Below are 56,431 nucleotides of genomic sequence, written 5' to 3' on the forward strand. Positions count from 1 at the left end.
GGCGGGTGCGGAGGTGGTCATCGCGCGGCTCCCTTGATGAGGTCGGCGGCCTGCTCGGCGGCCATGACGGTGGGCGCGTTGGTGTTGGCCCTGGGGACCGAGGGGAAGACGGAGGCGTCGACGACCCGCAGCCCCTCCACTCCGTGCACCCGCAGCCGGGGGTCGACGACGGGGCCGATGGCGCAGGTCGATGTCGGGTGGTAGAGCGTCATGCCCGAACGCTGGGCCCACGCGAGCAGATCGGCGTCCGAGTCGGAGTCCGGGACGTCGTAGGGGCCGGTGATGACCTCGGCGGCCGGGGCCTGGGCCGCGATGTCCAGGGCGATCCGGATTCCGGCGACGAGGGCGGCGCGGTCCTCGTCGGTGGTCAGGTAGTTGTGGGTGATCCGGGGCGCGGCGTCCGGGCGGTCGGAGCGCAGGGTCACCCGGCCGCGGCTGGTCGGTGCGAGGACGCAGGGCCCGAAGGCGAAGCCGTGCTCGGTGACGGCGCCGAGTCCTTCCTGGTGGAAGAGGACGGGGGCCATATGGAATTGCAGGTCCGGGGCGGTGAGGCCGTCGCGGCTGTGGAAGAAGCCGCCCGCCTCGCCGACGTTCGAGGTGAGGGGGCCGCGTCCCTCGCCCTGGAGGAGGGCGGCGTTGTCCGGGCTGGCCGCCGTCATCAGGGACTCCGTGTCGGTGCGGAAGTTCAGCATCGTCATGTAGTGGTCCTGGAGTCCTTCGCCCACCGGCAGATCGGCCACCACCTCGATACCGAGGGCGGTGAGCGCGGCGGCGGGTCCGATCCCGGACAGCATCAGCAGTTTCGGGGACCCGTACGCCCCGGCCGACAGGATCACCTCGCGTCCGGCGGTGATCACCTCGGTCCCGCTGTCCCGGGTCACCTCCACCCCGGTGGCCCGGCCGTTCTCGATCACCACCCGGTCCGCGCGGGCCCCGGTCACCACCGTGAGGTTCGGCCGTTCCAGGGCCGGGTGGAGGAAGGCGACGGAGGTGCTGCACCGCAGTCCGTCGCGCTGGGTGAGCTGATAGGGGCCGACGCCGAGCTGGCTGCCGCCGTTGAAGTCGTCGTTGCGAGGGTGTCCCGCCTTGACGGCCGCCTCGACGAACGAGGTGACCAGGGGGTGGTTCGACCGGCTGTCGGAGACGGTCAGCGGACCGCCCGTGCCGTGGAAGGCGTCCGCGCCGCGCGTGTTGTCCTCGGAGCGGCGGAAGTAGGGCAGGACGTCGTCGTACGACCAGCCCTCGGCACCGGCCGCCGCCCAGCCGTCGTAGTCCGCGCGATTGCCCCTGATGTAGATCATCGCGTTGATCGAGCTGCATCCGCCGAGCACCTTGCCGCGCGGCAGATAGGCGCGGCGCCCGCCGATGCCCGGTTCGGGCTCGGAGTCGAGGTCCCAGTCGAGGTCGCTCTTGAACAGCCTGCTGAAGGCCGCGGGCACATGGATGTCCTGGGCCGTGTCCGCACCGCCCGCCTCGATCAGCGCCACCCGCGTCCCGGGGTCCTCGGACAGCCGGGCGGCCAGGACACAGCCCGCTGATCCTGCCCCGACGACGACGTAGTCGTAGGTGTTCATCCGATCTCCTTCGGCCGGCTCTGATCCGTCCCCTGACCTCCGGGCGACTGTGCGGGCGCCACATGGAGGGATCGAGGGGAACGTCGATGACCGGAATGTTTGCCGTGATACCGGTGCACCGCCATAGGCGGTGGGCGGGAGTAACCGGCCGGTCTTTGTGCCCGCGCACAATCGCCGAGGGTCTACCCTCGTCCCATGACGACAGCGCTGGGCGCCGACGCGCACATCACGGAGCTGGTCGGCCGGCTGCTCGCGTCGGTGGACCCGCTGACGGACGAGCTGACCGCGGAGATCCTCAGCGGTGAGCATCAGTACGTGGAGAGCACCCTGCTCAGCCATGAGCAGTTGCGGGACGCCGTGCACGACAATCTGCGGACGCTGCTCACCGCGCTCCAGGGGCGGCCGACCTCGCTGGACGCGCCCCGCGCGGCGGGCCGGCTCAAAGCCGAGCGGGGCATTCCGCTGGCCGCCCTGCTGCACGCCTTCCGGCTGGCCGGGCGGTTCATCTGGGACCGGCTGCTGGTGATGGCCGTGGCGGAGGACAGCACCACCGAGCTGCTGCACATGGCGTCCGGTATCTGGGTGGTGATCGACGAGTGCTCCGGCGCGGCGGCCGAGGCGTACCGGGCGACCGTGGAGGAGCAGTCGCGCCGGGACGCCGCCGCCCGCAGCGTCATGCTCACCACCCTCCTCGACGGCAGCGCCGGGAACGGCGCGGGGGCCTGGGAGACCGTACGGGTGCTGGGGCTGGACCGGCAGGGCCCCTTCCTGGTGGTGTGCGCGGAGGTCAACGACGGCACCGAACCGCTGCCCGCCGTGGACGCGCGGCTGCGGTCCGCCGGGATCGGCTCGGAGTGGATCCAGCAGATCGGCAGCCGGGTCGGGCTGCTCGCGCTGCCGAACGAGCACGCGGCGACGACGGCCGCCGAGCAGCTGGCCCGGTCGGCCGTGTCCCGGGTCGGGGTGAGCCGCCCCTTCGCGTCCCCGGCGCAGGCGCCCAGCGCCTGGCGGGAGGCCCAGATGGCGGCCCAGTGCCTGCCGCCCGGCACCGATGGCGCCCATGTCTACGGCAGCTCACCGATCGCCCTGCTGGCGGCGGCCTCACCGGACATCGCGGCGGAGGTGACCCGTACGGTGTTCGGGCGGCTGCGCGATCTGCCGGAGCCGGAGCAGACCCTGCTGCTGGACACCCTGGAGACCTGGTTCACGGCCGGCGGTTCGACCACACGCGCCGCCGAGCGGCTGCACTGCCACCGCAACACCGTGCTCTACCGGCTGAACCAGATCGCCGCCCTGACCGGCCGCCGCACCACGGACGCGGACTCCTCCGCCGAGCTGTACATCGCGCTGCGGGCGGTACGGCTGGCGGGCGGCACCGGGCCCCGGGCGGCGGGGAGGGCCTGACGGGGGCGTGACGACCGGATGCTCGCGGGAGGCGGGTGCGCGGTCCGGTGGGGGGCCGGTCGGCGCGGGTCGGCGCGGGTGCGGGAAGCGGGTCCGGTCGGCGCGGGTGCGGGTCCGGTGCGGGCGGTTCCCGGGGGTCGGGGACGGCCGGTTCCCGTCGGGCCCTCCCCGGTTCCCGGGGGTCCTTGACCGGGCAACCAACTGCCGCGCGCGGCGGCCCGCCTCACCGGTCGGCCCTGCCGTTCGACGTGAGCCCTCTCCGCTACCGGCCGCGGAACCGTCGGCACAGCGGGGGCGGCCCCCCGCCGGGTGGGCCGGAGCCGGACGGGTACCGGCCATGGGCGGATGACCGAAGACTTGGGTTTGGGCGGGGGCTGCGCGGGCCACCGGATGCGCGGGCCGCGCGGCGGCGGGTCGGCGGGGCACTCCTGTGGCCGATGAGACGGGTGGCAGGCCGGGGAAATGTGCCCGGTTCACATGCGAACGACGGCGACTGCCGCGAGCGGTCGAGAACCTGCCGGGGCCGGCGCCGGTCGCATTGTCCGGCGGGCGCGTTGCTCAGCTCCCGTCCGGACTGTCACCGTCGGTGGGCGCCTTCGCCACACGCGGTGAGGGCCGTACCTCCTCCGAGGACAAGGAGTACTCCGTGGAAATGGAAGAGGCACGTGAGCTGGACATCGAGGCGGTGGACGGGGAGGAACTCCCCGAGTTCGCGCTGATGGTCGACGTCCCGGACTGATCACCGGGTGAACGGCGGCCGGGCCGTGCTCGTCGGCCCGGCCTGCCGGTCGGGGCGGATCACGCGGATCGACCACTGGGACGGCTTGTCAGGAGGGTGTGTGCGGATCGAGCCGGACGCCGGGTCGGCCAGGAGCGACGAGGACCGGCTGGACGAGCTGGTGGCAGGCTGTCTCACCGCCGCCGGTTGCGCCGCCGGCACCTGGACACCTACCGATCTGCGCTATCCCGGGCTGCACGCCACGGCACACCGGACGCAGCGGGCGCGGCGGACGGCCACACCGGCCCTGGAGCAGTCACGCACCGGGGCGCCTGCCGCCGCGGGAGCGGAAGGCGGGGCCGCCTCCGGCGCTCTGGAGCAGACCGAGGAGCGGGTGCGGGCGATGGTGCTCCGCGCCCGGCGCAGCCAGGCCCGTGCCCGGTCCGTGGAGAAGCGCACCGGATGGGCCGTGGATCTGGCGCCGTCCGGCGAGGACCATCTGGCACAGAGCGTCCGGCGCGCGCTGCGGCAGGCTCCCGCCCCGGCCGACGGGTCCCGGGGCGGGCGTACGGCTGAGGTGACCGACTGGAGCGCGGAACAGCACGAGGTCTTCGAGGAGGGGTGCCGTATCCTCCAGGCCGCCTGGCCGCAGATGCTCGCGGAACTTCGGGTGACGTTGCGTCAGGTGGCGTTGCTGGGCGGCTGGGGGATCGACGGGTTCACCGATTTCACCGTGCACGGCGCTGTCTTCGTCAACAGCCGTCGACTGGGCGACCAGGGCACCGAAGGGCTCGCGGGCCGGTTCCGGCTCGTGGAGGCGCTGGTGCACGAGGGCACCCACAACCGTTGCGACGCGGCCGCCGCCTCCGCCGCGTTCCTCCGGGCCTCCGGCGCGCAGGAGTTGGCGAGCACACCGCTGCGCGCCGATCCACGCCCACTGGCCGGACTGTTCCAGCAGGTCGCGGTGCTGGCACGCAGTGTGCTGCTGTACCGGCGGCTGCCGGACGGACCCGCCGTCCGTGACCGGCACGCCGTCCTGCTGGAGCAGGGCGGCCGGGGCGCGGCCACGCTGCGCGGCCGGGCCGGCGCCCTGACCGACGCCGGACGCGAGCTGTTGGACCAGGCCGAAGCGGTCTTCGCGACGGGAGCGCCATGAGCGCGGTCGAACCCCTCCCCCGGTCCGCGGGGTCCGGCGGGTCCGCCCGTACCGCCGAGCCGGGGCCGTCCCCGGTCTGGCCGGTGCAGGTGGTGTCGCCGTTCCCCGACGCGCCGCGGTTCGTGCTCGGCCGGACCGCCGCGCGCAGCAGCGCCTTCACGCCGAACGACGCGGCAGGCGGGCGTACGGTCCTGATCGGGGCGGCCACCGGCACCGATCGCGCGGATGTGGCGCGGCGGGCCCGGGGCGAGTTGATGGAGCGTATGCACAACGTCCTGTCCGGGCACCGGGCGCGTGAGGGGGCCGTCGTCGCGTCGTACGCGTCGCTGCGGCGCCGGGGCACGGCCGCGCTGGACCCCTGTTCCTGGGCGGAGTTGCGCTCGCTCACTCATCTGCGGGAGGCGGCGATGCCGTGGGTCACGGGCACCTCGCTGACCGGCGGCGGTCAGGTGCTCGTCCCCGCGTGTGCGGTGTACCTGGCGCATCGCCCGCCCGCCGGCTGTCCGGCGCCGCTGCGGCCCGGTTCCACCGGGCTCGCCGCGCATGACACCGCCGCGCGGGCCCGGGAGCACGCCGTGCTGGAGATACTCGAACGGGACCTGTTCTGGCACGCCTGGTACGCCGACGCGCCCCGGCGTTCGCCGCCAGGCCCCGCGCCGCTCGACGAGGAGCTTCGGCGGGTGCTCGTCGTGCTGGGGCTGCGGGAGCGGTGCCTGGTACTGCCCGGTCCCGGAGGTATCTCGTGCGTGGTGGCCTGTGTGCACACGAGTGACGGCACCCGGCAGAGTTTCGGGGCGCGTGCCACCTCCGGGGCGCTCGGCCCGGCCGCGGTGTCCGCCGTACGTGAGGCGCTGATGGTCCGCTGGAGCATGGGAACCGCGAGCGCCCGTACCGTGTGGGCCCGGATGCGGGAGCAAGGGCCGGACCGGCAGCCGAGCGGACCGCTGGAGCACGCCCTGCACACCTTCCACCGCCAGGACAGTCTCACCGCACTGCTGCGCGGCGCCACCGGGGAGCCCTGGACGACGACGGCGCGTGGTCCCGTCGGGGAACCCCGGTCGACAGCACGCGCTTCCGCCGCCGAACCCCGGGCTACGGCGCACGATTCCTCCGAGGACCCCTGGATGACGGAGCCGGACTCCGCCGGGGACCCCCGGGTGCCGGCACGTGGTTCCGCCGGGGACCTCCGGGTGACGGCACGTGGTCCCTCCGGGAACCCTTCGGCTGCGGGGCACGATCCTGTCCGGGACCCCGGGGTGACAGCACCCGGCCCCGCCGAGGCCGCCCCGCGTCTGCTCGCCGAGCGGACCGGCGAGGACGTCGTCGAGGTCGACACCTCCGTCTCCGCGGCCGACGGCGGCCGGGCGGTGGTGGTGCGGGTGATCGCCCCCGGCGCCCGCCGGATGCCCGTCGACGAACCGGACCGGGCGGCCCTCGCCCTCCCCGCCGGGAACGCCCGGCGGCATCCTCCGCACCCCCTCGGCTGACCGCGGTCCGCACGCTCGTTCCCGTCCGACCTCCCTGGAGACTGGAGATCCCCATGTCCGCGCCCGTGTCCCTTCAGGCCCCCGGCCCGGCGGAACCCGCCGGGGCCGCCTCGTACGCGCGGCGATTCGCCGACCGCTACGACACCTGGTTCGGCAGGAAGGGCCTGACGAACGACACCGTCGGCCTCCTGGCGCGGCTCGCCGGGTCCGGTACCGCGCTGGAACTGGGCGTGGGCACCGGCCGGATCGCGCTGCCGCTGGCGCGGCGCGGTGTCCGCGTGGAGGGCGTCGACGCCTCACCGGAGATGGCGGCCCGGCTGGCGGCGCGGCCCGGCGGCGAGCACATCCCGGTGACCATCGGTGACTTCACCCGGCTGCCGTCGGACGGACGCACGGTCGATGTGGTCTTCCTCGCCGGGGGGACGTTCTTCGAACTCCCCACCCAGGAGGACCAGTCGCGGTGCTTCCGCCATGCGGCGGCGCTGATCGGCGACGACGGCGCGTTCGTGCTGGACGCGATCGTCCCCGAGGTGCTGATCGGCGCGGAATGGTCGCGCGGCCATGTGGTGCCCGAGACGGGCGACGACCTGGTCGTGCTCTACCGCCGGTTCGACAGTGCCGCGCAGCGCTACCACTCGCACTACGCGATCACACCCGCCGACGGAAGCGGCAATGTGCACATCCATGTCGCCTTCCGCTACGCGGGCGCCGGTGAACTGGACCTGATGGCGAGGGCGGCCGGGCTGGAACTGCGCGAGCGGTACGGGAGTTGGGGCGGGGCACCCTTCCGGGACGGCTGCCCGTACCACGTGTCGGTCTACCGGCCCGCGCGCTGACCGGGCGCCCCCGACCGTGCCTGACTGGACCGTGCCCGCCTGGGCCGCCCCCGTGCTGACCGCCGCCGGCGTGGTACTGCTCGCCGCTTTCGTCTTCTGGGGAGCACGGATCTCCCCGAACCGCCCGTTCTCCTGGGCCATGTACTCCGGCTCGTCCAAGGGCTTCCTGTGGTCGGACGACGGCAGCGTCACCGTCCTGCCTTTGCACCGGCTGCGGATCGCGCCGGGCGGCCACTTCCTCACCGTCCCGGAACTGCGCGCCCTCCTCGCCGACGGTGACTTCGAACTGCCGTTGAGAGGACTGATCATCGGCTCCGACGGCGGCTGGGAGGTGCGGTACGAACCTGCGGAGCACCGGCTGCGGCTGACCCGTCTGCCCGCCGGAGCCGAACTGCGCCTGCTGGCCGACGCCTTGCGCCCGGCCCCGTGAGCATCCCCGTACTCACCGCCGCGCTGATGCTCGCCCTCGCCGTGGTCTGGCACGCCGCCGTCGTCCTGGCCGACGCCCGCGCCGTCACCCGGCACCGTCCCGACGGCCGGGTCTACCGTCCCGGCCGCGGTTGGACCTCCGCCGCCGGGCTCGCCGCCCGCCGCCGTCTCTCGTACCTCATGGTCGTGGCGGGCGCGGTCCTGGCCGGTCTCTGCCTCGTCGCGGGGCTCGCCCCGGGGCGCGGCACGGCCATGGTCCTGGGCGGGTGGGCCGCCGTCGTCCTGGCGCTGCTGCTCGCCGACCGCCGCCATGGCCTCAACCGGTACACCGCCGTGTGCCTGGCGCTGCTCGCGGGCTGTCTCGTGCTGGCGGGCGGCGCCTGGGCCCTCGGCGGCCGGACATGGACGGCGGCGGCCGGTCCGCCCGCTTCGTTCTTCGCCGCGCAGTTGTACCTGGTCGCCGGGGTACGCAAGCTGCGCTCACGGCATTTCATGGACGGCGGCGTCCTCATCGACAACCTCGCCTACAACGCTGCCCAGGCCGCCGCGGGCAGCCATGACTTCGTCCCCTTCCCGCGTACGGCCGCGCTGAGCACCCTGCTGGTCCACCCCGCGCCGCGCTCCGTCTGCCGTGCCGTCGCCGTCTGCGCGGCCGTCGGCGAAGTCCTCCTGGGACTCGCCGTCCTCGGCCTGCTCCCCCGGCCCGCCACCCTCACCCTGGCCCTCGTCCTGCACTCGGGATTCCTGCTGCTGAGCCCCCTGCGCATCGTGCCGTTCTCGGCGGCGTCGATGGGCCTGTGCGTCCTCGCCACGTCCCAGCCGCTGCTCCCGGGGCCCTTGGGCTGACGGCCACGGGTCGGGCGGAAGTGCCAGGGACAGCTGTCGCCGCCGGAGCGGCGGGAAGGGTGCGATGCGGCTCCCACGGCGCACCGGCCCACGAGGCCGTTCGTCGGACGCGGGACAGGACGCGGCGTCCCTTGTCAGCGGGGCCCGGAGCACACCCGGTGGGCGGAACGGCGGCGGCCGTGCCGCCGGGGCAGCGGTCGGGGTATTCTGCGGGAAGCGTCGCGTGCCGGTGGCAGACCGTGTCAGGCATGGAGGCGTCCGACCGAAGGAGGCTGGCGTTGAACACGTCGCACCCTTCGTTCTCGCGTGTCTGAGCGCGAGACGACCAGGCTCGTGGCCTGGAGCAAAGAACTCCGTCAGGTGCACCACCGGCTGCGGCAAGCGCTGGAAGTGACCCGCGCGTCCCTCACTGACGGCACCACCGGTGAGGCCGCCACCCGTGAACTGCTGTTGTACTGCCGCGGTTTCTGCGCGGCTCTCGACAGCCATCACAAGGGCGAGGACCGCACCCTGTTCCCGGCCATCGCGGCCGCCCATCCGGAGCTGCGCCCGGTACTGCGTTCGCTGGAGCAGGACCATTCGATGATCGCCCACCTGCTGGGCGGCCTCCAGGCGGCGGTCGAACGGGCCGCGCCTCCCGAGGAACTCGATCTGCACCTCGAAGGCATCTCCGCGCTCATGGAGAACCACTTCCGTTACGAGGAACGGCAGTTGCTCACCGTGCTCGAAACCCTTGAGCTGACAGCCGCGCCCGGGGAGGTGCTGGGCCCGCTGTGATCCCGGACCGGACCGGTGGGGGGCGGTGGCCGTGGCGGTCACCGCCCCCACCGGTCGGTCGGCGCCGTCGCGCTCCGCCAAAGGCCGATCACTCGCTCCCCGGCCGCTTCCCCGGACGGGAGAGGACGACGGCCCTTGGTACGTTCCCGCTCCCCATGGCCCGGTCGTCCGGGCCGTCCGACCCGACGCCCCGTCAGCACAGGTTCCCCCGTCCGGCGACGGCTGGGCATGTGCGGCACCTGCGGCCCACGCGGCACGCTCACAGCGTTTCCGCGGCGGTCCCCAGTCCGAGGACGACCAGGACGCCGCCGGTCGCCCTCTCCAGCGCCGTGTTCACCCGGGGCCGGCGCAGCCAGCTCAGCAGACGGGCCGCGAAGACCGCCACCAGGATCAGCCAGCCGGCCGCGATCACGGCGTCGATGACGCCGAAGATCAGGGTCACGGAGAGCACGGAGGCGCCCTCGGGGAGGAACTGCGGTGCCACGGCGACGAAGAAGAGGCCGACCTTGGGGTTGAGGAGGCAGCTGAGGAGCCCCTGCCGGAACGCCAGGAAGGTGGTGGGTGCGAGTCCCTCGGGCGGAGCGGCGGTGGTGTCCGCGCCGTTCGACGCGCTCCGGCGGTGCGCCCACAGGGCCTGCGCGCCCAGCAGGACGAGATAGGCCGCGCCCGCCATCCGTACGACGGCGAACGCGGCGTCCCAGCGGTGGAGCGCGGCGGCCAGCCCCACGGCGGCGGCGACCGCCCAGACGAGGGAACCGACCGCAGCGCCCAGCGCGGTGGCGATCCCCGGGAGTCTGCCGCCACGCACGCAGTTGCGCAGCACCAGCAGGGTGTCCGGTCCGGGCACCACCGTCACCAGCAGGGCGAAGAGAGCGAAGCTCGCGAAGGCTGTGAGCACGGAGGCTTCCTGTTCCGACGTCGGCTGCCGAGCGTGCTGTCGAACGCCCGGCGTCGAGGCTATCGGCCTGGTGAGGCCCCGCGCCGCGGAGATCCGCGAAGCCCCCGGGAACCTCCTCGACTCCCGCCCCGGCGGTCACCCGCCATCCGTGACGCGGGTACGGGATCGGCACATGCCCCGTTGCTTCCCCTTCGCCCGGGGCCGGGCCCGGAGCGCGAACCGGACTTCGGGCGCAGCGGCGGACGCGGCGGTGCCGACCACTACGGGCCCTGCGGACCAACCGGGCTACCTATCAGCGCTGTTGGCCGCCACAGGTGCCCTCGACCGTACGTCCGGTACGGAAGAAGGTGATCGCCTTGTCGGCGCAGGGCGACGAGGGCAGGGTCGCGTGCCCGTCGTCCAGGAGGGTGAGCAGGGCGCCTCCGGTGGCGTCCCTGGCCCGTTCGGCCCAGACGTGAGGAGTGACGTTCTCATAGAGGTGGCCGGAGAGCTGAAGCGCGCTCTTGCCGTACGCGGGCTTGGCGGCGGGCACCTTGTACGGCCACTTCGCGCACCAGGGGCTGAAGTGCGCACCTCCCGTCAAGGGATCGGCCTCACGACGGGCCTCGCGGGCCGCCCACAGTTCGCCGAAACCGCGGCTCGCGGCGGCGGTGTTGCAGAGGATCGCGTTGTACTGGAGTGTGTTGAAGCGGCTGCGCGGATTGCTCAGCCCGAGAGGACGTACCGGCGCCGGTGCGGCGGTTTCCGCCCGGGGCGCCGGTGGCGTGGGGGGCGTGCCGCCGTCGCGCACCGCGACCAGGCTCTTCGCCGCGTCGGCCCACTCCTCCTGGGGGCGGTAGACCTGCTCGATCACCCAGTTCCCGTCCAGGCGTACCCCGCCACCGGTGCGCGGCTTCCGCTCCAGCTCGCTGCGCAGATCACCCAGCCGACTGCGGACGGTGGACTCGTCGGCGCCCAGGTGGTGCTCGGCGTCGCGCTGTGCCAGCCAGGCGAGGAACGGCGCGGCGCTCCGGTTGCCGGCCGCCTCCGTCTCGCCGTCCATCGTGGGCCAGTGGACCGTCGGGGGCAACACCGAGTCCAGCCACATGCGTTTCGTGTGACGGTCGAACAGGGAACGGTAGGCCATTCCGATGGCGGTACCGAAGGAGGCGCCGTAGAAGTTGATCTTCTCCGCGCCGAGTGCGGCCCGGAGCCGGTCGATGTCCCGGGCGGCGTTCTCCGGGGTGATCTGTCGTACGAACTCGGGATCGACGGCCGCACAGCGGTTGTTGAACTCGGCCTGCTGGTCGAAATCGGCCTTCTTGAACTTCTTCTCCGGCGCCGTCGGTGCCGGTTCCGTCCTCGGATTCTCGCCGCAGTCGACGTGGTCGCTGTATCCGGTGCCCCGGAGGTCCAACGCGAAGAGATCGTGGTCGGTGTTCAGCGTGGCGAGTCCGCGTCGTGCCATCGACGCCGAGTCGGTGATGTTGGAGAGTCCCGGCCCGCCGAGGTGGGACACGATGGGCGCCTCGCGCGACTTCCCCTCCGTGGCCTTGACGCGGCTCACCGCGATCTTGATCTTCCGGCCCTCGGGCTTCGCGTAGTCCACCGGTACGGTCAGCTCGGCGCACTCGGTGCGGGTGTCGTTCTCGATCGGCCAGTCCACCGCCGCGGTCGAGCACAGCTGCCACTGGAGTCCAGCCCTGGCGGGATTCCCAGGGTCCTGCGCAGCGGCGAGGCCGGTGCTCGCCTGCGCCCCGGCGAGCACCATCGCCGAGATGGCGAGGGCGCGACGGCGCGCGACCCTGACGGGGCCGGGCTGCTCACTGCGGTGATCGGTCATCGGTGACAAGAGAGGAAGCCTCCGTGTGAGGGGATGACGGAAAGATCCACGGCGTCCGCGGACACGACCACCTTGGACAGCACACCCATCCACCACGCACGGATACGGCCGCAGCCGCCCATCCGTTCTGTATCACCAACGCAACGGCGCACTCGCGCCGTTGAGCGACCGGTCGCTCACAGGTCCGCGCTCGTACCGGACCTGCGCGAGTGCCGCGGTGGGGCACCCGAGGGCGTCGCGATGTGGTGCACCCGCTTCTTCCCCGACGACCAGGTCCACCTCAACGACATCCACGACCGGAGCACCCGCGCCGCACGCCAGTTCTGACGGCTGCTGAAGCGCGAACGGGCGGCGGGGTGACGTACGGCGTTCCGGTCAGGGAGCGGGAACCGGACCGCCGGGTCGGAACCGCTCCACCCCGACGATGTGGCGCACCTTGACCGGACGCACGATCACCGCGACCCGCTGCTCCCCCGGCATGATCCACTCGTACCGTTCGCCCAGGTACTTCCGGGCCAGCCGGTCCATCCGGTCGTGCGCCTCCTCGCCCTCGATGAACCGGGCCACCACGCCACTGATCTGCACCCGGTCGAAGGGGTCCGCGGCGTCCGCGTGCGAGAGGTAGACGCGGGGGTCGCGGCGCAGGTTCTCCTCCTTCACCCGGCCCACCGAGGTGTTGAACGTCAGCTCCCCCTCACCCTCCAGATCCACCCACATCGGGCTGACCTGCGGCGCGCCATCGGCGAACACGGTCCCGACGTACCAGATATGAGAGGCGCGCAGCCGGTCCCGGACAGCTTGGTCGAAGGTCGCAGTCATCCGGGGAGGCTACCAACCCTGATCCCGGCCTCCGCACCCTCACGGCCGATCGGTTCAGCCGTGGTAGGGAGCCGCGACGTCGAGGACCCAGGTGACGCCGAAGCGGTCGGTGAGCATGCCGTACAGCGGCGCCCACTGCGCGGGCTCCAGCGGGCGCACGACGGTCGAGCCCTCGGCCAGCTTGCCCCAGAGGGCGCCGATCTCCTCCGCGTCGTCACCGCGCACGGAGACGAAGAACGGGTTCTCGCCCTGGCTCCAGGGCAGCTGCGAGGGCACGTCGTAGGCCATGACATGGAAGCCGTTGTCGCCGGTCACCTCGCCCCACATCACCTGGTCCGCCTCGCTCCCGTCCCGCACCGCGCCCGCGTCCTGGTAGGTGACCACGACGACATGTCCGCCGAAGACGGACCCGTAGAAGTCCAGTGCCTCACGCGCGGCGCCCCGGAAGTTCAGATGAGTGGTGGTCCTGAAAGACATGATCTGCTCCTTGCTCCATGTGACGAGTACGCCGCCCGCCGTTCAAGATCCGGCGCGCGGACGGCCGTGACGAGGGGCGATGCCTCCCGTTCGGCTCGTATGCCACGATGGCAGGATTAGAGGACAGGTCGTGTCCTGTACTACTGAGGAACGGGGCACGGGTGTCATGCACAAAACCTCATCGCGGCTGCTCGCACTGCTCTCGCTGCTGCAAACGCACCGTGACTGGTCAGGCGAGGATCTCGCCGAGCGTCTCGACGTCACCTCACGCACCGTCCGCCGCGACATGGACCGGCTGCGCGAACTCGGCTACCCGATCACCACCGTCAAAGGACCGGCCGGCGGCTACCGCCTGGAGGCCGGCACCGATCTGCCGCCCCTGCTGTTCGACGACGGCCAGGCCGTCGCCCTGACCGTCGCGCTCCAGACCGCGGCCGTCGGCACCGCCGTCGCCGAGGACGCCGCCCGCGCCCTGGCCACCCTCCGCCAGGTCATGCCACCCCGTCTGCGCCACCGCATCGACCAGCTGCGCGTCACCGCCGTCCAGCCACCCGCGGCGACCGGCGACACCCCCCAGGCCACGGCTCAGCTCCTGATGGACCTGAGCCGCGTCATCCACGCCCGCGAGGAACTGCGCTTCGACTACGCCCCGGGTGCGAACGCCTCGGCCGACGACCCCCGCCGGGTGGAACCCCACCACCTGGTCGCATGGCGACACCACTGGTACCTCGTGGCCTGGGACCTCCCTCGCGAGGACTGGCGCACCTTCCGCGTCGACCGCATCCGGCCCCGCACACCCACCGGCCCCCGCTTCACCCCCCGTGAACTCCCCGGCGGCGATGTCTCCGCCTTCGTCACCGGCCGATTCCGCGGCAACGACGGCACCACCACCGACTGGCCCTGCCAAGGCGAAGTCATCCTCCGCCTCCCGGCCGCCGACGTCGTACCCTTCGCCCAGGACGGGATCGTCGAGGAACTCGACGCCCACCACTGCCGACTCGTCCTCGGCTCCTGGTCATGGACCGGACTCGCCACCGCCATCGGACGCTTCGACACCGGGATCGAGGTCATCGGCCCACCCCAACTGGCCACCGCGTTCCGGGAACTCGCCGCCCGCTACGCCCGTGCCGCGCGCATCCCGCAAGCCGACGCGGCCGGTGACGGCCGGGCGGGCGAGGCATAGCGCGCGACCGGCGGCGTGCCGGATCCCCTCCGACCGGACGGCCGTCCTCCAGCGGTCGCCACAGCCACCGAGCCACCCCCAACCGGTAGCTGACGCGGCCCGGCATGTCCCGGTTCCTCCGGATGCGGCCGGGCCCGGGACATGCATATCTTGTTCTGGAACTATGCGGTCTCCTCGGATGCGGTCTCCTCGGATGCGGTTCGAGCAGCCCAGGTGTGGTTCGAGCGGCCCGGCAGACCATCCGCACCATCCCGCGCCCCGTCCTCGCGGGACCTTGTCCGGGCCGCACCCAGGGCGGCCCTTCAGCCGTGGAACCGCAGGGAAACGCGGGACCGTTTCGCGGCGTCCACAGGTACTTCGAGCGTGACCAGGGCGGCGTGGACAGCGTGGAGGGCGTGCGGGCCGGGACCGTCCGCCCCTGGGGCCGTGTTCGGGACCGTCCGCCCCATGGGCCATGCGCGCCTGCCCCGTCCAAGAACCCGTACCCACTCCGACCGGCGTACCCACGATCACTCTGGAGCGCAATGCCGGACATCGCGTATGTGAAGATCCACCCGGCGATCGGTGTCGCCCGGGTCGGGAACAGCACCAAGTTCTTCTACGGGCCCGAGAGCCCGGACGAGCCGCCCAGGCCGCCCGGTTTCTCCAAGGACGGCTCCGCCATGATCAAGAGGCAGGCGGCGCGGTTCCGTGTCTACGGCTACGACAAGGACGGCAACGTCCTCGGAGAGATCGAACACGGGCAGGACAACGCCACCGTCACCTGGACCGTGCGCCTGGCGAACAAGAAGGCGTCCTGGTACAAGTTCGCGCTGGCGCTGGACATAGAGGACGCCAAGGCGATCCCCGACGGAGACGCGCGGATCGCCCGGCGCAACGCGAGCACGGCGGAGCGGAGCAAGCTGAAGATCACTCCGCCCGCGCGGTCGATCTCCGGACCCGACCAGTCGGGCAAGGCGTTCGACACGGGGCGGATCAACGGGATCGCGGTGTACCTGGGCGAACTGCTGACCGACGCGGCGGGCAGACTCGTGGTGCTCGGCGGCAGAGGGAAGTCCGACTCCTTCACCGTTCCCCGGACCGCGCTGTCGGACTTCGGCAACAACGACGGCTGGTACGACGACATCTCCGACGGCCCGGTGACCGCCGAGGTCACGGTAGGCGGCCGGAACCTCACGGCGACGCCGGCCTGGGTGGTGGTGGCACCGCCGAACTACGCGCCGGACGTCAAGGGCATCGTGACACTCCACGATCTGCTGTACGACCTCTTCGTGCGGACCGGCGACCTGCCCTTCCCCGCCAAGGTGACGTTCGACGAGCACATCAAACCGGTGCTGCTGCGGTTCACCGGACACCAATGGGTCAACCAGGGCTTCGCCGCGGAGTTCGGATGGCGCGCCCCGAACGACTTCACCTCCCCGCAGGTCCTCGCCCTGCTCGGCAGCAACAAGCCCCAGTACCAGGACCTGCGGCAGCGCGTCCTCTACCACATGCGGCAGTACAAGCGGGACGGCATGTCACCGCTGCCCTGGCCGTGGCTCTACGGGGACGCCATGGCCAGCAGACCGAAGTCCGCCCTGCAACACGGGGTGCTCACCGTCACGCAGGTGAGACTGTTCGAGTCCTGGGTGGAGGGTGACTTCGACACCACGGTCCGGATCCCCCAGCCCGACCTCGACAAGGCGCCCGTCGCCCTTCAGCCCGGTCTGCTCGACCGGGCGGCGCTGGACTATTGCCTCGCCGACGCCTTCCACCCCGGCTGCGAGGTCACCTGGCCCATCCGTCACCGCACGCTCTACCAGGAGCCCTTCCGCATCCTGCACCGTACCGACGGCAACGATCCGGACCACGGGACCCACCTCACGTCCACGAAGGCACTGGCCGACAACGGTCCGCTGCACGCGCAGGGCCCCGGTGACCTCACCCGCTGGATGGGCCTTCCCTGGCAGACCGACACCGCGAGCTGCCGCTCCGGCTACGAGATCGTGGCCAACATCGGCGCCCGCTACAGCCCCTATCTGCCGTCGTTCTGGCCCGCCCGGGTACCCAACCAGGTGCTCAAGGAGGAGGACCTGGACGTCGTCAACAACAAGGGCGCCACCCACGACGACGACCTGCGGGAGAAGGCCTTCGCCCGGCGGGCGGTCTGGCTCCGGTTCCTGAGCCCGGACAAGGCCGAGGGCTGGCAGAACATGGTCGACTGGTGGGCCAGGTTCGGCATCGTCGAGACCCACGCCTACACCGTCGAGGACGGGAGGTTCCCCGACCGTATCCTCGCCGAGTCCACGCCCGGCCTCCCCAAGGTCAACGACCGCCGGAACCTGGTCAACGTCCACGTCCCCGAGGCGGACCCGGCCGTGTCCGACAAGTTCAGGCGCACGGACGTGAACCGGCAGGCTGTCGACGAGGTCGCCCGGAACACCCGGTTCACACCCGAGGAGATCTCGGCCGGCTACCTCACCAAGATCGACCCCTTCCGGGACAACGGATGACCACCGAGGCGGTGCCCGGCGACGGGCACCGGCCCACCCAAGGCCGTTACGACGCCGTGGTCGCCGGTGGCGGACCGGCGGGCGCCGCAGCGGCCATCACACTCGCCAGGTCCGGGCGCAGCGTGCTGCTCGCGGACGCGCGCTCCGGACCGCCGAAGACCAGCGAATCCCTCGTTCCCGCCGCCAGAACGCTGCTTCAGGACCTCGGAGTCGGGCCCCGCGCGCTCGACCGCGACCACCGTCCGTGCCACGGCGGTCTCTCCGCCTGGGGATCGCCCCGGGTGGAACAGGTCTGCTTCATCAACGACCCCCACGGCCACGGCTGGCAGCTCGACCGGACCGCCTTCGACCGTCTGCTGCGTTCCCAGGCCCGCGCCCGAGGCGCGGAGGTCGCCGAACACAGCACCGTGGGGCGGCCCGTACGGGAGCCGGACGGTGACTGGCGGCTCCCGGTGACAGCCCGCGGCACGTGCCGCACCGTACGCTGCCGATGGCTCATCGACGCCACCGGCCGACGCGCCCGTATCGCCGTGCACTGCGGGGCCCGACGGCGGCGCTACGACCAACTCGTGGCCGTACAGCTGCGGTTCGTCCACGACCCGTACGACAGCGAGGACCTGTCCGTGGTCGAATCCGTACGCGACGGGTGGTGGTACACCGCCCCCTGCCATCCTCTCGGACGCGACGCCGTGTACTTCACCGACACCGACCTCGTCCCACCCGGTCTCACCACCACCCAGGGGTTCCTCGACCAGCTCGCCGCCACCCGTCACACCGGCTCCCGCGCCGAGGGCCGCCGCCCCTGGCCCGGAGGTGTGCCGCGCCGCGGCGCCGCTCACACCGCCCGGCTGGAACCGGCGGCGGGAGACGGGTGGATCGCCGTCGGCGACGCCGCGACCGCCTACGACCCGATCTCGTCCCAGGGTGTCCTCACCGCCCTCTACACCGGCAAGTGCGCCGGGGAGGCCGTGGACGCCCGCCTGGCGGGCCGCCGCGACGCGGTAGACACCTACCTGGCACGGCTGGACGAGACCTTCGACGGCTACCGGACCGGCCATCGCACCGTCCACTCCTGGGAACAGCGCTGGGCCGACCGCCCCTTCTGGCAACGGCGCCACGCGCCCGCTCCCGCGCCCACCGCCAGGATCGGTCCGCGCCACTGACCGCGAACCGGCGGTGGACGCGGGCGAGCGTGTCGCCGTACGGGAGTCCTGATCAGCGCCCGGTGGCCGCGTCGGGCCTACGCCGCCTCATGGATGACGAGCTTGAACTCCGCGAGGGTCACCCTCCTCGGGGCGTTGTCGTTGTGCATCACGCGCAGCGCGAGGGGCACGTCGGGGGAGACGAAGATGCCATGCCCCTTGACGTAGCACTGCATGCCGGGAGTCGGCGCGCGGTGCTCGGTCGCCGTGGTGTCGGCGACACCGAACGGGTTGCGGACGAACTGATCCCGCAGCTCGGTGTAGCCGTTCGTACCGCTGGCCGGTTCCCACTGGATCATCGCGTAGAGCTGGCCCCACCCGGCTCGTGACGGCCGGATGAGGCCGCTGCGGTCGTCGGTCGCCCAGTCCGTCACGGTGGTGCCGTCGGGCTGCAGGGCCTGGTGCATGTTGAACCGGTCCGACGACTCGGCCGCGCCGTAGGGGAAGCGGAGGGTCTGGTACGTGGCCGCCGGCTCGATCAGCTGAGGTGTTTCGACCTTGAGGGAACACACCTGCACACCGGGTATGGCCAAGGGCTCATGCGTTGCCAAGAATTTCTCCAATGAGGAGGGCTTCACCCGGCCCGCAACCAGCAGTGGGGCCAGGTGCTTTGGCCCTGCACGTTACCAGTTCGCAGTCATATTAATGATCTTCAGACGTGGTGTGTCGCTTCACGGGCGGGGTAGCGGCGTTCGGCGCGACGCCGACGCCCCCGGCACGGTTCGCTCGCACAGCCTCGCGTACCGCTCCGAGCAACAGGCCCCGGCTGCACGGTTTTTGGAGGCGATCGTCCCGCTGTGAGCAGTTCGGATCACGGGTTGGCGGCGATGTCGAGACCGGTGTCCACGGTGTGGTGGGTGCTTGCCTACCGTGCGATGTCGGCGATAGCGGTGAGGGCCGTGTCGATGTCCCGGGGCGAGTTCACGATGGCGGTCCCGATCCGCGGCCAGGGCGTGCTGTTGTACGGGAAGACGGGCAGCGAGGACAGGCGGATTCGTTTCTCCGCGGCGCGGGAGATGACCTGCGCGGCGCTGTGGCCGCGGACGCTGAAGCAGGTGATGCCCGCCGACATCTCGGGGTCCGCGGGGGTGTGCACCGTCACTCCGGGGATACCGGCCAGTCCGTGTTTGGCGCGGGTGGACAGGCGCGCGATGCGGTCCGCGACGCGGGCGCGACCGAGCCGCTGGTGGAAGGCGACGGCGGTCGGCAGCGCGAAGGCGTGCTCGAAGGCCAGGTATCCGCCCGGGGAGAGCGGCGCCGCCCCACCGCTGAAGATGAAGGTGGCGAACGTCGGCCGGAGCTGGTCGAGCACCTGGGGAGAGACCCACACCAGGCCGGTTCCGCGCGGCCCGAAGAGCCACTTGTGTGTGCCGGCGACCAGGATGTCGGCCCCCAGACGCGCCCCGTCCTGGTCGACAGCGGCGAGCCCGTGCACGCCGTCGACGACCAGCAGACAGCGGTCGGCCTCCGCTCGTCCCTGATTCGCCTCGCGCACCACCTCGGCGATCCGGCGCACGGGCATCCGCACTCCGGTGCCGGACTGCACCCAGGTGACGCCCAGGACCCGTGTCTCGGGGCGGATCTGCTCGCGCAGGGTACGGATGATCTCTTCGGCGGTGGCCTGGGCGGAGTCGCGGAACCAGGAGCAGAGCCGCACCTTGGCGCCGCGATTCTCCGCCGCCAGCTGGGCCGCGAGCACATGGGACGGATGGTCGTCGGTGCTGAGCACGAACTCCTGACCAGGACGCGTCCGCACCCCGTTGTAGACCACCCCCAGCCCGATGGTCGTACTGGCGGTCATCGCGAGTTGCTCGGGCCGCGCTCCCAGGTAGTCGGCCAGAGAGGCCAGCACCCGCGGCCACCCGGTCGGGCCGTCCGGCAGCGACAGCCCCCCGGGCGCCGCCAGAGGGTTGGCGTCGATCTGACGGCTCAGGTGCGCCACCGCCTCCCGCACCACCCGGGGGTGCGACGCCAGGTGGTACATCGCCAGATGAACCCAGCCGGGCTCCAGCCGGAACTGTGCCCGCACCGCGTCCCAGTCCGGCCGCCCACCCGCCGTCACGGGCGGCGCTCCCCCAAGGGCAGGCCCGGCCGCCCGGGCGAGACCGCCCGAAGCCACCACGGCGGCGGCCCCGACCGGACCGGCCAGCAGATGCCTACGGCTCACCCTCGCCATCGCCGCTCCCGAACTCCGCATGAACTCCGCGCCCCGCAGGAGGCATGACCCGATCCACCCTAGAACGCGTTCCGCGCCGCATTCCGAGAACGCCGTGCGAATGGCTGACAGTGACACCGCGAGGGGGCAGCCGGGGGATGACCCCTTGACTCGCGGACGCCGAGCAGGGCGGTGTCCTGCACACCATGTGTCCATGAACGCGTGGAGGGGCCCTGGTGCGTACGGCACCAGGGCCCCGAAGGAACTGCTACACCATCCGCCGGCCTGGATACTGCGCCGGCCTTCTGTTTCCGCACGCCCGACCACACTGCTGTCGGAGACGCGGGGATCGCGGTTGCTCGACCGGAGACCACCTCACTATCGATGTCCTGCGGTACCCGGGCCCAACACTTCCGCCCGGGCGATCCTGATGGCGCTCGGCCCCTCCGTTCTTCCCTCGATGAACAACTGCGTACCACTGCGTACTGCTCTGTACTGCTGGTGATGCGAACCGCTGGTGACCTGATCAAGCGCCACGCTCCGGCAGCCAGCCCCGCTCGCCCGTACTTCGTTCTTCTCTGGCTTGGAACCCCACTGCCGGACCTCCCGGTGCGCGCGTCCGCAGCAGACGCCTTCACCGAGGTACTGCCCACCTACTTCACCGCTGCGTACCGCGTCTGCGGGTACTGCCACCGCATCAACCGCGGTTCTGCTCATTGGCGGCCCCTGATCACCGCGGGCCACCCGGTCCGGCCGTCAGTCCCGTCACCGTCCTGCGTCTGCTCTGGCTCCGGAACTCCACCACCGCACCGCCCTGCCGTACTGCAACTGCGGGTACCACCTGTACTGCTGACCGGCAGTTCGTCTCTGCCAGGCCCTGCTGTCCTTCTGGCTACGAGAGAAACCATAACCACACCACCACCCAATGTCTACTCCGGCCGACATAGATTTTCGTTCACTTGAAAGTGAGGCAATCGGACCAGCCAGGTTGAGGAGCGCGGACCGGGGAACAAGGAGGCAGGTAGGCAGGACAGAGCACCGATGAGCCGAAGGCGAGGTTGAACCTGATGGAGACCATGTGCGCCGACGCCATGACCATCCGCTCCGCGACCGCCGTCGCCGACGCGCGAGAGAGCACCCGTACATTTCTGCAAGGTCTGGTGAGTCCGATCAAGGCCGCGGCCGCCGACACCGTGGTCCTGGTCGTCTCTGAACTGGTCACCAACGCCCTGCGCCACAGCGGCGGCACCTGCACCCTGGACCTGACCGCGTACCCGGACGCCATCGAGGTCGCCGTCCACGACCCCAGCCCGCGGATGCCCCATATGCGCACCCCCGACCTGACCGGCGGCACCGGAGGCTTCGGCCGGCACATGGTCGACCACCTCGCCCGCACCACCGCGGTCACCCCACGACCGACCGGAGGCAAGACCGTCAGCGCCCTCCTCGCCCGATAGCGCCGGAGACGCAGACATCGACACCAGCCGGACTGCCGGGTGGCCGCTACACAGACAACCTGGCCGACTGTCCACAAGGCCGACCGGTGGGCGTCGTCCCCGTCGGCTTTCGGCGCGGCGGCGGGATGGCGGCTTCGGGAGTGGCCGGCTGGATGATCGTGTGAACGGCCCGATCAGTCATCAGGGATTCAGGTTCTGGGACCGGACTCGCTGAACGGTCCGGTGGTCGAGCACGGCTCTGCCCTCCTGTTGGAGGACTTCGCGGGCCTGTGGTGATGTCAGGAACTCGTGGTCCGTCCCAGTGCCGGTGTCGCGGTGACCGAGGGCCCGTTCCGTCCACCGTCGGCGGGCGGAGGGAACGGGCCGGGTTCGTTGGTGCTCAGAGGCGGGTCCAGGGGCCGCAGACGGTGTCGGCTCCTGCCCTGCCGGTGCAGACCTGGTAGCTGAGGGCGGGCGCGGAGGCGGACATGTTCTGTTCACCGCAGCCGGTCGTGACGCCGTTCGCGTCGCTGACCGTGCGGGTGGCGGTGCCCCCGGTGTGGTTCCGGTAGGTGTAGTGGGTGCGTACGCCCCAGTTGTCGCCGAAGGTGTCGCAGGCGTAGACCCGCAGACCATCGTCGTCGGCGCCGCCGAAGCCGCGGTTCTGGCCTTCGGCCTGGACGGTGTACTCGCTCGCCGAGGCGGCGGTCGCGGTGAGCAGGAGGGCGCTGGTGGCTGTGACGGTGGCCAGCAGGAACCGGATCGTGTGTCGCATGTTCATCTCCCCGTGTGCGTACGAACTCTCCTTGCGCGTCCACCCGCCCGGCCAGGTAGCAGCCGGAACATCCCCCGCAGGAATCCTGCGCACGCGGACTCGGGAGTGCGCCGGGATCCCCCGGTCACTGCCCGCCGCCGCACCCCCGGACCGACAGACTCATCTGAAGACATGGACCTCGCGGAGACCTCCCACGCGTACCCGCCGGGCGCGACCCCCCGGCGGGTGACCAACGGGACTGTCGTCCGATTTCTTGTTCGCCGTTCGCCGTTCGCCGTTCGCCGTTCGCCGTTCGCCGTTCGCCCCACAGCATTCGCCGCTGGCCGACCGCCGGCCGTACGTGCCCGTCGGTGAGGCCGGTAGGGCTCGTGCGAATCTGAGGCATGCCCCCGCACGAACGGGTGACAGCCTCCAGTTCCGGTACCCGATCACGGTGCCGTCGGACCGGTGCGCACCGTACACAGGTGCGGGGCCTATCGGCGAGGTGATGTCAGTACGATTCGGCCATGTCCGCCGGATCGTGTACTGGTGCGTACCTTCAGCGGCTTTGGGGAGTTTGGTCAGACATGGAGCAGATCGAACGACCCACTCCGCTCAAGGAGCTTGCTCAGCGCATCGAATGCCACAACGAGGCGCTGAGGAGAGCGCGCGGCCTGTGGAACGAGGCAGAGCAGGCCAGCCGGCAGATCGGCCATCTGGTGGGGCTGGCGATGGCGGCCGGCACCTCGTGGGCCGAGCTTGGCCGGCTGCTCGCGACCGCCGAGGAGGCGCCTGTGCCTCCTGGTCTCAGATTGCAGGCCACCCCGTCCGGCCGCCCGGCGCCCCTGGCCGGGGAGAAGCCCCTGCGGCAGGGGGCCACCGCTCCCGGAGCCGGGCCGCGGGCGGCCGAGGGGGAGCTCTCGCAGATCCCGCCGCAGAGTGAGCGACCGCACCAGGAGGAGCGGCCTCAGCTCGTTCTCTGACTCGGTCAGGACAAGAGGTGAACATCCCGGGAACCGGTAGCGCCCCCAGGTGGGCGCGCCGACCGCCGAGTCAGGCACCGGTCAGCTGGAAGTGCCAGATGATCTCCGCCGGTACTCCGCGATCGGCCGCCGCCGCTGCCTCGGGCACCAGAGCGGCCAGGCTCCAGGGCCAGACCTCCCATGGACCCGGCCCGGTCGCCCGTGGCCGGTCCGTCGCCCCGGACGGCTCCGTGCACGGGCTGAACGGTTCTTCGCACCGTCGGACCTGCAACCCGACCGGAAGCGCGGCACGCAGATAGTCCCCGGCCGAATGCCGATAGGACTCCAGGCGCCCTGCCGTCCCGTCCGGCAGGCGCACCGGGGGAATCGAGCCCCGCGCCACCCGTTCGGGGTGGACGTCGGAGATCACCAGATGCCCGCCGGGCCGCAGCACCCTGGCGAACTGCGCCATGACCGGCCGCAGGTCGGGAACGTGTGTCAACGCCAGACAGCAGACGACGAGGTCCACCGCGCCGTCGGCCACGGGCAGCTCCGACAGCTCGCCGAGACGGAAATCGCCGTCCGGCACGCGGACACGTGCCAGGTCGAGCATCTCCGGTGAGCTGTCGACGCCCACCACCTGGTGGCCGCGTTGTGACAGCACGGCCGCGATACGTCCGGTTCCGCATCCGGCGTCCAGCGCGGTGCCCGGCGGCAGCCCGTTCAGGATCTCCCCGATGACCGGCTCGTCCAGGGCGAACGCCGAGTTGGGGCCGTCATAGGTGCGGGACCACACCCGGTAGCCGTCGACCGTGCCGACCCGGGCGACCTCGACCGCCGCGTCGGCCAGTGACTCGTCGTCGAGCAGGGCCCGGATCTCCGCGACACGGGCGTCGACGAAGGCCCGGTCGTGCTCACCGGTGAACGAGCGCAGCAGCGCGAGCCCTTCGAGGCCCAGGACGTAGGCCAAGGGATTCTCGTAGATCACACGACGGGACGCTAGCGACCCTGACGCGGCGACTCCAGCGAATTCCAGTCCACGGAAGCCGGGGCGCGGTCGCGGGTCGCTCTTCTTCGAGCGGACCCGGTCGGAGCGGTGTCACTCCGGTCCGGCTCGTCCGATGCCGGGGCTCTTCTCCTGCTCGGTCCCGGTCACGAGGCCCCGCTCCCACCGTGGTTTCGCTCGGTGCGATGCCGACCCGGCCTCGGTGGGGTCCTCCACGAGGACCTCACCGAGGCGTGTCACAGGATGCGGCGGGTGTCAGCGCTTCCAGACGGTCGCGCGCCAGGTCGTCGCGTTGCCGGCGCCGTCGGTGCCGACGGCGAATCCGGCGATCACTCCGGCGTCGTTGATCGCGAACGCGGCGGCGTAGGGACCGAGAGGCGACTGCGGCAGCGGGACGACCGTACCGTCAGGCTTCCACAACAGGGCCTTGTCCAAGGCGGGGTTACCGGCCGGCGGCCACGCGTACCCGACGGCCGCCCCCCGGTTGTTGATCGCGAGCACCTCTCCGGCCGCTTCCGCCGGATTGGCGAGCACTGTCCGGGTGCCGTTCGCGTTCCAGCGGGCCGTGACGCCGTTCGGGTTGTCGTCCAACGACGCTCCTACGGCGGTGCCCGCCCGGTTGACGTCGTATCCCCGCCCGCGCCCGGCGTCCCGGACCGTGCCGTCGGCAGCCCACACCAGGACCCGGTCGTACTCCGTGCTCCCGGCGAGCCGCCCGTGACCGAAGACCACGCCGTTGTCGGTGATCTGGCTCGTCCGGGCCCCGGCGATCCCCGCCGGGAGGGGCAGCGCGCTGACGGCACCCGCCGCGTTCCAGCGCACGGGGTGCGCGGAGCCACCGGCGGCGTCGCGCTTCTCGGTCCACCCGACCGCCGTGCCCGCGTTGTTGATCGACGTCGCGGTGCCGCTGTTGTCGCCGGGCAGCACGGGCAGGTCGGTCCTGCTGCCGTCGGACCGCCAGCGCAGGGGGTGGGAGATGTTGTTCTCCTCGGACGCGTCACCGACCGCGGCCCCGGAGTTGTTGACGGCCGACGCGTTACCGCCACGGGCCCCGTCGGGAAGCGCCAACCGCTTCGGGGTGGCGCCCGGTGACCAGCGGACGGGGTGGGAGTTAGGCGCGCTGTCGAAGGACAGGCCGACCGCCCATCCGCGGTCGCTGAGCGCGGTCGTCCGGCTGAATCTCTCACCCGGCAGCGGCGCCAGGCGGGTCCAGCCGGGGCGGCCGGCGTTCCACCGGATCGCGAGTGGCCCGTCGGAGCCCTCCACGTAGTAGTCGCCGACGATCGTGCCGCTGCTGTTCAGCCCCTTGACGAAGCTGTGGAGCCCGCCGGGCGGGATCGGGAGCAGCCGTGAGGTCAGCTCCGGCCGGGAGTGCTCGGCCACCGCCACGGGTGCCGAACCAAGGAGGAGCAGGGCGGTTGCCGCCGCCGTGGCGGCAAGGGATATGGGTCGGGCAACACGCGAGCGGGCCATCCGGAGACTCCTGATCTCTTCAAGGACAATGACGTACGAGTGCATGGGCAGTTCGTCTGTGCCAGGTCAGCGGAGAAGCCGCGCGGCGGATCAAGTTTCCGCTCCGGCGCTTAGTTGGCAGCCCGATCTCCGAAACGGCCGAATTCGTACGCTCGTTCGCCTTGCCCCGCGCACCCGCTGCCGACATGTTCGTCCGCCGCGTGGACGGGCCCGGCCTCCAGGTGATGGCGCTCCGGCAGCGCTTCCGGTCCCACGGCGGGGGGCGCGGCCGACGGCCGGTGAGCGCACTCGCCCGCCCGTGCACGGCTCGGGGCCTCGGCGGCTTCCGGCCACCGCGTCCGGCCCCGCGTCCCCGCGCCGGACCAGGCGCCGGGGCGGTCGGCCGCCCGACGTCACCAGTTCGGCTCCCGCTGACCGCACCTGCTCGCCGCTCAAGGGCTCGGGATCGTCCCTGGCGCCCCCGAGTCGCTGACGACCGGCGATCCGTCGACCGGTGATCCGTCGTCCACTCGTCCGACATCGATGTCCTGCTCGCCTACGCCCCGCGGCCCCGGCCCCGCTCCGCGGTCCGAGGGAGGACCCGGTGGCCACCGGGGTGGGCCCGCCCGCCGCTGATCACCGTGGACGGGCCCGCCCTCCGTTGCGGAGGGGTCAGCGCACGTCGACGTAGTCGGCGGTGCTGGTGGCGGCGCCGGTCGCGGAGTTGCCCTGGTACACCCACCGGTAGTAGCCGTCGGCCGAGGCGGTGACCTTGGCCTTCAGCGCCCCGGTGCGGCTGGTGGTGGCCTTCTTGACCGTCCTGAAGGTGTCGGTGCCCTTGGCCCGGAACTGAAGGCTGACCGTACGGTCGCCATAGGCGTCGTACTTCTTCGTGTTCCAGTTCGCCCGGGTCAGTTTGCCCGTGACGGTGAGGGTCCCGCGCTGGGCGACCGGCTCCGGAGAGGCGTCGACGGTGGCCTTGGACAGGCGCTTGAGCGGGACGGTCAGGGACCGCGTCTCCAGCTCACCGGCCTTGAGGCTGCCGTCGGCCTTCCACAGCCGCAGCGAGACGCCGACCTTCCAGGACGTGGCGTCGCTGTTGGAGTCGACGTACTCCTGGGCCGGGTGCGGGTCGATGTAGAGCCTGCCCTCGCAGCGCAGGCGCCGGGAGTCGATGATGAAGCAGGTGTAGCTGCCGTCGATGTAGTTGTCCCCCGTCTCGGCCGCCCGCGTGATGCTTCCCCGGTAGAGGAAGGGAGCCGCGCTGTAGTCGGAGGGGTCGTCGGTGGTGTACCCCCGGGGCAAGGTGACACGGAAGCCGAAGGACGGCTCCACCACCTTCGACGTGCCGACGACGATCGGCTTGCCCTTGTTGACGACGATGTCCGAGACGGTGATGCCGGTGTCCGCGGCCCAGGCGGCCGGCGCGTTCAGCGTCGAAAGGCCCAGCGCTCCCACGAGCGCGGCCACCGCGGCGGTTCGTCTGCGTGCCTTCATTCCCATACTCCCACCCCATCAGGAAAGTGCTGCCGTTCAAGAAGGGCGGCAGCCTATCCGACCGGTTCCCGCTCTACAGGCCCGCAGTTGGCCGCCGCTGGCGCTCGGGTGGGCCCGCCCGGCGCGCGGGACGGCCGGCGCGCGTAGGATCGGCGGTTCCGATCCGCGAGGAGCTCGCCCGGTGACCGCCGTCCTGCCGTCCGCCCGTACCGCCACCGGTCTGCTGCCGGTCCAGCGGCTGACCCGTTTCGAGGACGGCGCCGAACTGCGCGCGGTGCTGTGGCGGGCGGGCCCAGGATGGCGGATGATCAGCAGCGCGCCCCTGGGTGGGGGCATCGGTGCGCGTGCCTGGGTCCTCAACGCCCAGGTGGCACACGGCTACCGCCGCACCGACCCGGAGCGGCATCTCGCCGCCCTCGCCGACGGAGCCGGGCTGCGCGGGTCGGGCGTGGGGTTGATGACGGCCGCGGATGTCTCCCGGCCGGGCCGCGGGCGCAGCGGTGGTGCCGAGGCCGTCGCCACCTCCGGTGTGTCGGTACGGGGGTGGGCCGCCTCCCCCGCGGAGGGGACGCGGACCCCGGCCGGGCCGGGGACCATCAACATCGTCGTCGCCGTTCCCGTCGCGATGTCCGACGCCGCGCTGGTCAACGCGGTGGCCACCGCCACCGAGGCCAAGGCCCAGGCGCTCCTCGACCTCGGCTACGACTGTTCCGGCACCCCGACCGATGCCGTATGCGTCGCCGCCCGGACCCCGGCACCGGGCGACGAGGTCCACGCCTTCGCCGGGCCGCGCTCCCTGTGGGGCGCGCGGCTCGCCCGCGCCGTCCACGGCGCCGTCCGTGAGGCGACGCCGACCCCGTAAGGTCCGCCGGGGACCGAGGGCCGGGACCGCCCCGACCGCCTGCTCCGTCCGGAACGCGGAAGGGCGGGGCCGACCATGCGGGGCCGACCATGCGGGGCGACCGGAGGGTCACAGTGCGCCCAGACCGTCCACGCGCTGCCGGACAAGGGAGGCCGCCTGATGGAGAGCGGTGTGCTCCGCTTCGTCCAAACCCCACTCGACCACGCGCAGGACTCCCCGCGCGTCCATGGTGACGGGGACGCCGACATTGACGTCGGACAGCCCGTACTCGCCGTTCAGCGCGACGGACGCCGTCCAGTCCGCCGACCGCCCGTGAGTGAGGTCGTGGATCATCCTCGCGACTCCGCTCGCCGTGGTCCACACCGTGGTACGCGCCCTGCCGAGCCGACCCCACCGGGTATAGAAATCACGCAGTTCGGCGAGGACGCTCTCCCGCTGCCGGGCGGACACCCGCACATGCCTGCCCTTCGACAGGACGTGGCCGAAGAGCGGCACGAACGCGTCCCCGTGCTCGCCGATCACCCAGGCCGTGATGTCCGCCGCGTCCTCCCCCAGGGCCCGGGCGACAGCCACCCGCAGCCGCAGACTGTCGTTCCACGAGTAGCCCAGAATCCTTGAGCGGCCGAAGTGCGTGTGCCGTCGCAGCCAGCCGCTGAGCACATCGATCGGGTTGGTCACGACGATGACGTGCCCGCGCCAGTCCGCGGAGACCTTGGTGATCTCACGGAAGTAGGGATGGACGACCTCCGCGTTGGCCGACATCGAGTCCGCACGCGGCGCCCACGCGGTGAGCGGCACCGAGGCGGTGATCACGATGATGTCCGAATCGTGGAAGTCCCCGGTGTCCCCATGGCCGACGACCGGTGGCCGGCCCAGCGGCGCCAGGGACTCGGAGTCCATCAGCAGACAGGCGACGGACCGGGTGTCCCGGCCGATGAGCGCGATCTCGTAGGCGTCGGGCGCGGTGATGAGGAGGTGGGCGAGCGACGATCCCACTCCGCCCGCGGCGCCCACGATCGTGACCTTGGGGTGTCTCATCGATGTCGCACCGCCTCCGCGCCAGGGGCGGCCCGGCCGCAGACGGCCACCCAGCCGAAGGAGCACATCAGGTCGCCGCTCCCCGCCACGAGATCCTCGAACTCGGCCATCAGGTCGGGGCCGCCTCCGGAGGCATAGGGCCGCGCCGCTCCGACGGTGGAGCGGTAGAGGTCGCCCCATGGGGATCTGCGGCTGTAGAAGGGCACCTCCATGGTCACGTCCTGGACGTCGAGTCCCGCTCGTCGGACGGCCCGGGGTAGTGCGCCGCCGAGGCGGAAGTCGATTCCCTCGGTCCGTCCCCAGCGGCACCAGGCCGACCAGAACCGCTGATGCGCCGGTTCGGCGAACACGGCGGCACCGGCGTCGGGTTCCACGAGGACCAGCGCACCGTCCGGTTTGAGGGCCCCCGCCAGCCGACCCACCACGGCTTCCCACTGCGGCAGATGGTGCAGGAGCGCCCGGCAGGTGATCATGTCGAAGGCACCCCGGGGGATCTCGTCGGTGAGCACGTCGAGTTCGCGGACCGCCAGGTTCGGGCGCCGTTGATGCTTGAGGAACGTCAGGTCGATGTCGGTGGCCGTCACGTGGCCCGTGGCTCCCACCTGGCCCGCCATCCACGCGGCGATCGTGCCTGTCCCCGAGCCGAGCTCCAGGCAGCGCAGCCCCGCGCGCAGCCCGGCCGTGTGCAGGGTCCGCCGGTGCAGCGGGTCCAGCAGCCGGGCCAGCAACCGCAGACGGTCATGTTCCCCTGCCCCTGATCCGGCGAAGACGTAGGGAGAGGCGGCGGCGTGTTCCGGGGAGACCGGACCCGTCATGAGGCACCTCCTTCATGGACCGGAACACTGTTGCGCGTATGCGATGCGGCGCTCATGTCGCGTCAGCTCCTCGGAGGGTTCCGCGGTGGAGGGGGAGGACGAGCGGCCAAGCCGTGGGGCGGGGCGGTGGACCACGGCCGATCGGCGGCCCTGGACGTTCGGCCGCGAGCGGTCCCGGGTCGTCAACGGGCCCGGCAGCGGCGGTGCTTGGTACCGCCCATGACGACGTGTCCCCGGCCCGGGCACCCGGGCGGCGGACCCAGCGGCCTGCCACCACCTTCCGGCCACCGCTCCGCACACGTCCAATACACAGCGGTGATGACAGCCGTCACCGCCGGTGATCGCACCAGGGCAGCGGGTCCGCACAGCGCCGGAGCCGCCCTCCGGCGTCACCCGTACCGGCGAGCGGGATCTGGACCGTCCGCCGAGGGGCTGGGCCCAGGAATGCGCCGCCTACCGGCTGCGGCGGACGCCGGTCACAGGAAGCGGCGGATCGGCAGGACGGCGACTTCGAGGGCCCTCTGTACGACAGGGCGTCTCTTCCAGCGGCCCTCCCGGATCAGTTCGCTGGCTGCCACATCGGCCTCGAAGTGCTCGTCCAGCGTCGCGGTGAACTCCTGGTCCAGGACGGCGAGCATGACTTCTTCGTCGTGGTCGAGGGAACGGCGGTTGAAGTTGGTCGAGCCGATGAGAGCGGCGACGTGGTCGACGGTGATGACCTTGGCGTGCATCATCGTCGGCTGGTACTGGTAGATCTTGACCCCGCACGCGGTGAGGTCTTCGTAGTACTGCTGACCCGCGAGCTGGCAGACCCGTTTGTCGGTGTGCGGGCCCGGCAGCAGGATCTCCACCTCGACCCCGCGCCGGGCGGTGGCGCAGAGAAGCTCGATGAAGTACGCGTCCGGTGAGAAGTAGGCCGTGGCCAGGCGGAAGCGCTCCTCGGCGGATTCCAGCATCACCCGGATCAGGGTCTGCATGTCCTGCCAGCCGAAGCTGGCCGATCCGCGCACCACCTGCACGATCGCGTCGCCCTGCGGGCTGTGCGCGATGAACCGGTCGCGGTCGTCGAAGAGTTCGTCGTGGCACTCGGCCCAGTTCTGCGCGAACGCGGCGGCGATGCCGTCCACGGCGGGGCCGCGGACCTGGACGTGGGTGTCGCGCCACTCGTTCTCGTTGCGTGCGTCCCCGCACCACTCCTCGGCGATCCCGACCCCGCCCGTGAACGCGGTCTCCTCGTCGACGACGAGGACCTTGCGGTGGCAGCGGTGGTTCTGCTTGAACGGTGAGAGGTACAGCGGTTTGCGGAACCACGCCACCTGCACCCCTGCCCGCTCCATCGCGTCGAGCTGCTCGCTGTCGATCAGCCGGCTGCCGAACCCGTCCAGGAGCAGCCGCACCCGTACCCCCGCACGGGCCCGCTCCGCGAGCGCTTGGGCGAACTGGCAGGCGATGTCGCCCTTCCAGTACACGAAGGTCATCATGTCCACCGTGTGCTCGGCACTGCGGATCCCGGCCAGCATCGCGGCGAAGATCTCGTCCCCGTTCCGCAAGGGGACGACCGCGTTCCCCTCGGTCGCCGCGATCCCTATCAGCCGCTCCAGACGCCGCCGTATCCGCGCGACGCGGGCCTCGGCGGACGGCCCGTACGGCGCTTCGGGAGCCCGCGGGGTCGCCTCGGGCGCTTCTTGCCTGCTGGTCATGGCCTCACCTGACCGGAACACGACGAGGGTCTTCAGGCCGCGGTGCCCGGTCCGGTGCGGGCTGAGCGGCGAGCTGACTGTATCCCCCGGGTTCCCGGTCGGTCGCGGCCCGGGGCATGCGCCTGCCGCATCGGGGCAGACGGCAGAGACACCCCGACCATTGGAGCCCTTCATGATGATCGTCGCTATTGTCGCTGTCTGTGTCGTTCTCGCCGCGCTTGCCTTCTTCGTGCCCCGTCTCTCCCGGCACCCCGAGCGCGGCACCCAGCGCACCCTGGGAGCCGGATCACGCACCGGCGGCAAGGCCCCCGGCATCCTGGGCCGGATCTTCAGCAAGCCCTTCCGCAGCAGCTCCAAGGCAGTGGGCCGCAGTGGTTCGGCCGGCCGTCGCGCCCGTGGCCGCATGCCCTTCTAGGGCAGGTTTCCCCCCCTCTGCCGCACCCTCACGACACCTCCTACTCACGTACTCAAGTACGCGTACTCATGTGCGGACGCGGGGCACCCCCGAAGGATGTGCTCATGGCGCGAACCTTCGGCGAGGACATGTGAATTCCCACCTTCGGCGAGGTGAGTCCCGGCTTTCCCCTCCCCCGCTCGTGGCGGGCCCGGCATCCAGTCGTCGCCCTGTTCGCCACAGCTGATCCCCGGGGGCGGGGCGACCGGGGCAGTCGGCCACCGTCCCCCCAGGGGGACTCCCCTTCGCCGAAAGAGACGTGCATGAGTCGTGACCCGCACATACGAGCTGCCACTCCAGAGGATCTGGTCTGGATACACGAGCTGAGGCACCGTGTGTACGCCCAGGAGCTCGGTCAGCACCCGCCGCAACCGGACCGACGGCTGTACGACGCGCTGGACGGCGGCAACGTCTACCTCGTCGCGGCCCGGGGTCCGGTCCGTATCGGCTTCATCAGTCTGACCCCGCCGTGGCTGGGCCGCTACGGCCTGGACAAGTACCTGACCCGCGACGAACTGCCGCTGTTGTCCGAGGGGGGAGTCTTCGAGGTACGCATCCTCACCGTGGAGCCGCGCTGGCGCGGTACCGCGGTGGCACCGCTTCTGATGTACGCGGCCCTGCGGTGGATCTCCTCGCGGGGAGGCCGCGCGGTGGTGGCGATGGGCCGCACCGAACTGCTCGACATGTATCTGAAGGCCGGTCTGCGGCCCGTCGGGCGCACCGTCCGCAGCGGTGCGGTGACCTTCGAGGTGCTGACGGGTGAGGTGGCCGCGCTGACGCGGGTGGCCACCACCCGGTATCGCAGCGTCCTGGAGCGGTTCGGCTCCGTGGTCGACTGGCGGTTGGACATGGAGCGGGCGCCCGGGCCGGACGGCTGTGAACACGGCGGTGCCTCCTTCACCGCGATCGGAACGGACTTCCGCACCCTGCACCGGCGCCACGAGGTCGTCGCCGCCGATGTGCTGGACGCCTGGTTCCCACCCGCTCCCGGGGTAGGCGCGGCGCTCACCGAGGATCCGGCCTGGTCCGCCAGGACCTCGCCTCCCACCGGCGCCGAGGGCCTGCTGTCGGAACTCTCGGAGGCCCGGGCACTGCCGGTGGAGACGCTCGTGGCCGGGGCCGGCTCGTCCGACCTGATCTTCAGGGCGTTCGGCCGCTGGCTGACCCCGGGGAGCAGGGTGCTTCTGCTCGACCCGGGATACGGCGAATACGCCCATGTCACCGAGCGCGTGATCGGGTGCCGGGTGGACCGCTTCCGGTTGCACCGGCGGGACGGGTGGCGGATCGACTTCGCCCGGCTGGCCTCTGTCGTCGGTGCGGGCCGTTACGACCTGGTGGTCGTGGTCAACCCGAACAACCCGACCGGACGGCACGCGTCCGCCGCCGAACTGCGCACCCTGATCGCGGACGCCCCGGCCGGGACCCGCTGGTGGATCGACGAGGCCTACCTCGGCTACGTGGACCTGGCGGAGTCGCTCGCCCCACTGGCCGCGGTGGACCCGCGGGTCGTGGTCTGCACCTCGCTGTCCAAGATGTACGCGCTGTCCGGGGTACGGGCGGCCTTCCTGGTGGCCGAACCCGCCACCGCGGCACTTCTGCGCCGGTGGACGCCGCCCTGGGCGGTGAGCCTTCCCGCGCAACTCGCCGCCGTGGCCGCCCTGCGGGACCCCGCGCACTACCGCTCCCGCTGGCTCCGCACCCACACCCTGCGCCGTCGACTGGCCTCCGACCTCGCCGGGGTGGCGGACACCGCCGTGGTCGAGGAGGGCGTTGCGAACTTCCTCAACATCACGCTGCCGTACGACGGACCGAGCGCTGCCCGCCTGGTGCGGGAGTGCCGTCGGCACGACGTCTATCTGCGCGACCTGTCGCCCCTCTCCCCGCAGTACGAAGGGCGCACCGTACGCGTCGCGGTCAGGGACACGGCGGAGAACGCGCGCATCGTGGCGGCCTACGGGGCCGCGTTGGAGGCCCTGCGACCTGGCCCGCTCCGGCGGCGGTCCGCTGGGTCCCCGGCCGGTGTCGGCGTCGGCCACGCCCGGTGACCGGTGTCGCCTCCCTCGCGCCCTTCCTCGGTGGGGCCCTGGCGCTCGGCGGGGTGGCCGCGGCGCTTTCCGGACGCCGCGAACTGCTGGTCCGTTGGTGCTGCTGGGCGGTCGGAGTGCCCCTGGTCGCCGGAGCGTTCTGGTGGGGCAGCCCGGCGGTGACGGCCCTCGCGCTCCTGGTCGGGGTGATCGCGGCGATGGAGTTCGGCGGGCTGACGGGCCTGTCCCGGCCGGACAGGGCGGTACTGGCCGCGGCCGTCTCCGGCGTGATTCTGACCTCGTGGCTGGCCCCCGGACACGAGGTGCGGGCGCTGGCTGCCGGCGCGCTGGCCATCGCCGCGGTGCCGCTGCTGGCCGGTGACTCCACCCATGGTCTGCGCCGCCTCGGGGCAGGTCTGCTCGGGCTGGTCTGGCTGAGCGTGCTCGCCGCCCTGGCACCGCTCGGTGCGACCGCGCTCGCCCTGTTCGTCGCTGTCTCGGTGGGCGACATCGTCGCGTACTTCGCCGGTCCGCGGCTGGGCGGGCCACGGCTGTCGCCGCTCTCCCCGGCCAAGCGGTGGAGCGGAACCCTCTCCGGTGCCGCGGCCGCCCTCGGTGTGCTCGCCGCGCTGTCCGCGCTGAGCGTGCCGATGGCGGTCGCGGTGGTGGTCGGTGCCCCGGCGGGGGACCTCCTCGAATCCATGGTCAAGCGAGGAGCGCGGGCGAAGGACTCCGCTCACTGGCTGGCGGGCTCCGGGGGCCTGCTCGACCGGATCGACTCGCTCCTCCTCGCCCTGGCCGTCCTTCTCCTCCTGAGCTGAACCGGGGCTCGGGGGCTCGGGGCTCAGGGGCTCAGGGCTCAGGGCCTTCGGCTGGAGTACCGGCCTGCCCACCCCGGACCCGCCGCGGCTCCCGCGCCTGTTCTTCGCTGCTCGCGGTACCTCGCGGACGCGGGCGCGGGCCCGAGGGCGGGCGCGGACCCCGGGGAGCCGTTACAGAGCACCCGGTGATGCCGCTCGACCGCCCGGTCGCGGGCGGTGCCCGCTCCCCTCACAGCGACGGGGTGGCGGCGGTCTGCGGCTCATGGGGGTCGGTCTCCTGCGGCGGATCGCTGAGCTGCTCACGCAGATAGTTCCAGGCCACGGCGAGCAGCGCGGCGAGGGGTACGGCGATCAGGCTGCCGACGATCCCCGCCAGACTGCCGCCGAGCGTCACCGCCAGCAGGACCATGCCCGCGTGCAGCCCGAGCCCACGGCTCTGGATCATGGGCTGGAAGACGTTCCCCTCCAGTTGCTGCACCGCGACGATGATCACCAGCACGATCAACGCGTCCGCCGGGCCGTTCGACACCAGCGCGATGAGCACCGCGACCAGGCCGGCGAACAGGGCACCGATGATCGGTACGAATGCCGAGACAAAGGTCAGGACCACCAGGGGGAGGACCAGAGGTACCCCCAGCAGCCACAGGCCGAGGCCGATGAGGACGGCGTCGAGCAGACCGACGAGTGCCTGGGACCGGACGAAGCTGCCCAGCGTGTCCCAGCCCCGCGCGGCCAGCGTCGGAACGTCCTTGGCGAGCCGGCCGGGAAGCTGACGGGCGAGCCAGGGCAGGAAGCGGGGTCCGTCCTTGAGGAAGAAGAACATGAGGAAGACCGCGAGAAGAGCGGTGACCACCCCGTTCACCACAGTGCTCAATCCGGTGAAGACGGTGGTGATGATGCTGTCGACGCTGCCTTGAACACGGCTGACCGCGGTGTCGACGCCTTCGGTGATCTGGTCGTCGCCGATGTTCAGCGGCGGTCCGGCGGCCCATTCGCGCACCTGGTGGATTCCCTCGACCACCCCGGTGGTCAGCTCCCCGGACTGCGAGGCCACCGGAACCGTGATCATCGCCGCGACTCCCACGGCGGAGAGGAGGAACAGCACGGTCACGGTGGAGGCGGCCAGAGCGGGGGCCCAGCCGTGACGGCGCAGGAAACGGGTCGGGGGCCAGGTCAGTGTGGTGAGCAGGAGGCCGATGATGAGCGGCCATATGACCGACCACATCCGGCCAAGTATCCATATGGTCACCGCGGCCATCACCAGGACCACGAGCAGCTCGCCGCAGACCCGCGCCGATGTACGGAGTGCGGCGCGGGATCTGACGGAACTCAGCGTCTGAGACATGGGATCACCTTATGGTCATTTCGGCGGTACCTGATGCCGTGCCCCAGCAGAACGTCTGCGGAACAAGCGACTTGACGCACCGTCACCTTTGCCGCCCACCGGGACGAGACCGTCACCTCGGCCGGCCTCGCACACCTGCGCCGCCACGACCTGCGCCATCACGGGACTCGTCCCGTTCGCCGACGCCGGAGTCCCGCCCATGTGCCGCGCAGGATCACCGACACGGCCGGAAGGCGCCGCTGGACCGCGTGGTCCCCAACTGGTCCCCAAGACATACGGAAAGGCGGTACCGGAATTCTCCGATACCGCCTGCGACCTGCGTAGATGCAAGTCGGGACGACAGGATTTGAACCTGCGACCCCTTGACCCCCAGTCAAGTGCGCTACCAAGCTGCGCCACGTCCCGTTGCGTTCCCCTGCGGTGTTCCCGCGTGATCACGCGAACAGAACTTTACCTCACGCGGACAGGTGCCTGGTGACACGGTGCCGGGCGGGTGCGGTGGGGCCGGGGCGGGTGCTCGGGGACAATCGGGCCCATGGGTGACGCGGACGGGCAGGATACCGGGACAGACGGGGCGCGGGACAGGGACGAGGAGGGGCGGGCGCGGAGTGCGCGGCCCCGGGACGGGCTCGGGCGCCCGCTGCCGTACGGGGCGAGCGGTGTCGAACGGCAGCCCGAGGGCGTCGTACGGGCACCGGACGACACCGTGGCCGAGGCCCAGCGGCTCCTCGACGCGGGGATGCCGTTCCACGCCCATGAGGTGTTCGAGGACGCGTGGAAGAGCGGCCCCGAGGCCGAGCGGCCCTTGTGGCGGGGACTCGCGCAGCTCGCCGTGGGGCTCACCCATGCCGCCCGGGGCAACGCGAAGGGCGGGGCCCGGCTGCTGCGGCGCGGGGCGGGCGGGGTGGCGGAGTGGCCCGGCGGCGCGTCCCACCCGCGCCTGTACGGGCTCGACCGCGCGGGGCTCGCCCGCTGGGCCCGCGCCCTCGCGGCCCGGCTCGACGAGGACGCCACCCCGGTCGACGCCGCCGCCCACGCACCCCGGCTCACGGCGGTGAGCGGTGAGCGGTGAGCGGTGACCAAGGCGATTCGTAGGCACCGCGGGGCGGGCGGCGGGGAGGACGGCTCGGCGGGCCGTTCGGCATCCCCGTGACCCCAGGTCCCGTGGGCCGCAGGGTCCCGTGAGCTCGGGGGCCTGCGAGCCCAGGTCACGGTGTGCTGTCGCGCCAGGCAGGACTCCGGTCGGGGGGCCCGGACGCACGTGCGGCAGACTCGGCGTGTGCGACACATTCATGTCATCGGTATCGGTTCGGGCGACCCCGACCAGCTCACGCTCCAGGCGGTCAAGGCGCTGCGGGCCACGGACGTGTTCTTCCTGCTGGACAAGGGGGAACGGAAAACGGATCTGTCCGGGCTGCGCAAGGGCATCCTGGACACCCATCTGCCGGACCCGTCGGCGTACCGGGTGGTCGAGGCGCGGGACCCCGAGCGGGCGCGCGAGTCGGACGGCGCCGCGTACAGCGCGGCCGTCGACGACTGGCGGACGCGGCGTGCCGACATCTACGCGCGGATGATCACCGACGAGCTGGGCGAGGACGGGACCGGGGCGTTCCTGGTGTGGGGCGACCCCTCGCTGTACGACAGCACCTTCGGCATCCTGGAAGCGGTGCTCGCGCGGGGCGGCGTGGAGTTCACGTACGACGTGGTCCCGGGGATCAGCAGTGTGTCGGCGCTCGCGGCCCGGCACCGGATCGGGCTGAACCGGGTGGCCCGTCCCGTACAGATCACCACGGGACGGCTGCTCGCGGCGGGGTTCCCGGAGGGGGTGGACGACGTGGTGGTGATGCTCGACGCGCAGCAGGCGTTCCGGCACCATGTCCCGTCCGGTTCCGAGGACGGTGCCGAAGGCGGTACCGAAGGCGGTACCGATGACCGTGCCGACGGGTCGGGCGGGGACGGCGGCATGGACATCTACTGGGGTGCCTACATCGGTACGCCGGACGAGATCCTGATCTCCGGTCCGCTGGCCGAGGCGGGGCCCCGGATCGAGCGGGTACGGGCCGAGGCGCGGGAGCGCAAGGGCTGGATCATGGACACCTATCTGCTGCGCAGGAACCCGGACGGGGAGCAGGGGCGCGGGGACACCGGCCGCTAGCCAGGGTCTGCCGGCCAGGTGCGGGCGGTCGGGCGGGAGCGGTCCGCCCGGGCGGCGGGGGCCGGGGCATCGGCCGGGTCGAGGCCGGCCGGTCGGGGCCGGGGCGTCACCAGGACGGATGGGCCCCGCGTGCGCCCGCCGCCGCCCGGTGTGACGCTCGGTCCGTGACCACCATCGACGACACGGCCCCGAAGGCTGCGAACGGCGCGGCGACGGCTCCGCCGGTGCTCGATCGGCGGAGCCGCAACATCGTCTTCGTCACGGTCATGCTGGGCATGCTGCTCGCGGCGCTCGACCAGACGATCGTGGGGACCGCGCTGCCGACGATCGTGTCGGAGCTGGGCGGCGGCGACCATATGTCGTGGGTGGTCACGTCGTATCTGCTGGCGGAGACGGTCGCGACGGTCCTGGTGGGCAAGTTCGGGGACCTGTTCGGCCGGAAGGTGGTCTTCCAGGTCTCGGCGGTCGTGTTCATCACCGGCTCGTTCCTGTGCGGGCTCGCGACGAACATGACGCTGCTGATCCTGTGGCGTGGTGTGCAGGGCATCGGCGCGGGCGGGCTGATGGTGACCTCGATGGCCCTGATCGCGGATGTGATCCCGCTGCGTGAGCGGGGCAAGTACCAGGGCGCGATCGGGGCCGTGTTCGGGGTGGCGACGGTCATCGGACCGCTGCTGGGCGGGCTGTTCACGGATCATCTGACGTGGCGCTGGGCGTTCTACGTCAACGTCCCCATCGCGATCGTGGTGGTGATCGCGGCGGCCCGGACGATCCCGGTGGTGAAGTCGGCGTCCAGACCCGTCGTCGACTATCTGGGGATCGCGCTGGTCGCGGCCGGGGCGAGCGCGCTGATCCTGGCCACGAGCTGGGGCGGCAACACCTACGCGTGGGGTTCCGGCGTCGTCGTCGGGCTGTTCGTGGGCGGTGTGGTGGCGCTCGGGCTGTTCTGCTGGGTGGAGACCCGGGCGGCCGAGCCGATGCTGCCGATGCGGCTGTTCCGCGACCCGGTGTTCACCGTCTGCTCGGTGCTCAGCTTCATCGTCGGGTTCGCGATGCTCGGCGCGATGACGTTCCTGCCGACGTTCCTCCAGTACGTGGACGGCGATTCCGCGACGGTCTCCGGGGTGCGGATGCTGCCGCTGGTGGTGGGGCTGCTCATCGCCTCGGTGTTCAGCGGCGTCGTCGTCAGCAGGACGGGCCACTACCGGGTGTTCCCGATCGTGGGGTCCGTGGTGATGGCGGCGGGCCTGTTCCTGCTGTCCCTGATGGGCAGTGGTACGGGGATCTGGCTGTCGTCGCTGTACATGTTCGTGCTGGGTACCGGTATCGGGCTGTCGATGCAGGTGCTGACGATCGCGGTGCAGAACACCGTCGCGTACAAGGATCTGGGTACGGCGACCTCCGGGGTGACGTTCTTCCGGACGCTGGGCAGTGCGTTCGGTACGGCGGTGTTCGGCACGATCTACACCAACAGCCTCCAGTCGAACCTCGGGGACGGGGTGCGTGCCGCGGTCCGTACCGGGGCCGCCGATCCCGGGGTGATCGCCAGGGCCGCGACGAGCCCGGAGGGGCTGCACCGGCTGCCCGCCGAGGCGGCGGCGCCGATCGTGCGCGCGTACCAGGACTCCCTGGACACGGTGTTCCTGTGGACGGTGCCGGTCGCGCTCGTCGGGTTCGTCGTCGCGTTGTTCCTCAAGGAGGTGCCGTTGCGGGACAGTGCCCGGCTGGCGTCGTCCGACATGGGTGAGGGGTTCGCGCGGCCGTCCTCCGGGGACTCGCAACGGCTGCTGGAGACCGCGGTGGCGAACATCCTGCGGGAGACGGGACCGGACACCGCGCGGCGGATCGTCGCAGGTTCCGACACCCGGCTGGACCCGGCGGGGGCGTGGGCGGTGATGCAGGTGGAGCTCTTCGACCGGCTCGTCGGGCACGCGAGCCTGGGACTGATCGCGGCCCGCCGTCAGATGCCGCCGGAGGTGCTGGTACCCGTCTTCGAGCGGATGGTGGAGGAGGGGTACCTCACCCGCGCCGGGTCGTTGTTCTCGCACACGGCGGCCGGTGCGCGGGAGGCCGCGGTGATCACCCGGGCCTGGGCCGAGTGGCTGGACGACCGGCTCACGGAGGACGGTGGCAGGCCGCCGGACACGGCACTGCGGGCGGCGGTGGACTCGATCGCCAAACGACTGCTCGCGGAGGACCTGTCGACGGCGCTGCCGGCCGCGCCCCGGCGGGGGGACCGGGAGGCTGTGACCGGGCGGGCGGGGTGAGGGGACGGGAGGGGAGGGGAGAGTACGGGAGCGGTGCGTGGGCTCTGTCCGTTCCCGCGTATGGCTCAGGTGTCCTACCCGGTGCGGGGCTCAGGTGCCCTGTCCGGTGCGGGGCTCAGCCGTCCCCGAGGCACGTGGGCATCGGCGTCCCGCAGTGCTTGGTCAGGTCCCCACGGTGCGGGGCCAGCCACCCCCAAGGCGCGTCGCACGGTGCGGGCTCAGCCCTCCCGGGCCACCAGCACCGCTGATCCCTGGCCCACGCCCACGCACATCGTGGCGAGTCCGCGGCCCGACCCCGTCCGCCGCATCCGGTGCAGCAGGGTGGTGAGGATACGGGCGCCCGAGCCGCCGAGCGGGTGGCCCAGGGCGATGGCGCCGCCCGACGGGTTGACCCGCTCCGGGTCGATGCCGAGCTGGTCGACGCAGGCCAGCGCCTGGGCGGCGAACGCCTCGTTGAACTCGGCGTCGTCGAGGTCGGCGACCGTCCAGCCCGCCCGGGCCAGGACCTTGCGGGTGGCGGGTACCGGGCCGAGGCCCATCACATCGGGGTGCACACCGGCCGAGCCGCCCGCCACGTACCGTCCGAGGGAGTCGAGGCCCAGGTCCCGCAGGGCCTCCTCGCTCATCAGGAGCAGTCCGGCGGCGCCGTCGTTCATCGGGGACGAGTTGCCCGCGGTGACCGTCCCGCCGCCGCGGAACACCGGCTTCAGCGCGGCGAGCTTCTCGTACGAGGTGTCCTCGCGGATCGATTCGTCGGTGGTGACGACGACTCCGTCGGGGCGGGTCACGGGCAGGATCTCGGCGTCGAAGTGACCGCTCCCCCGGGCCTCGGCGGCGCGCTGGTGGCTGCGCAGGGCGAAGGTGTCCTGCCGTTCGCGCCCGATGCCGTGGCGGGTGGCCACCTCCTCGGCGGTCTCCCCCATGGACAGCAGCCCGTGCAGGTCCCCCATCGCCGGGTTGACGAGCCGCCAGCCGAGCCGGGTGTCGACGGTCTCCATCCGGTGGGGCAGGGCCTCGTCGGGGCGTCGCAGGACGAACGGGGCGCGGCTCATGGACTCGGAACCGCCGGCCAGGACGATGTCCGCCTCACCTGAGGCGATGGCGCGGGCGGCGCTGGTGACGGCCTCCAGTCCGGAGGCGCAGAGCCGGTTGACGGTGGCGCCGGGGACCGTGTCGGGCAGTCCGGCGAGGAGGGCGGCCATCCGGGCGATGTTGCGGTTGTCCTCACCGGCCTGGTTGGCGGCGCCCCAGTACACGTCGTCGACGCGGGCGGGGTCGAGGGCGGGCACCTCGGCGACGAGCCCGCGGATCACGGTCGCGGCGAGGTCGTCGGGACGTACGGCGGACAGGGCGCCCCGGAGGCGTCCGACGGGGGTGCGGCGGGCGGCGGCGAAGTGGACGGGACGCACGGTGCGGGCTCCTCCTGTGCGGGTCCGGTGGCTTCGGCCGGGCCTCATGGGCTAGCGCTGCTAGTTTTTGACTATAGTCCCGCGTTCCGCGTCTGCGGAAGACGCCGCACCTCTCATGTCACTCCTACCCCTCCCGCAACACGTCCCGGGATGCGAACATGTCCGAACCATGACAGAGATCAGGTCACCCCTGCGCATCGTGCGCGCACTGCTGTTCGCGGTGACCTGTGTACTGCTCACGACCCTCGGACACACGCTGACCTCGGGTCATGGCATGCCGGCCGGGGTCCCCCTGGCGGCTCTCCCAGCAGTCGCGGCACTCGCGTGGGCGGCGGCGGGCCGTGTTCGCGGTACGGCGGAAATCAGCCTCGCCCTGCTCGCCGTACAAGGCGCGCTGCACGCGTACTTCACCCTGGCCCTCCCCCACGGCGCGACCCCGGCGGGTCATCCGGCCGCGCACGGCGGCGGTCCGGGTGCCACCGGAGCGATGGGCGGGGCGGGCGGCGGGCATCTCGAATCCCCGCTCGGCGCCTCGCCGTTCGCGATGGTCTGCGCCCATGTGCTCGCCGCGCTGTTCTGCGGGTGGTGGCTGAGCCACGGCGAGACCGCGTTCCTGCGTCTGCTGCACGCGGCGGGCACCCTCGCGTTCACCCCGCTCCGGCCGCCGCTTCGCGCCGTACCGGTGCCCGCGCCCCCCGTACCCGTGGCCCGTCCCCGGCGGCGGGCCGCCCGGCCGCGCCCGCTCGACGGCCTGTTCGGCCACACGCTCGTCCGCCGGGGTCCTCCGGCGCACCGCGCAGCGAACGCCACGGCCCCGGGAGCCACTGTCTGACCTGGGGTCGCTCTCCCCCATGCCGACAACACGCTTCCGAGGATCACCATGGCCATCGACGCTCCCCCCGAGGGACGTACCGAGACCGAGCGGGAGACCGCTGCCGACTCCGGGTGGCGGGCCCTGCGCCCGCTCGCCCTGCGGCTCCACTTCTACGCCGGGCTGCTCATCGGCCCGTTGCTGCTGATATCCGCCGTCAGCGGACTGCTGTACGCCCTGTCCTACCAGGCCGAGAAGATCGTGTACCGGCACGAACTGACCGTGCCGGTGGGCGAACGGGCCCTCCCGCTGTCCGACCAGCTCACGGCCGCCCGGGACGCCCGCCCGGACGGAACGGTGACCGCCGTGTGGCCGGGCGCCGAGGACGACGACAGCACCCGCGTGCTGATGAGCGCTCCCGGTGTCCCCGAGGGCAAGTCCCTCGCCGTCTTCGTCGATCCGTACACCGCCGAGGTGCGCGGCGAACTCGTCTCGTACGGCAGTTCCGGGGCGCTGCCCCTGCGTACCTGGCTGGACTCCCTGCACCGTGACCTGTTCCTGGGCGATCTCGGCCGCCACTACAGCGAACTCGGGGCGAGCTGGCTGTGGGTGGTCGCGCTCGGCGGGCTGCTGCTGTGGACCGGACGCAGGCGGGCGAGGAAGCGGGAGATGCTGCGGCCGGAGCCGGGCGCGAAGGGGCGCCGCCGCGTGCTGAGCCTGCACGGCTCGGTCGGGATCTGGGCCGTGACAGCCCTGGTGCTGCTGTCCGCGACGGGGCTGACCTGGTCCCGCTACGCCGGCGAGAACATCGGCGCCGTCCAGGACCAGTTGGGCGGTACCACACCGTCGGTCTCGGCGACCTTGGAGGGCGGCTCCGGCGAACACGCGGGGCACGAGGGACATGAGGGCCACGGCAGCGGTGACACGGGGCCGCGCCGTGGCACGGACATCGGGATCGACCGGGCGCTCGGTGCCGCGCGGGAGGCCGGGATCGGCGGCAAGATGGCGATCACCCTGCCCTCGGACGGCACCGGATACGTGGTCAGGGAGACCGACGCCACCTTCCCCGTGCATCTCGACTCGGTGGCCGTCGACCCGTCCGACGGCCGTGTCATCGACGAACTCCGCTTCGGTGACTACCCGTTGCTCGCCCAGTTGACCCGGCTCGGGATCGACGCCCATATGGGGGTGCTGCTCGGGCTGCCGAACCAACTGGCGCTCGCGGCGGTGGCCCTGTCACTGATCCTGCTCATCCTGTGGGGGTACCGCATGTGGTGGCATCGCAGGCCCACCAGGTCCCGGAGGCTGTCCGGCGGCCGTCCGGTCCCCCGGGGCGCGTGGCGGCGGGTGCCGCTGACCCTGCTGCTGCCCCTGGTGGCGGCGATGGCCCTGATCGGGTGGTTCGTGCCGCTGCTCGGCATCTCGCTGGTCGGGTTCCTGCTGATCGACGCGGTGGCCGGAGCCGTCATGAGGGCCCGCGCGACCCGGTAGGGCACCGGCTCCGTCCGGGCGAGGGCGGGAGGTCCGTCCGGGGGAGCTCCGTGCGGGCCCGGCCCCGCAGATCCGTGCGGGACGCCTGCCCCCGGCCTCCCGTACGGGCGGCCTGGGTGCTGCCCCCGACTCCCTTCACCCGTACGGGTGTTGGGGGCACGCGTCCGGCGACGGGTCCCGTCATAACTCTTGCCAGCTTCGGTGTTCCCTGCTTGCATCCGGTTAGGAAAGTTTCCTGTCAGTTCGGTTCCCCACAACCAGACAAGGGAGACCCATGCGACCCCCACGCATGCCATGGCGGCGGCCCGCGCTCACCGCGGGCGTACTCGGCGCCGCGCTGCTGCTCGGCCTCACCCCGTCCTCCGCCTCCCCCACCCCGGCGACCGGCACCACCCAAGGCCCGGTGTCCGCCTCCGAAGCGCGGCATACCGCCGGTCAGCGACCTGCTCCTCCCGCCGCCGCCCCGGGTCACCGTCCGGCGCGGACCACCCCCGCCGGGACCAACGGGCGGCTCACCGTCTGCGGCACCAAGCTGTGCAACCGGCACGGCAACCCGGTGCAGTTGCGCGGGATGTCGACGCACGGCCTCCAGTGGTACTCCCAGTGCGTGACGAACGGCTCGCTCGACGCGCTGGCGAAGGACTGGAACGCCGATGTGCTGCGCATCTCGATGTACGTCCAGGAGGGCGGCTACGAGACCGACCCGCGAGGCTTCACCGACAAGGTCCACGCGGTCATCGAACAGGCCACGGCCCGGGGTATGTACGCCATCGTGGACTGGCACATGCTGAGCCCCGGCGATCCGAACCACAACCTCGCCCGTGCGAAGACCTTCTTCTCGGAGATCGCCGAACGGCACAAGGACAAGACCAATCTGCTCTACGAGATCGCCAACGAGCCGAGCGGGGTCTCCTGGAACACCGTCAAGGGCTACGCCGAGAAGCTGATCCCGGTGATCCGGCGCCATGATCCCGCGACCCCGGTGCTCGTCGGCACCCGCGCCTGGTCGTCCCTCGGTGTCTCGGAGGGCGCGGACGAGACGGAGATCGTGAACAACCCGGTCAACGCCCGGAACATCATGTACACATTCCACTTCTACGCCGCCTCGCACCGCGACGAGTACCTCACCACGCTCTCCCGCGCCGCCGACAAGCTCCCGCTGTTCGTAACGGAGTTCGGTACCCAGAACTACGCGGGCGAGGGCGCCGACGACTTCGCGATGGCCCAGCGCTATCTGGATCTGCTGGCCGCCAAGAAGATCAGCTGGGTCAACTGGAACTTCTCCGACGACCACCGCTCCGGCGCCGTCTTCCAGCAGGGCACCTGCGCCAGTGGCGGACCGTGGACCGGAACGGCCCGGCTGAAGCCCGCGGGACAGTGGATTCGCGACCGCGTCAGGACCCCGGACCGCTTCCCGACCGACTGACCGACCGGCCTACCCGCCTACCCACCTACCCGCCTGCCAACTGGCCGACCGGCATTCCCGGCCCCGGGCCGTTGAGCCGCCCCGGACCCCGTACCTCCGGTACCCCCACCGCACCGCCACCGGAGGCGCGAGGTCCGGGATTCCTCCCCCACAGCCCGCGCCCGTCCATGACCCGGGTCATGGACGGGCGCGGGTGCGCCGGTCGGCCGGTGGCGGGCCGGGGTCAGCCCGCGCCTGGGCCGGAGCGGCCCAGGATGCCGCGCTCATAGCCCCGCGCCACCGCGGCGGCGCGGTCGTTCACGCCCAGCTTGGCGTAGAGATGGGTGAGATGGGTCTTCACCGTGGCCTCGCTGATGAAGAGTTCACGGGCGATCTCGCGGTTGGAGGTGCCCCTGGCGACCAGGGCGAGGACCTCGCGTTCGCGGGCGGAGGGAGGTTCACCGCCCGGGGAGCGGACGGCGGAGACCAGCCGGGACGCGACTGCCGGGGACAGGACCGTACGGCCTTCCGCCGCCGCGTGGACGCCCTTGAACAGTTCGTCGCGCGGGGCGTCCTTGAGCAGATAGCCCGTCGCGCCCGCCTCGATCGCGGGGAGGGTGTCGGAGTCCGTGTCCCAGGTGGTGAGGACGAGGACCTTCGCGCGGGCCCCGCGGCGGGTCAGTTCGGCGATGGCGTCCACCCCGCCGCCGCCGGGCATCCGCAGATCCATCAGGACCACGTCCGGGTCGAGTTCCGCGGTCAGCGCGACCGCCTCCACACCGTTGGACGCCTCGCCCAGCACGCTGAAGCCGGGCGCGGACTCGAACATCCCGCGCAGACCGTCCCGTACGACGGGATGGTCGTCGACGATGAGCAGGGAGATCACGGCACCGGCGGCCGGGGCATCGGCGGCGGCCGGGGCACCGGCCGTGGACCGGGTCGGGCCGGGGGCCGCTCGGCCGGTCCCGGTACGGGGCGGGGCACCGGGTACGCCGTCGGGCGCGTCGTCAGTCATGGCGCACCAACGGTACGCGAGCCGACACCGCCGTGCCGTAGCCGGGCTCGGACTCGACGCTGAGCGAGCCCGCGATGCGTTCGGCGCGGGCCCGCATACCGTCGAGTCCGAAGCCGCCGGTGCCGGTGCGTTCGGGCGGCGTCAGCGGGTCGAACCCCTTCCCGTCGTCGCGGACGTCCAGGGCGACCTCGTCGTCCATGAAGCTGAGCGTGACCCCGACCCGGGAGGCGGACGCGTGCTTCGACGTGTTGGACAGGGCCTCCTGGGCTATCCGCAGCAGCGTCGCCGAGACCTCCGCGTGCAGGTCCTCGGCCGTCCCCGTCAGCGTGAACTCGGCGCGGACGCCGGCCCTTTCGCCCCAGCGGTCGACCGTCTCGCGCAGTGCCTGGGGAAGCGTGTCGTGCGCCAGCCCGACCGGGGCGAGGTTCTGCACGGAGCGGCGGGCCTCGCCGAGGCTGTGGCGTGCCAGGTCTGCGGCGCGGTTCAGATGCGTGTGGGCGGCCGCCGGATCGGGTGCGTTCGCGACGACCTGGAGCTGGGCGATGATGCCGGTCAGGCCCTGGGCGAGGGTGTCGTGGATCTCGGCGGCCAGCCGTCGGCGTTCGTCGGCGATGCCCGCTTCCCGTGCCTGGACGAGGAGCTGGGCGTGCAGGGCGGCGTTCTCGTCGAGCGCCTGCTGGAGGGCCTCGATGGTGGTCGCGCGGGCCCGGGAGCGCTCCTCCTCCTGCTGGGCGAGACGGCCGACGACGATCAGGAGCACATTGTTGGCCAGCAGCAGCCCGGCGAACACCACCCACTGCCCGGCGCTGTGGAACGGCATCCCACCGGCCTGCGCGCCCGCCACCGATACGGAGCAGGCGAAGGGGCCGATCCGCCGCAGGCGCCGCCCGGCGATCATCTCGTCGGCGTCGAAGTAGCCGGTGGACGCGTAGAACGCGAAGAACTCGTTCACCCATGTGAGCGCGAAGCCGAGCGCCCAGCGCACGGCGTAGTACGCCGTCGCGGTGGGATGCGGGCCCGGGTGGCGCCGTACGACGCGGCCCCACCACAGCTGGAGCACGAGAGCGGCGACGACGAGCACCGCGATCGTGCGGCGTTCGGCCGCGCCCGGTGTGAGTTCCGACGCGGCGGCTGCCAGGACCAGGGACATACCGAGCAGTGCGTACGACTGCCATCTGCGGAAGGCCGCCCAGTGTCGCTCGATGTCCGTGTCAGCCGTCGTCATCGCCCCAGTCTGCACGCCCGGTCCCCTACTCCCACCTGAACCAGCGGGTGGCCGCGGCCGACAGGACGACCGTCCAGAGCGCGAGCACTCCCAGGTGGGACCAGGCGGGCCAGTCGCCCGCCGCCGCCTGGCCGAAGGCGACGGCCGCGGCGCCGAACGGGGTGCACTCGACGACCCGGGCGAGGACGTCCGGCATGGCCTGCACGGGCAGCCAGACGCCCGCGCAGAACAGCATCGGGAAGACCGCGGTGGAGCCGATGGCGGTCGCGGCCTTCGCGGTACGGGTCAGCGCCGACAGCAGGGCTCCCATGGCCACGGCGGCGGTGACGGCGAGCACCAGCGCCAGCAGGTACCCGGCGGCCTGGCGCGGCAGCGCCACGTCGAAGGCGAGCCGGCCGAGCGCCAGGGACACCAGCGCCGACAGCAGGGCCGCGGCGCCGATCAGTCCCATCTGCGCGGACAGCAGGGCGGAGGGGGGTACCGGGGTGGTCGACATCCGGCGCAGGATGCCGCTTTCGCGGTAGCCGGTGAGGACGGGCGGCATCGCCTGGAGTCCGGCCATGATCAGCCCGGTCAGGACGGCCACGGGTACGTAGATGTCGATGAGGCGGAGGCCGCCGAGGCCGTCGTCGGCCTCCCGGAACGACGGGACGGAGCCCAGGATCGCCAGCAGCAGGGGCGGGAATCCGATGACCCAGAAGAGGGTGCCGGGCTCGCGCAGGAACAGCCGTGCCTCGGCCCGCAGCACGGCGGTACGCGGGGAGGCGCGGCGGGAGGAGGCGTGGCCGGGGGGGGCGGCCGACGCGGTGGTGGTCGGGGTGGTGGTCATGGGGTGGCTCCTGTGGGGCGTCCGGCGGGGTGGTTCGTCAAGGTGGTTCGTCGGGAGGCGTGTCGGTGGACGGGCGCGTGGCGGTGCGGGGGCGCGGTGGGTGTCGTGCGGGCGTCGTGGGTGGCCGTCAGGTCGCCGTACGGGTGTCGCGTGTGGTCGTCAGGTCGAGGAAGGCGTCGTCCAGCGTGGCGTCGGTGACGCGGAGCTGATGGGCCGTGATGCGGTGCCGGGCGAGGAGCGAGACGACCGCGTTGACGGTCTCGTCGCTGCCGCCGAGCGTGATCCGGCCGTCCTTGTGCGCGACGGAGGCGAGCGCGGGCAGCGCGGCCAGTTCCTCTTCGTCCAGCGGTGCCGAGGGGGTGAACGAGATGACGGTGGAGCCCGTGGCGCGGGTGATCAGCCCGCGGGGTGTGTCGAGCGCGGTGACCCGGCCGTTGTCGATGAGGGCGATCCGGTCGCACAGCCGCTGGGCCTCCTCCATGAAGTGTGTGACGAGGAGGACGGTGACGCCTTGCTCGCGAATGTCCTCGATGAGTTCCCAGGTGTCGCGGCGGGCGCGGGGATCGAGCCCGGTGGTCAGCTCGTCCAGGACGACGATCCTGGGTGATCCGATGAGGGCGAGGGCGATGAACAGCCGCTGCTTCTGGCCGCCGGAGAGCTTGGCGAAGCGGGTGGTGAGCTTGGCGGTCAGACCGAGGCGTTCGGCGAGGGGCCGCCAGTCGAGCGGGCGGGGGTAGAAGGCGGCGTACAGCTCCAGGGCCTCGCGCACGGTGAGCTTGCCCTGGAGCTCGCTCTCCTGGAGCTGGGCGCCGAGGACCCGGGTCAGCGCCGGGTGATCGGCGACCGGGTCGAGCCCCGCGACCCGGATCCGGCCCGCGTCGGGGACGCGCAGGCCTTCGACGCACTCGACGGTGGTGGTCTTCCCGGCGCCGTTCGGGCCGAGGATGCCGAAGATCTCCCCTTCCCCGACCGAGAAGGAGATGCCGTCGACGACGGTCCGGCCGCCGTAGGACTTGCGCAGGTCCTGGACTTCGATGACGGCCCCGCGGGACGTCGCGCTCGTGTTCGCCATGGTCATGGGTAGAGCGTCGTGGAGGGGCCCGGCCCGCCGCATCGCCCATCGCGCTCGAAGCGGCATCAGCCGATCGGTTGATGCGGGGATACGACCCACAGTCGGCCGGAGCGGGTTCCCGCTGCCGCGACCCATCCCCCGGAATACCCCCTACAGGTATCGGACACTCCGGGGACGGATCTTGCTTTGGATACCGGGTGGGGGTATAAAGGAGCTCACGGGCCGGATACCCCCTGGGGGTCTGGATGAAGCCCGCCCCGCCCCATCATCCTGGAGGAACCCCTATGTCGTCCTGCTGCACCTCCGACGGCAGTTGCTCGACCGGTACGACCACGGAGACCATCACCGAGGCCCGTACGACCGTGTACCAGGTCACCGGCATGACGTGCGGCCACTGCGAGTCGTCGGTCTCGAAGGCGGTCGGCGACGTGGACGGCGTCCTGTCCGTCGACGTCGACGTGAAGGCCGGTCTGGTGACCCTGCGCTCCCTGGCCGACCCGGACGACGCGCTGATCGCGAAGGCCGTGGACGAAGCCGGGTACGAGGTCACCGGCCGCGCGGCCTGATCCCCCCGCATCCCTTACGGGGCCCGGCCGGACGGCCGGGCCCCGTGGCGTTCCCGGCCCCGGCCGGGGTCCCACCATGGCGGCCGTTTCCACATTTGACGGGTATGCCATGGTTGGAGGCGTGCTCGACGACATGGACCGCAGGATCGTGCAGACCCTCACCCGGGACGGCAGGACGCCCTATACGGCGCTCGCCCGGGATCTCGGCGTCTCCGAGACGACCGTGCGGCAGCGGGTGGCCCGGCTCCAGGAGAGCGGTGCGCTGCGGATCGTGGCGCTGTGCAATCCGCTGACCCTCGGCCATCAGTCGGTGCGGCTGATGATCCGCGTCCGGGACCTCACCCCGCGCGCGGTGGCGAAGTCGCTGTCCGGGATGCCGATGATCAACCATGTGGCGCTCTGCGCGGGCAGCCAGGACATCTTCCTGGACGGCACCTGCCGTGACCAGGCGCAGCTGGTGCAGCTGCTGGACGACATCCGGATGCTGCCGGGTGTGTCCCGGGTCCAGGTGCTGCTGCTGCTCGAACTCTTCAAGGACTACTCGTGGAGCGGGCTGGCGAGCGCGGTGGGGCAGGGCGTCAGCGAGGATCCCTCGGCCTGAGCCGGTCCGCACGGCACCCGGGGCTCAGCCGGGGATGATCCGCTCCCCCGGACGGACCGGGACCTCCCGGAAACCGGCCCAGAGGTAGGTGTCCTTGATGACCTCCAGCACGGTCAGCGCCTCCGCGTGCGCGACGCCGTTGACCCGGCGCACGCGTTCGGTGAGGAGTTCCGCGAGGTGTTCGAGGTCGCGGCAGCGCACGTCCACGATGAGGTCGTAGGGCCCGACGCAGGAGGCCACGTACCGCACCTCGGGCATCCGGGACAGCTCGCGGGCGGCCAGGGCGACGGGTATGTGGTGGATGCGTACCGCGAGGTGGACCTCCATCTCGCCCATCCGCACCGCGTCCGTCATGCCCACCACCTGGAGCACGCCCTTGCGCTGGAGCCGCTGGTAGCGGGCGCGTACGGACGCCTCGGAGAGGCCGACGGTACGGCCGATCTCGGCGAAGGAACGGCGGCCGTCCACCCGGAGCTGGTCGATGATCTGCCGGTCCAGGTCATCGATCACGGGACACCTCCGAGGAATGGGTGGTACTCCCATCCATCATCCCCCGGGCGTCAAGAGCCGACGTCACACCGGCCGCCGACTACGAGATCCGTGGAAATACCCGGCGCATTCCACGGTATTCGTTCCTTCTCCATCTTTCCGGCCACTGGCTGATGACCGACGCTGTTCTCCATCGACGAACCCCCCGCCCGGACCAAGGAGAACAGCGCATGCACACGACCCCTCCGCCCGACCGGACCCCGCGCGGGACGTCCCGGTGACGGCAGCGCCGCCGCGCTCCGCGCGCGGGGCCGCGGTGACCACGGCGCTGCTCGCGCCGGCCGGGATCACGGTGCTCGGTCTGGTGCTCGTACCGCTGATCCTGGTGGTGCGCAACAGCTTCGCCTCCGCCGACGCGTACGGCGGGGTCCAGGGCGGCTACACGCTCACGAACTACCAGGACCTGTTCGAGCCGATCTACCTCAAGGTCTTCGGCTACAGCCTCGGTATGGCGGCCCTGAACACCCTGGTCTGCCTGGTGCTCGGCTACATCGTGTCGTACTACCTGGCCGGCCGGTCCCAGCAGCGCCAGATGCTGCTCCTGCTGCTGATCATCGTGCCGTTCTGGACGGACTTCCTGGTCCGGACGTTCGCGTGGATCAATCTGCTCAGCCCCGGCGGCCCGGTCAACAGCCTCACCGATGCCATCGGCTTCACCGACGGACCCACCCAGTGGATACCGAGCCAGGGGGCCTCGTTCATCGGACTGGTGTACGCGTTCCTGCCGACGGCGATCTTCCCGATCTACGCGTCGCTGCGCGGGGTGGACAACTCGCTGGGCGAGGCCGCGCGTGACCTCGGCTGCGGCTGGTGGCGGGTGCACACCCGGGTACTGCTGCCGATCGCCCGGCCGGGGATGCTCGCCGCGGCGCTCCTCACCTTCATCCCGACCCTCGGTGTCTTCGTCATCCCCGTACTCCTCGGCGGCGGACGTGACCAGCTGGTCGGCAACCTGATCGTCACCCTGTACACCGAGTTCCGAAACCAGCCGATGGGCGCTGCGGCCTCCGTGGTCCTGCTGGTGCTGATGGTGGCCTCGATGGCGGTGTTCGGACTGGCCGCCCGGCGGCTGAGGAGGAAGACGGCATGAAGCACGCCCTCGACACCGTGACGGCCTGGCTGGCCCGGGGTGTCATCGCCTTCCTCTACATCCCGATCGTCGTCGTGGTGGTGCTGTCGTTCAACGACTCCGAGGTCACGTACAAGTGGGCCGGGTTCTCCACCCGCTGGTACGGGACGCTCGCCGACAACACCGAGCTGCTGGCCGCGCTGCGGGTCAGCGCGGAGGTCGCCCTGATCTCCGCGACCCTCGCCACCGTGTGCGGGCTGCTCTCCGCGATGGGCATGGCCCGGCTGGCCAGACGCTGGAAGACCGTGTTCTCCGGCGGACTGTTCCTGCCGCTGATCATCCCGGAGATCGTGCTGGGCGTGGCCCTGCTCTCGGTCTTCGGCGCGATGGGCGCGGACCTCGGGATGACGACCCTGGTCCTCGGCCATCTGGTGGTGACGCTGCCGTACGCGTCGCTCATCGTCCTCGGCGCGTACAACGCGCTGGACTCCTCGCTCGGGGAGGCCGCGACCGACCTCGGCTGCAACCCCTGGCAGGCGTTCCGGCGGGTGACGCTGCCGCTGCTGCGCCAGCCGCTGCTCGCCGCGTGGCTGCTCTGCTTCACCATCTCGTTCGGCAACATCGTGATGTCGACGTTCACCAACGGCATCGGCTCCACCACCCTGCCGCTGCGGGTCTACTCGATGCTCAAGGGCGGTCTGACGCCCGAGATCAACGCGCTGGGCACGCTGCTCGTGCTGTTCACGCTGCTGATCATCCTCGGTGTGGGCCTGCGCCAGATGCGCCAGGTGCTGCTCGGCGGAAAGCGCGGCTAGCTCCCCCGGCGCCCCGCCCCCGTCGCCGTTCTCCGGCACCACGGCACCACGGCCTTCCGGCCCCTTCCCAGGACCCGCACCACCCGGCCCGCTCCCCTCCCCGGCTTCCTCATTTCGCGAAAGGCACACCCTCATGCGTACGAGAAGAGTCCCCAGAACCGTCCTCGCCGCCTCCGTCGCCACCGTCACCGCGCTCGTCGTCACCAGTTGCGGCGGCTCGGGGTCCGACTCCGGCTCCGGCGGCGGGAAGAAGCTGAACATCTACGCCTGGGCCGGGGAGATCCCCGAGTCGGTGGTGAAGAAGTTCGAGGCGGAGACGGGTATCAAGGTCACCCTCGACACGTTCGACAGCAACGAGACCATGACCGCCAAGCTCAGCTCCGGTTCGGCGGGCTACGACCTGGTGGAGCCCAGCCAGTACACCGTGCAGCAGCTCATCGGGCAGAAGCTGATCCAGCCGCTCGACCACGCGCGGATCAAGGGCATGGACAACCTCGCGGAGAAGTTCCGCGACCCGTCGTACGACAAGGGCAACAAGTACAGCGTCCCGTGGATCTGGGGCACGACGGGCTTCGCGTACAACGACAAGTGCGTGGACTCGGCGACCAGCTGGAAGACCCTGTTCGACAAGAAGTACCAGGGCAAGGTCTACATGCTGGACAACATGCTGGCGGCCTACATCGCCGGTCTCCAGGTCACCGGCGCCCGCGCCACCAGCACCGACGAGGGCGAGATCAAGGCGGCCACCGAGGCGCTGGAGGACCAGAAGGACATCCTCGCGGGCTACAACTCCACCAACTACCCGCAGTTGCTGTCCACCGGGCAGGCGTGCGCGGCCCAGGCGTGGAGCGGCACGGCGATGGCGAAGGTCGTCGCCGCCAACGAGAACGTCCACTACGTCATCCCCGAGGAGGGCGGCTCGATCTGGACGGACGGGCTGTCCATCCCGAAGGGCGCGAAGAACACGGACGCGGCCTACGAGTTCATCAACTTCACGCTGCGTCCCGAGATCGCGGCCATGGCCACCGACGACGGCGGCAGCGCCAGCACCAACGCCAAGGCCCGTGAGTTCATCAAGGACAAGAAGGCGCTGGACAACCCGGCCGTCTACGCGAGCGACGAGGCCATCAAGAACGCGGACTTCCTGCTCGACCCGGGCACCGCGATGAAGCACTTCCAGCAGGGCTGGACCAAGGTGAAGGCGTCCTGACATGACAGCCACCCTGAAGGACCCCCGCTCCCCCGCCCAGGCCACCGCGCCCGCGGTGCGGCTGACCGGGGTCGGCAAGACATTCGGCGGCACCCCGGCCGTCATCGACGTGACCCTCGACATCCGGACGGGCGAGTTCTTCTCGATCCTCGGCCCGTCGGGCTGCGGCAAGACGACCCTGATGCGGATGATCACCGGCTTCGAGACGCCCAGCGAGGGCACCGTCGAACTCGACGGGGCCGACTGCACGGGCGTACCGCCGCACAAGCGCGACCTCAACATGCTCTTCCAGAGCTACGCGCTGTTCCCGCACCTCGACGTCAGTGAGAACGTCGCCTTCGAGCTGAAGGTCCGCAAGTCCCGGCCCAAGGCCGAGATAGCGCAGGCCGTACGGGAGGCGCTCGCGCTCGTCCGGCTCGACGGGTACGGGGACCGGACCATCGGCCGGCTCTCCGGCGGCCAGCGCCAGCGCGTCGCCATCGCGCGGGCCCTGATCGGCCGTCCCTCGCTGCTGCTGCTGGACGAGCCGCTCGGCGCGCTCGACCAGAAGCTGCGGGCCGAGATGCAGCTGGAGCTGAAGAAGATCCAGCGCGAGGTCGGCGTCACCTTCGTCACCGTCACCCATGACCAGGAGGAGGCGCTGACCATGTCCGACCGGATCGCGGTCATGGACGGCGGCCGGGTGCTCCAGGTCGACACCCCCGAGGCGATCTACGAGCGGCCCGCGACCCGCTTCGTCGCGAACTTCATCGGCACCTCCAACTTCCTGACCGGCACCCTCGGCGGCGGACGGCTCGGGGTCGACGGGCTCGGGAACATCGCGGTCCCCGACGGGCACGGCCACCCCGACGGCACCCCCGTCCATCTGGCCGTCCGCCCGGAGAACGTCCGGCTCGCCCGCGCCGGCGAACCGCTCCAGGACTGCCCGGTCCGCGCGGACGCCACCCTCCAGCAGATCGTGTACCTCGGCAACGCCACCCGCTACCACCTCGCCCTCGCACACGGCGGCGACTTCGTCGCCGAGGCCCGCGGGACGGATGTGAGCGGTCTGCGGATCGGTGAACAGGTCGTCGTCGGATGGCACCCCCGGCACTCCCGGGTGCTGGCCGAATGAGCGCGCCCAGGCCGCCCGCACCCGCCCCGTCCCACGCCAGCAAGGAGATACGACCGTGAAGGTCGCCGCAGCCCAGTTCGCCCCCACCGCCGACGCGGCGGCCAATCTCGCGGTCATCGAGGAGATGGCCCGGGACGCCGCCGCGGCGGGCGCCGAACTCGTCGTCTTCCCCGAGGAGTCGATGGTCCCCTCGGACGCCGACGAGTCCGAGGAGGTCCCGCTCCGTGAACTCGCCGAGAAGCACTGGCCCGCGTTCCTCGAAGGGCTCGCCCGGATCGCCACCACCCACGGCATCGCGGTGATCGCCGCCGGTTTCGAGGACAGCGGCGAGGCCCTGCCGTACAACACCATGGCCGCCGTGGACGCGAGCGGTGAGGTGCTCGGCCT

Annotated in this window: 51 protein-coding genes and 1 tRNA gene (2 of these 52 running past the window's edge); 29 read left to right on the forward strand and 23 right to left on the reverse strand. The window is 71.7% G+C overall.

Features of this window, described 5'->3' with window-relative positions; genetic code table 11:
* On the reverse strand, positions 1 to 21 hold the start of the coding sequence (locus tag AB852_RS12445; RefSeq protein WP_073787008.1) for an aldehyde dehydrogenase family protein. 1,692 nt of this gene lie to the left of the window's left edge; 21 of the gene's 1,713 nt are visible here — the first part of the coding sequence; it begins with the start codon at positions 19 to 21; the stop codon falls past the left edge of the window.
* Positions 18 to 1,574 carry a GMC family oxidoreductase gene (locus AB852_RS12450; protein WP_073787010.1) on the reverse strand — a complete coding sequence of 519 codons (1,557 nt, stop codon included), beginning with the start codon at positions 1,572 to 1,574 and terminating at the stop codon, positions 18 to 20. Before AB852_RS12450 ends, AB852_RS12445 begins: the two co-directional genes overlap by 4 nt.
* A 195-nt stretch (positions 1,575 to 1,769) precedes the next feature.
* Between AB852_RS12450 and AB852_RS12455 the strand changes: the two genes are divergently transcribed.
* The 7 genes from AB852_RS12455 to AB852_RS12485 all read left to right on the forward strand — a co-directional run bounded on the left by AB852_RS12455 (position 1,770) and on the right by AB852_RS12485 (position 9,227).
* Positions 1,770 to 2,978 carry a PucR family transcriptional regulator gene (locus AB852_RS12455; protein WP_073787012.1) on the forward strand — a complete coding sequence of 403 codons (1,209 nt, stop codon included), beginning with the start codon at positions 1,770 to 1,772 and terminating at the stop codon, positions 2,976 to 2,978.
* 839 nt (positions 2,979 to 3,817) lie between these two features.
* Positions 3,818 to 4,852 carry an aKG-HExxH-type peptide beta-hydroxylase gene (locus AB852_RS12460; protein WP_143201220.1) on the forward strand — a complete coding sequence of 345 codons (1,035 nt, stop codon included), beginning with the start codon at positions 3,818 to 3,820 and terminating at the stop codon, positions 4,850 to 4,852.
* Entirely contained in the window at positions 4,849 to 6,339 is a 1,491-nt protein-coding gene (locus tag AB852_RS12465; RefSeq protein ID WP_073787016.1) for a YcaO-like family protein, read from the forward strand. The genes AB852_RS12460 and AB852_RS12465 overlap by 4 nt, the downstream gene beginning before the upstream one ends.
* A 53-nt stretch (positions 6,340 to 6,392) precedes the next feature.
* A complete protein-coding gene (locus tag AB852_RS12470; RefSeq protein WP_073787018.1) occupies positions 6,393 to 7,175 on the forward strand; it encodes a class I SAM-dependent DNA methyltransferase in 783 nt (260 codons plus the stop codon).
* Between the two features lie 16 nt (positions 7,176 to 7,191).
* The gene (locus tag AB852_RS12475; RefSeq protein ID WP_143201221.1) at positions 7,192 to 7,605 is read left to right on the forward strand and encodes a hypothetical protein; all 414 of its coding nucleotides are present in this window, start codon (positions 7,192 to 7,194) and stop codon (positions 7,603 to 7,605) included.
* Positions 7,602 to 8,450: a hypothetical protein gene (locus AB852_RS12480; protein WP_073787022.1), complete on the forward strand. Its 849-nt coding sequence runs from the start codon at positions 7,602 to 7,604 to the stop codon at positions 8,448 to 8,450. Before AB852_RS12475 ends, AB852_RS12480 begins: the two co-directional genes overlap by 4 nt.
* A gap of 306 nt (positions 8,451 to 8,756) precedes the next feature.
* Positions 8,757 to 9,227 (forward strand): hemerythrin domain-containing protein, encoded by a 471-nt coding sequence (locus AB852_RS12485; RefSeq protein ID WP_073787024.1) that lies wholly within the window; start codon positions 8,757 to 8,759, stop codon positions 9,225 to 9,227.
* Between the two features lie 259 nt (positions 9,228 to 9,486).
* Here the strand turns inward: AB852_RS12485 and AB852_RS12490 are convergent, their stop codons facing one another.
* The 4 genes from AB852_RS12490 to AB852_RS12510 all read right to left on the reverse strand — a co-directional run bounded on the left by AB852_RS12490 (position 9,487) and on the right by AB852_RS12510 (position 13,243).
* Positions 9,487 to 10,125 carry a LysE family translocator gene (locus AB852_RS12490; protein WP_073787026.1) on the reverse strand — a complete coding sequence of 213 codons (639 nt, stop codon included), beginning with the start codon at positions 10,123 to 10,125 and terminating at the stop codon, positions 9,487 to 9,489.
* A 292-nt stretch (positions 10,126 to 10,417) separates the two neighbouring features.
* Positions 10,418 to 11,947 carry an alpha/beta fold hydrolase gene (locus tag AB852_RS12495; protein ID WP_073787028.1) on the reverse strand — a complete coding sequence of 510 codons (1,530 nt, stop codon included), beginning with the start codon at positions 11,945 to 11,947 and terminating at the stop codon, positions 10,418 to 10,420.
* 375 nt (positions 11,948 to 12,322) lie between these two features.
* The gene (locus tag AB852_RS12505) at positions 12,323 to 12,766 is read right to left on the reverse strand and encodes a TIGR03618 family F420-dependent PPOX class oxidoreductase (RefSeq protein ID WP_073787030.1); all 444 of its coding nucleotides are present in this window, start codon (positions 12,764 to 12,766) and stop codon (positions 12,323 to 12,325) included.
* A 54-nt stretch (positions 12,767 to 12,820) separates the two neighbouring features.
* Positions 12,821 to 13,243 (reverse strand): VOC family protein, encoded by a 423-nt coding sequence (locus tag AB852_RS12510; protein ID WP_073787032.1) that lies wholly within the window; start codon positions 13,241 to 13,243, stop codon positions 12,821 to 12,823.
* Between the two features lie 166 nt (positions 13,244 to 13,409).
* Between AB852_RS12510 and AB852_RS12515 the strand changes: the two genes are divergently transcribed.
* The 3 genes from AB852_RS12515 to AB852_RS12525 all read left to right on the forward strand — a co-directional run bounded on the left by AB852_RS12515 (position 13,410) and on the right by AB852_RS12525 (position 18,081).
* A complete protein-coding gene (locus AB852_RS12515) occupies positions 13,410 to 14,426 on the forward strand; it encodes a helix-turn-helix transcriptional regulator (RefSeq protein WP_073787034.1) in 1,017 nt (338 codons plus the stop codon).
* 524 nt (positions 14,427 to 14,950) lie between these two features.
* Complete coding sequence (locus AB852_RS12520; protein ID WP_073787036.1) at positions 14,951 to 16,918, forward strand: LodA/GoxA family CTQ-dependent oxidase; 1,968 nt, start codon at positions 14,951 to 14,953, stop codon at positions 16,916 to 16,918.
* Positions 16,915 to 18,081, forward strand: coding sequence for an FAD-dependent monooxygenase (locus AB852_RS12525; protein ID WP_073787038.1), 1,167 nt, complete (start codon positions 16,915 to 16,917; stop codon positions 18,079 to 18,081). The genes AB852_RS12520 and AB852_RS12525 overlap by 4 nt, the downstream gene beginning before the upstream one ends.
* A gap of 77 nt (positions 18,082 to 18,158) precedes the next feature.
* Here the strand turns inward: AB852_RS12525 and AB852_RS12530 are convergent, their stop codons facing one another.
* Complete coding sequence (locus tag AB852_RS12530) at positions 18,159 to 18,671, reverse strand: hypothetical protein (RefSeq protein WP_073787040.1); 513 nt, start codon at positions 18,669 to 18,671, stop codon at positions 18,159 to 18,161.
* Between the two features lie 314 nt (positions 18,672 to 18,985).
* Positions 18,986 to 20,296, reverse strand: a complete 1,311-nt coding sequence (locus AB852_RS12535) for an aminotransferase class V-fold PLP-dependent enzyme (RefSeq protein WP_079184549.1) — start codon at positions 20,294 to 20,296, stop codon at positions 18,986 to 18,988.
* Between the two features lie 1,046 nt (positions 20,297 to 21,342).
* On the opposite strand from AB852_RS12535, the gene AB852_RS12540 reads away from it, so the two are divergent.
* The gene (locus AB852_RS12540) at positions 21,343 to 21,732 is read left to right on the forward strand and encodes an ATP-binding protein (protein WP_073787042.1); all 390 of its coding nucleotides are present in this window, start codon (positions 21,343 to 21,345) and stop codon (positions 21,730 to 21,732) included.
* A gap of 379 nt (positions 21,733 to 22,111) precedes the next feature.
* Here AB852_RS12540 and AB852_RS12545 read toward each other — a convergent pair whose 3' ends face one another.
* A complete protein-coding gene (locus tag AB852_RS12545; protein WP_107499207.1) occupies positions 22,112 to 22,486 on the reverse strand; it encodes a hypothetical protein in 375 nt (124 codons plus the stop codon).
* Positions 22,487 to 23,052: 566 nt separating this feature from the next.
* Between AB852_RS12545 and AB852_RS12550 the strand changes: the two genes are divergently transcribed.
* Positions 23,053 to 23,448, forward strand: a complete 396-nt coding sequence (locus AB852_RS12550; RefSeq protein WP_073787047.1) for a hypothetical protein — start codon at positions 23,053 to 23,055, stop codon at positions 23,446 to 23,448.
* A 70-nt stretch (positions 23,449 to 23,518) separates the two neighbouring features.
* On the opposite strand, the gene AB852_RS12555 is transcribed toward AB852_RS12550, so the two are convergent.
* From AB852_RS12555 to AB852_RS12565, 3 genes are all read right to left on the reverse strand, one after another.
* Positions 23,519 to 24,415: a class I SAM-dependent methyltransferase gene (locus AB852_RS12555; protein ID WP_073787049.1), complete on the reverse strand. Its 897-nt coding sequence runs from the start codon at positions 24,413 to 24,415 to the stop codon at positions 23,519 to 23,521.
* A gap of 273 nt (positions 24,416 to 24,688) precedes the next feature.
* A complete protein-coding gene (locus tag AB852_RS12560; RefSeq protein WP_073787051.1) occupies positions 24,689 to 25,822 on the reverse strand; it encodes a hypothetical protein in 1,134 nt (377 codons plus the stop codon).
* A gap of 735 nt (positions 25,823 to 26,557) precedes the next feature.
* On the reverse strand, positions 26,558 to 27,382 hold the full coding sequence (locus tag AB852_RS12565) for a hypothetical protein (protein WP_073787053.1): 825 nt from the start codon (positions 27,380 to 27,382) through the stop codon (positions 26,558 to 26,560).
* 181 nt (positions 27,383 to 27,563) lie between these two features.
* Between AB852_RS12565 and AB852_RS12570 the strand changes: the two genes are divergently transcribed.
* Positions 27,564 to 28,244, forward strand: a complete 681-nt coding sequence (locus AB852_RS12570) for an adenosylcobinamide amidohydrolase (protein ID WP_073787056.1) — start codon at positions 27,564 to 27,566, stop codon at positions 28,242 to 28,244.
* Between the two features lie 108 nt (positions 28,245 to 28,352).
* On the opposite strand, the gene AB852_RS12575 is transcribed toward AB852_RS12570, so the two are convergent.
* From AB852_RS12575 to AB852_RS12585, 3 genes are all read right to left on the reverse strand, one after another.
* A complete protein-coding gene (locus tag AB852_RS12575) occupies positions 28,353 to 29,282 on the reverse strand; it encodes a malate dehydrogenase (protein WP_073787058.1) in 930 nt (309 codons plus the stop codon).
* Positions 29,279 to 30,097, reverse strand: a complete 819-nt coding sequence (locus tag AB852_RS12580) for a class I SAM-dependent methyltransferase (protein ID WP_073787060.1) — start codon at positions 30,095 to 30,097, stop codon at positions 29,279 to 29,281. The genes AB852_RS12575 and AB852_RS12580 overlap by 4 nt, the downstream gene beginning before the upstream one ends.
* Positions 30,098 to 30,573: 476 nt before the next feature.
* A complete protein-coding gene (locus tag AB852_RS12585) occupies positions 30,574 to 31,797 on the reverse strand; it encodes a phospholipase D-like domain-containing protein (protein ID WP_073787062.1) in 1,224 nt (407 codons plus the stop codon).
* Between the two features lie 172 nt (positions 31,798 to 31,969).
* Between AB852_RS12585 and AB852_RS12590 the strand changes: the two genes are divergently transcribed.
* The 3 genes from AB852_RS12590 (at position 31,970) to AB852_RS12600 (ending at position 35,096) form a co-directional block, all read left to right on the forward strand.
* On the forward strand, positions 31,970 to 32,212 hold the full coding sequence (locus tag AB852_RS12590; RefSeq protein WP_073787064.1) for a DUF6411 family protein: 243 nt from the start codon (positions 31,970 to 31,972) through the stop codon (positions 32,210 to 32,212).
* A gap of 302 nt (positions 32,213 to 32,514) precedes the next feature.
* Complete coding sequence (locus AB852_RS12595; RefSeq protein WP_073787066.1) at positions 32,515 to 34,296, forward strand: pyridoxal phosphate-dependent aminotransferase; 1,782 nt, start codon at positions 32,515 to 32,517, stop codon at positions 34,294 to 34,296.
* Positions 34,293 to 35,096, forward strand: a complete 804-nt coding sequence (locus AB852_RS12600) for a phosphatidate cytidylyltransferase (protein ID WP_079184551.1) — start codon at positions 34,293 to 34,295, stop codon at positions 35,094 to 35,096. The genes AB852_RS12595 and AB852_RS12600 overlap by 4 nt, the downstream gene beginning before the upstream one ends.
* A gap of 229 nt (positions 35,097 to 35,325) precedes the next feature.
* Here the strand turns inward: AB852_RS12600 and AB852_RS12605 are convergent, their stop codons facing one another.
* Both AB852_RS12605 and AB852_RS12610 read right to left on the reverse strand, forming a co-directional pair.
* Positions 35,326 to 36,441: an AI-2E family transporter gene (locus AB852_RS12605; RefSeq protein WP_073787068.1), complete on the reverse strand. Its 1,116-nt coding sequence runs from the start codon at positions 36,439 to 36,441 to the stop codon at positions 35,326 to 35,328.
* 331 nt (positions 36,442 to 36,772) lie between these two features.
* Positions 36,773 to 36,846, reverse strand: a tRNA-Pro gene (locus AB852_RS12610).
* Positions 36,847 to 36,976: 130 nt separating this feature from the next.
* Between AB852_RS12610 and AB852_RS12615 the strand changes: the two genes are divergently transcribed.
* From AB852_RS12615 to AB852_RS12625, 3 genes are all read left to right on the forward strand, one after another.
* Positions 36,977 to 37,513, forward strand: coding sequence for a DUF309 domain-containing protein (locus AB852_RS12615; RefSeq protein WP_073787070.1), 537 nt, complete (start codon positions 36,977 to 36,979; stop codon positions 37,511 to 37,513).
* A 207-nt stretch (positions 37,514 to 37,720) separates the two neighbouring features.
* Positions 37,721 to 38,596, forward strand: a complete 876-nt coding sequence (gene cobF, locus AB852_RS12620; RefSeq protein WP_073787072.1) for a precorrin-6A synthase (deacetylating) — start codon at positions 37,721 to 37,723, stop codon at positions 38,594 to 38,596.
* Between the two features lie 164 nt (positions 38,597 to 38,760).
* Positions 38,761 to 40,863 (forward strand): MDR family MFS transporter, encoded by a 2,103-nt coding sequence (locus AB852_RS12625; protein ID WP_073787074.1) that lies wholly within the window; start codon positions 38,761 to 38,763, stop codon positions 40,861 to 40,863.
* A 218-nt stretch (positions 40,864 to 41,081) separates the two neighbouring features.
* Here AB852_RS12625 and AB852_RS12630 read toward each other — a convergent pair whose 3' ends face one another.
* Positions 41,082 to 42,272: a thiolase family protein gene (locus tag AB852_RS12630; protein WP_073787076.1), complete on the reverse strand. Its 1,191-nt coding sequence runs from the start codon at positions 42,270 to 42,272 to the stop codon at positions 41,082 to 41,084.
* A gap of 169 nt (positions 42,273 to 42,441) precedes the next feature.
* Here AB852_RS12630 and AB852_RS12635 point away from each other — a divergent pair, with 169 nt between their 5' ends.
* From AB852_RS12635 to AB852_RS12645, 3 genes are all read left to right on the forward strand, one after another.
* The gene (locus AB852_RS12635) at positions 42,442 to 43,104 is read left to right on the forward strand and encodes a hypothetical protein (protein WP_073787078.1); all 663 of its coding nucleotides are present in this window, start codon (positions 42,442 to 42,444) and stop codon (positions 43,102 to 43,104) included.
* Positions 43,105 to 43,152: 48 nt separating this feature from the next.
* Complete coding sequence (locus AB852_RS12640) at positions 43,153 to 44,574, forward strand: PepSY-associated TM helix domain-containing protein (RefSeq protein WP_073787080.1); 1,422 nt, start codon at positions 43,153 to 43,155, stop codon at positions 44,572 to 44,574.
* A 274-nt stretch (positions 44,575 to 44,848) separates the two neighbouring features.
* Complete coding sequence (locus AB852_RS12645) at positions 44,849 to 46,000, forward strand: glycoside hydrolase family 5 protein (protein ID WP_245876733.1); 1,152 nt, start codon at positions 44,849 to 44,851, stop codon at positions 45,998 to 46,000.
* A 223-nt stretch (positions 46,001 to 46,223) separates the two neighbouring features.
* Here the strand turns inward: AB852_RS12645 and AB852_RS12650 are convergent, their stop codons facing one another.
* The 4 genes from AB852_RS12650 to AB852_RS12665 all read right to left on the reverse strand — a co-directional run bounded on the left by AB852_RS12650 (position 46,224) and on the right by AB852_RS12665 (position 50,120).
* Positions 46,224 to 46,994, reverse strand: coding sequence for a response regulator (locus tag AB852_RS12650; RefSeq protein ID WP_079184552.1), 771 nt, complete (start codon positions 46,992 to 46,994; stop codon positions 46,224 to 46,226).
* Positions 46,987 to 48,219 (reverse strand): sensor histidine kinase, encoded by a 1,233-nt coding sequence (locus AB852_RS12655; protein ID WP_073787084.1) that lies wholly within the window; start codon positions 48,217 to 48,219, stop codon positions 46,987 to 46,989. Before AB852_RS12655 ends, AB852_RS12650 begins: the two co-directional genes overlap by 8 nt.
* Before the next feature lie 25 nt (positions 48,220 to 48,244).
* The gene (locus AB852_RS12660) at positions 48,245 to 49,048 is read right to left on the reverse strand and encodes an ABC transporter permease (protein WP_073787086.1); all 804 of its coding nucleotides are present in this window, start codon (positions 49,046 to 49,048) and stop codon (positions 48,245 to 48,247) included.
* Positions 49,049 to 49,175: 127 nt separating this feature from the next.
* A complete protein-coding gene (locus AB852_RS12665) occupies positions 49,176 to 50,120 on the reverse strand; it encodes an ABC transporter ATP-binding protein (protein ID WP_073787814.1) in 945 nt (314 codons plus the stop codon).
* Between the two features lie 284 nt (positions 50,121 to 50,404).
* Here AB852_RS12665 and AB852_RS12670 point away from each other — a divergent pair, with 284 nt between their 5' ends.
* Both AB852_RS12670 and AB852_RS12675 read left to right on the forward strand, forming a co-directional pair.
* A complete protein-coding gene (locus AB852_RS12670) occupies positions 50,405 to 50,686 on the forward strand; it encodes a heavy-metal-associated domain-containing protein (RefSeq protein WP_073787088.1) in 282 nt (93 codons plus the stop codon).
* A gap of 109 nt (positions 50,687 to 50,795) precedes the next feature.
* Entirely contained in the window at positions 50,796 to 51,287 is a 492-nt protein-coding gene (locus tag AB852_RS12675) for an Lrp/AsnC family transcriptional regulator (protein WP_178390997.1), read from the forward strand.
* A 24-nt stretch (positions 51,288 to 51,311) separates the two neighbouring features.
* Here the strand turns inward: AB852_RS12675 and AB852_RS12680 are convergent, their stop codons facing one another.
* Positions 51,312 to 51,797 (reverse strand): Lrp/AsnC family transcriptional regulator, encoded by a 486-nt coding sequence (locus AB852_RS12680; RefSeq protein ID WP_079184553.1) that lies wholly within the window; start codon positions 51,795 to 51,797, stop codon positions 51,312 to 51,314.
* A gap of 256 nt (positions 51,798 to 52,053) precedes the next feature.
* On the opposite strand from AB852_RS12680, the gene AB852_RS12685 reads away from it, so the two are divergent.
* The 5 genes from AB852_RS12685 to AB852_RS12705 form a co-directional block, all read left to right on the forward strand.
* A complete protein-coding gene (locus AB852_RS12685) occupies positions 52,054 to 52,926 on the forward strand; it encodes an ABC transporter permease (RefSeq protein WP_241561827.1) in 873 nt (290 codons plus the stop codon).
* The gene (locus AB852_RS12690; RefSeq protein WP_073787094.1) at positions 52,923 to 53,720 is read left to right on the forward strand and encodes an ABC transporter permease; all 798 of its coding nucleotides are present in this window, start codon (positions 52,923 to 52,925) and stop codon (positions 53,718 to 53,720) included. Before AB852_RS12685 ends, AB852_RS12690 begins: the two co-directional genes overlap by 4 nt.
* Positions 53,721 to 53,853: 133 nt before the next feature.
* On the forward strand, positions 53,854 to 54,930 hold the full coding sequence (locus AB852_RS12695; protein ID WP_073787096.1) for an ABC transporter substrate-binding protein: 1,077 nt from the start codon (positions 53,854 to 53,856) through the stop codon (positions 54,928 to 54,930).
* Position 54,931: 1 nt separating this feature from the next.
* The gene (locus AB852_RS12700; protein WP_073787098.1) at positions 54,932 to 56,044 is read left to right on the forward strand and encodes an ABC transporter ATP-binding protein; all 1,113 of its coding nucleotides are present in this window, start codon (positions 54,932 to 54,934) and stop codon (positions 56,042 to 56,044) included.
* Between the two features lie 55 nt (positions 56,045 to 56,099).
* On the forward strand, positions 56,100 to 56,431 hold the start of the coding sequence (locus tag AB852_RS12705) for a carbon-nitrogen hydrolase family protein (protein ID WP_073787100.1). 469 nt of this gene lie beyond the right edge of the window; only the first 332 of its 801 coding nucleotides appear in the window; the start codon lies at positions 56,100 to 56,102; its stop codon lies beyond the right edge, outside the window.

The organism is Streptomyces uncialis, from assembly GCF_001905345.1.
Lineage (GTDB): Bacteria > Actinomycetota > Actinomycetes > Streptomycetales > Streptomycetaceae > Streptomyces > Streptomyces uncialis.

What these genes read in the sequence shown, in the direction of transcription:
- AB852_RS12450 (WP_073787010.1), bottom strand. Translation starts at nt 1,574, where the DNA reads ATGAACACCTACGACTACGTCGTCGTCGGGGCAGGATCAGCGGGCTGT.
- AB852_RS12455 (WP_073787012.1), top strand. Translation starts at nt 1,770, where the DNA reads ATGACGACAGCGCTGGGCGCCGACGCGCACATCACGGAGCTGGTCGGC.
- AB852_RS12465 (WP_073787016.1), top strand. Translation starts at nt 4,849, where the DNA reads ATGAGCGCGGTCGAACCCCTCCCCCGGTCCGCGGGGTCCGGCGGGTCC.
- AB852_RS12470 (WP_073787018.1), top strand. Translation starts at nt 6,393, where the DNA reads ATGTCCGCGCCCGTGTCCCTTCAGGCCCCCGGCCCGGCGGAACCCGCC.
- AB852_RS12495 (WP_073787028.1), bottom strand. Translation starts at nt 11,947, where the DNA reads ATGACCGATCACCGCAGTGAGCAGCCCGGCCCCGTCAGGGTCGCGCGC.
- AB852_RS12505 (WP_073787030.1), bottom strand. Translation starts at nt 12,766, where the DNA reads ATGACTGCGACCTTCGACCAAGCTGTCCGGGACCGGCTGCGCGCCTCT.
- AB852_RS12510 (WP_073787032.1), bottom strand. Translation starts at nt 13,243, where the DNA reads ATGTCTTTCAGGACCACCACTCATCTGAACTTCCGGGGCGCCGCGCGT.
- AB852_RS12515 (WP_073787034.1), top strand. Translation starts at nt 13,410, where the DNA reads ATGCACAAAACCTCATCGCGGCTGCTCGCACTGCTCTCGCTGCTGCAA.
- AB852_RS12520 (WP_073787036.1), top strand. Translation starts at nt 14,951, where the DNA reads ATGCCGGACATCGCGTATGTGAAGATCCACCCGGCGATCGGTGTCGCC.
- AB852_RS12525 (WP_073787038.1), top strand. Translation starts at nt 16,915, where the DNA reads ATGACCACCGAGGCGGTGCCCGGCGACGGGCACCGGCCCACCCAAGGC.
- AB852_RS12535 (WP_079184549.1), bottom strand. Translation starts at nt 20,296, where the DNA reads ATGGCGAGGGTGAGCCGTAGGCATCTGCTGGCCGGTCCGGTCGGGGCC.
- AB852_RS12540 (WP_073787042.1), top strand. Translation starts at nt 21,343, where the DNA reads ATGGAGACCATGTGCGCCGACGCCATGACCATCCGCTCCGCGACCGCC.
- AB852_RS12545 (WP_107499207.1), bottom strand. Translation starts at nt 22,486, where the DNA reads ATGCGACACACGATCCGGTTCCTGCTGGCCACCGTCACAGCCACCAGC.
- AB852_RS12550 (WP_073787047.1), top strand. Translation starts at nt 23,053, where the DNA reads ATGGAGCAGATCGAACGACCCACTCCGCTCAAGGAGCTTGCTCAGCGC.
- AB852_RS12565 (WP_073787053.1), bottom strand. Translation starts at nt 27,382, where the DNA reads ATGAAGGCACGCAGACGAACCGCCGCGGTGGCCGCGCTCGTGGGAGCG.
- AB852_RS12575 (WP_073787058.1), bottom strand. Translation starts at nt 29,282, where the DNA reads ATGAGACACCCCAAGGTCACGATCGTGGGCGCCGCGGGCGGAGTGGGA.
- AB852_RS12580 (WP_073787060.1), bottom strand. Translation starts at nt 30,097, where the DNA reads ATGACGGGTCCGGTCTCCCCGGAACACGCCGCCGCCTCTCCCTACGTC.
- AB852_RS12585 (WP_073787062.1), bottom strand. Translation starts at nt 31,797, where the DNA reads ATGACCAGCAGGCAAGAAGCGCCCGAGGCGACCCCGCGGGCTCCCGAA.
- AB852_RS12590 (WP_073787064.1), top strand. Translation starts at nt 31,970, where the DNA reads ATGATGATCGTCGCTATTGTCGCTGTCTGTGTCGTTCTCGCCGCGCTT.
- AB852_RS12595 (WP_073787066.1), top strand. Translation starts at nt 32,515, where the DNA reads ATGAGTCGTGACCCGCACATACGAGCTGCCACTCCAGAGGATCTGGTC.
- AB852_RS12605 (WP_073787068.1), bottom strand. Translation starts at nt 36,441, where the DNA reads ATGTCTCAGACGCTGAGTTCCGTCAGATCCCGCGCCGCACTCCGTACA.
- AB852_RS12615 (WP_073787070.1), top strand. Translation starts at nt 36,977, where the DNA reads ATGGGTGACGCGGACGGGCAGGATACCGGGACAGACGGGGCGCGGGAC.
- AB852_RS12635 (WP_073787078.1), top strand. Translation starts at nt 42,442, where the DNA reads ATGACAGAGATCAGGTCACCCCTGCGCATCGTGCGCGCACTGCTGTTC.
- AB852_RS12640 (WP_073787080.1), top strand. Translation starts at nt 43,153, where the DNA reads ATGGCCATCGACGCTCCCCCCGAGGGACGTACCGAGACCGAGCGGGAG.
- AB852_RS12645 (WP_245876733.1), top strand. Translation starts at nt 44,849, where the DNA reads ATGCGACCCCCACGCATGCCATGGCGGCGGCCCGCGCTCACCGCGGGC.
- AB852_RS12650 (WP_079184552.1), bottom strand. Translation starts at nt 46,994, where the DNA reads ATGACTGACGACGCGCCCGACGGCGTACCCGGTGCCCCGCCCCGTACC.
- AB852_RS12655 (WP_073787084.1), bottom strand. Translation starts at nt 48,219, where the DNA reads ATGACGACGGCTGACACGGACATCGAGCGACACTGGGCGGCCTTCCGC.
- AB852_RS12660 (WP_073787086.1), bottom strand. Translation starts at nt 49,048, where the DNA reads ATGACCACCACCCCGACCACCACCGCGTCGGCCGCCCCCCCCGGCCAC.
- AB852_RS12665 (WP_073787814.1), bottom strand. Translation starts at nt 50,120, where the DNA reads ATGGCGAACACGAGCGCGACGTCCCGCGGGGCCGTCATCGAAGTCCAG.
- AB852_RS12670 (WP_073787088.1), top strand. Translation starts at nt 50,405, where the DNA reads ATGTCGTCCTGCTGCACCTCCGACGGCAGTTGCTCGACCGGTACGACC.
- AB852_RS12675 (WP_178390997.1), top strand. Translation starts at nt 50,796, where the DNA reads ATGGTTGGAGGCGTGCTCGACGACATGGACCGCAGGATCGTGCAGACC.
- AB852_RS12690 (WP_073787094.1), top strand. Translation starts at nt 52,923, where the DNA reads ATGAAGCACGCCCTCGACACCGTGACGGCCTGGCTGGCCCGGGGTGTC.
- AB852_RS12695 (WP_073787096.1), top strand. Translation starts at nt 53,854, where the DNA reads ATGCGTACGAGAAGAGTCCCCAGAACCGTCCTCGCCGCCTCCGTCGCC.
- AB852_RS12700 (WP_073787098.1), top strand. Translation starts at nt 54,932, where the DNA reads ATGACAGCCACCCTGAAGGACCCCCGCTCCCCCGCCCAGGCCACCGCG.